Origin of the sequence: Niallia sp. HCP3S3_B10, assembly GCF_052064465.1 — a bacterium.
GTDB lineage: Bacteria > Bacillota > Bacilli > Bacillales > Cytobacillaceae > Niallia > Niallia hominis.
This window is the reverse complement of the sequence record NZ_JBQHVO010000006.1, coordinates 57,672-111,090: the sequence shown is the minus strand read 5'-3', so window position 1 is coordinate 111,090 and position 53,419 is coordinate 57,672. Positions and strand designations below refer to the sequence as shown.

General features: G+C 35.9%; 59 protein-coding genes. All 59 read left to right on the top strand.

Going from position 1 to position 53,419, the window contains the following annotated elements:
* Window positions 1-178 precede the first annotated feature (178 nt).
* The 59 genes from ACTNDN_RS05420 to frr all read left to right on the top strand — a co-directional run bounded on the left by ACTNDN_RS05420 (window position 179) and on the right by frr (window position 53,272).
* Complete coding sequence (locus ACTNDN_RS05420; RefSeq protein ID WP_031534436.1) at window positions 179-511, top strand: putative DNA-binding protein; 333 nt, start codon at window positions 179-181, stop codon at window positions 509-511.
* Window positions 512-523: 12 nt separating this feature from the next.
* Window positions 524-1,876 (top strand): signal recognition particle protein, encoded by a 1,353-nt coding sequence (gene ffh, locus ACTNDN_RS05415; protein WP_031534438.1) that lies wholly within the window; start codon window positions 524-526, stop codon window positions 1,874-1,876.
* Between the two features lie 175 nt (window positions 1,877-2,051).
* On the top strand, window positions 2,052-2,324 hold the full coding sequence (gene rpsP, locus ACTNDN_RS05410; protein WP_031534440.1) for a 30S ribosomal protein S16: 273 nt from the start codon (window positions 2,052-2,054) through the stop codon (window positions 2,322-2,324).
* A gap of 11 nt (window positions 2,325-2,335) precedes the next feature.
* Window positions 2,336-2,566 (top strand): KH domain-containing protein, encoded by a 231-nt coding sequence (locus tag ACTNDN_RS05405; protein ID WP_031534442.1) that lies wholly within the window; start codon window positions 2,336-2,338, stop codon window positions 2,564-2,566.
* Between the two features lie 297 nt (window positions 2,567-2,863).
* The gene (locus tag ACTNDN_RS05400) at window positions 2,864-3,241 is read left to right on the top strand and encodes a YlqD family protein (protein WP_031534445.1); all 378 of its coding nucleotides are present in this window, start codon (window positions 2,864-2,866) and stop codon (window positions 3,239-3,241) included.
* An 11-nt stretch (window positions 3,242-3,252) separates the two neighbouring features.
* A complete protein-coding gene (gene rimM / locus ACTNDN_RS05395; protein WP_441130834.1) occupies window positions 3,253-3,771 on the top strand; it encodes a ribosome maturation factor RimM in 519 nt (172 codons plus the stop codon).
* Window positions 3,771-4,517 (top strand): tRNA (guanosine(37)-N1)-methyltransferase TrmD, encoded by a 747-nt coding sequence (trmD, locus tag ACTNDN_RS05390; protein ID WP_441130833.1) that lies wholly within the window; start codon window positions 3,771-3,773, stop codon window positions 4,515-4,517. The genes rimM and trmD overlap by 1 nt, the downstream gene beginning before the upstream one ends.
* Before the next feature lie 194 nt (window positions 4,518-4,711).
* The gene (rplS, locus tag ACTNDN_RS05385; protein ID WP_031534450.1) at window positions 4,712-5,056 is read left to right on the top strand and encodes a 50S ribosomal protein L19; all 345 of its coding nucleotides are present in this window, start codon (window positions 4,712-4,714) and stop codon (window positions 5,054-5,056) included.
* A gap of 163 nt (window positions 5,057-5,219) precedes the next feature.
* Window positions 5,220-5,756: a signal peptidase I gene (gene lepB, locus ACTNDN_RS05380; RefSeq protein WP_441130832.1), complete on the top strand. Its 537-nt coding sequence runs from the start codon at window positions 5,220-5,222 to the stop codon at window positions 5,754-5,756.
* 28 nt (window positions 5,757-5,784) lie between these two features.
* Window positions 5,785-6,636, top strand: coding sequence for a ribosome biogenesis GTPase YlqF (ylqF, locus tag ACTNDN_RS05375; RefSeq protein WP_441130831.1), 852 nt, complete (start codon window positions 5,785-5,787; stop codon window positions 6,634-6,636).
* A 221-nt stretch (window positions 6,637-6,857) separates the two neighbouring features.
* Window positions 6,858-7,637 (top strand): ribonuclease HII, encoded by a 780-nt coding sequence (locus tag ACTNDN_RS05370; RefSeq protein ID WP_441130830.1) that lies wholly within the window; start codon window positions 6,858-6,860, stop codon window positions 7,635-7,637.
* 46 nt (window positions 7,638-7,683) lie between these two features.
* Entirely contained in the window at window positions 7,684-8,943 is a 1,260-nt protein-coding gene (locus tag ACTNDN_RS05365) for a hypothetical protein (RefSeq protein WP_441130829.1), read from the top strand.
* Window positions 8,940-9,245 (top strand): EscU/YscU/HrcU family type III secretion system export apparatus switch protein, encoded by a 306-nt coding sequence (locus tag ACTNDN_RS05360; protein ID WP_031534459.1) that lies wholly within the window; start codon window positions 8,940-8,942, stop codon window positions 9,243-9,245. The genes ACTNDN_RS05365 and ACTNDN_RS05360 overlap by 4 nt, the downstream gene beginning before the upstream one ends.
* Before the next feature lie 289 nt (window positions 9,246-9,534).
* Entirely contained in the window at window positions 9,535-10,707 is a 1,173-nt protein-coding gene (gene sucC / locus ACTNDN_RS05355; protein WP_031534461.1) for an ADP-forming succinate--CoA ligase subunit beta, read from the top strand.
* A gap of 2 nt (window positions 10,708-10,709) precedes the next feature.
* A complete protein-coding gene (sucD, locus tag ACTNDN_RS05350; RefSeq protein WP_284561344.1) occupies window positions 10,710-11,627 on the top strand; it encodes a succinate--CoA ligase subunit alpha in 918 nt (305 codons plus the stop codon).
* 246 nt (window positions 11,628-11,873) lie between these two features.
* Complete coding sequence (gene dprA, locus ACTNDN_RS05345; protein ID WP_031534463.1) at window positions 11,874-12,740, top strand: DNA-processing protein DprA; 867 nt, start codon at window positions 11,874-11,876, stop codon at window positions 12,738-12,740.
* Window positions 12,741-13,227: 487 nt separating this feature from the next.
* Complete coding sequence (gene topA / locus ACTNDN_RS05340; protein ID WP_441130828.1) at window positions 13,228-15,303, top strand: type I DNA topoisomerase; 2,076 nt, start codon at window positions 13,228-13,230, stop codon at window positions 15,301-15,303.
* Between the two features lie 483 nt (window positions 15,304-15,786).
* Entirely contained in the window at window positions 15,787-16,689 is a 903-nt protein-coding gene (gene xerC, locus ACTNDN_RS05335; RefSeq protein WP_235247686.1) for a tyrosine recombinase XerC, read from the top strand.
* Window positions 16,690-16,722: 33 nt separating this feature from the next.
* Window positions 16,723-17,265 carry an ATP-dependent protease subunit HslV gene (gene hslV / locus ACTNDN_RS05330; RefSeq protein ID WP_284561348.1) on the top strand — a complete coding sequence of 181 codons (543 nt, stop codon included), beginning with the start codon at window positions 16,723-16,725 and terminating at the stop codon, window positions 17,263-17,265.
* A gap of 15 nt (window positions 17,266-17,280) precedes the next feature.
* Window positions 17,281-18,690, top strand: a complete 1,410-nt coding sequence (gene hslU / locus ACTNDN_RS05325) for an HslU--HslV peptidase ATPase subunit (RefSeq protein ID WP_441130827.1) — start codon at window positions 17,281-17,283, stop codon at window positions 18,688-18,690.
* A 95-nt stretch (window positions 18,691-18,785) separates the two neighbouring features.
* A complete protein-coding gene (gene codY, locus ACTNDN_RS05320; protein WP_031534473.1) occupies window positions 18,786-19,568 on the top strand; it encodes a GTP-sensing pleiotropic transcriptional regulator CodY in 783 nt (260 codons plus the stop codon).
* A 474-nt stretch (window positions 19,569-20,042) separates the two neighbouring features.
* The gene (gene flgB, locus ACTNDN_RS05315) at window positions 20,043-20,423 is read left to right on the top strand and encodes a flagellar basal body rod protein FlgB (RefSeq protein WP_441130826.1); all 381 of its coding nucleotides are present in this window, start codon (window positions 20,043-20,045) and stop codon (window positions 20,421-20,423) included.
* Window positions 20,424-20,425: 2 nt separating this feature from the next.
* Window positions 20,426-20,878 (top strand): flagellar basal body rod protein FlgC, encoded by a 453-nt coding sequence (gene flgC, locus ACTNDN_RS05310; protein WP_441130825.1) that lies wholly within the window; start codon window positions 20,426-20,428, stop codon window positions 20,876-20,878.
* 20 nt (window positions 20,879-20,898) lie between these two features.
* Window positions 20,899-21,207, top strand: coding sequence for a flagellar hook-basal body complex protein FliE (gene fliE / locus ACTNDN_RS05305; protein ID WP_441130824.1), 309 nt, complete (start codon window positions 20,899-20,901; stop codon window positions 21,205-21,207).
* A 184-nt stretch (window positions 21,208-21,391) separates the two neighbouring features.
* Entirely contained in the window at window positions 21,392-22,978 is a 1,587-nt protein-coding gene (gene fliF / locus ACTNDN_RS05300) for a flagellar basal-body MS-ring/collar protein FliF (RefSeq protein WP_441130823.1), read from the top strand.
* 13 nt (window positions 22,979-22,991) lie between these two features.
* Complete coding sequence (gene fliG, locus ACTNDN_RS05295; protein WP_031534483.1) at window positions 22,992-24,008, top strand: flagellar motor switch protein FliG; 1,017 nt, start codon at window positions 22,992-22,994, stop codon at window positions 24,006-24,008.
* Window positions 24,001-24,765 carry a flagellar assembly protein FliH gene (gene fliH, locus ACTNDN_RS05290; RefSeq protein ID WP_031534484.1) on the top strand — a complete coding sequence of 255 codons (765 nt, stop codon included), beginning with the start codon at window positions 24,001-24,003 and terminating at the stop codon, window positions 24,763-24,765. The genes fliG and fliH overlap by 8 nt, the downstream gene beginning before the upstream one ends.
* Complete coding sequence (gene fliI / locus ACTNDN_RS05285; RefSeq protein ID WP_031534485.1) at window positions 24,762-26,078, top strand: flagellar protein export ATPase FliI; 1,317 nt, start codon at window positions 24,762-24,764, stop codon at window positions 26,076-26,078. The genes fliH and fliI overlap by 4 nt, the downstream gene beginning before the upstream one ends.
* 3 nt (window positions 26,079-26,081) lie before the next feature.
* Window positions 26,082-26,534 (top strand): flagellar export protein FliJ, encoded by a 453-nt coding sequence (gene fliJ / locus ACTNDN_RS05280; RefSeq protein WP_031534486.1) that lies wholly within the window; start codon window positions 26,082-26,084, stop codon window positions 26,532-26,534.
* Window positions 26,535-27,131 carry a MotE family protein gene (locus ACTNDN_RS05275; RefSeq protein WP_031534488.1) on the top strand — a complete coding sequence of 199 codons (597 nt, stop codon included), beginning with the start codon at window positions 26,535-26,537 and terminating at the stop codon, window positions 27,129-27,131. It abuts the gene before it with no gap.
* A gap of 34 nt (window positions 27,132-27,165) precedes the next feature.
* Window positions 27,166-29,478: a flagellar hook-length control protein FliK gene (locus tag ACTNDN_RS05270; RefSeq protein ID WP_441130822.1), complete on the top strand. Its 2,313-nt coding sequence runs from the start codon at window positions 27,166-27,168 to the stop codon at window positions 29,476-29,478.
* A 15-nt stretch (window positions 29,479-29,493) separates the two neighbouring features.
* Complete coding sequence (gene flgD, locus ACTNDN_RS05265) at window positions 29,494-30,132, top strand: flagellar hook assembly protein FlgD (protein WP_441130821.1); 639 nt, start codon at window positions 29,494-29,496, stop codon at window positions 30,130-30,132.
* An 11-nt stretch (window positions 30,133-30,143) separates the two neighbouring features.
* Window positions 30,144-30,545 (top strand): TIGR02530 family flagellar biosynthesis protein, encoded by a 402-nt coding sequence (locus tag ACTNDN_RS05260; protein ID WP_031534494.1) that lies wholly within the window; start codon window positions 30,144-30,146, stop codon window positions 30,543-30,545.
* 77 nt (window positions 30,546-30,622) lie between these two features.
* Window positions 30,623-31,507, top strand: coding sequence for a flagellar basal body rod protein FlgG (flgG, locus tag ACTNDN_RS05255; RefSeq protein ID WP_031534496.1), 885 nt, complete (start codon window positions 30,623-30,625; stop codon window positions 31,505-31,507).
* Window positions 31,508-31,559: 52 nt separating this feature from the next.
* Window positions 31,560-31,781 (top strand): flagellar FlbD family protein, encoded by a 222-nt coding sequence (locus tag ACTNDN_RS05250; RefSeq protein WP_031534498.1) that lies wholly within the window; start codon window positions 31,560-31,562, stop codon window positions 31,779-31,781.
* Window positions 31,771-32,199 carry a flagellar basal body-associated protein FliL gene (gene fliL, locus ACTNDN_RS05245; protein ID WP_031534500.1) on the top strand — a complete coding sequence of 143 codons (429 nt, stop codon included), beginning with the start codon at window positions 31,771-31,773 and terminating at the stop codon, window positions 32,197-32,199. Before ACTNDN_RS05250 ends, fliL begins: the two co-directional genes overlap by 11 nt.
* Before the next feature lie 32 nt (window positions 32,200-32,231).
* The gene (gene fliM / locus ACTNDN_RS05240; protein WP_031534501.1) at window positions 32,232-33,230 is read left to right on the top strand and encodes a flagellar motor switch protein FliM; all 999 of its coding nucleotides are present in this window, start codon (window positions 32,232-32,234) and stop codon (window positions 33,228-33,230) included.
* Window positions 33,220-34,449 (top strand): flagellar motor switch phosphatase FliY, encoded by a 1,230-nt coding sequence (gene fliY / locus ACTNDN_RS05235; protein ID WP_031534503.1) that lies wholly within the window; start codon window positions 33,220-33,222, stop codon window positions 34,447-34,449. The genes fliM and fliY overlap by 11 nt, the downstream gene beginning before the upstream one ends.
* A gap of 20 nt (window positions 34,450-34,469) precedes the next feature.
* Window positions 34,470-34,832 (top strand): response regulator, encoded by a 363-nt coding sequence (locus ACTNDN_RS05230; protein ID WP_031534505.1) that lies wholly within the window; start codon window positions 34,470-34,472, stop codon window positions 34,830-34,832.
* Between the two features lie 24 nt (window positions 34,833-34,856).
* Window positions 34,857-35,594: a flagellar biosynthetic protein FliO gene (locus tag ACTNDN_RS05225; RefSeq protein WP_284561336.1), complete on the top strand. Its 738-nt coding sequence runs from the start codon at window positions 34,857-34,859 to the stop codon at window positions 35,592-35,594.
* The gene (fliP, locus tag ACTNDN_RS05220) at window positions 35,587-36,252 is read left to right on the top strand and encodes a flagellar type III secretion system pore protein FliP (protein WP_031534508.1); all 666 of its coding nucleotides are present in this window, start codon (window positions 35,587-35,589) and stop codon (window positions 36,250-36,252) included. The genes ACTNDN_RS05225 and fliP overlap by 8 nt, the downstream gene beginning before the upstream one ends.
* Before the next feature lie 12 nt (window positions 36,253-36,264).
* On the top strand, window positions 36,265-36,534 hold the full coding sequence (fliQ, locus tag ACTNDN_RS05215; protein WP_284561335.1) for a flagellar biosynthesis protein FliQ: 270 nt from the start codon (window positions 36,265-36,267) through the stop codon (window positions 36,532-36,534).
* A gap of 7 nt (window positions 36,535-36,541) precedes the next feature.
* Window positions 36,542-37,321: a flagellar biosynthetic protein FliR gene (fliR, locus tag ACTNDN_RS05210; RefSeq protein ID WP_031534512.1), complete on the top strand. Its 780-nt coding sequence runs from the start codon at window positions 36,542-36,544 to the stop codon at window positions 37,319-37,321.
* Window positions 37,322-38,401, top strand: a complete 1,080-nt coding sequence (flhB, locus tag ACTNDN_RS05205) for a flagellar biosynthesis protein FlhB (protein ID WP_441130820.1) — start codon at window positions 37,322-37,324, stop codon at window positions 38,399-38,401.
* Window positions 38,402-38,474: 73 nt separating this feature from the next.
* Window positions 38,475-40,511 (top strand): flagellar biosynthesis protein FlhA, encoded by a 2,037-nt coding sequence (flhA, locus tag ACTNDN_RS05200; protein WP_284561333.1) that lies wholly within the window; start codon window positions 38,475-38,477, stop codon window positions 40,509-40,511.
* On the top strand, window positions 40,508-41,698 hold the full coding sequence (gene flhF, locus ACTNDN_RS05195; protein WP_031534520.1) for a flagellar biosynthesis protein FlhF: 1,191 nt from the start codon (window positions 40,508-40,510) through the stop codon (window positions 41,696-41,698). Before flhA ends, flhF begins: the two co-directional genes overlap by 4 nt.
* 2 nt (window positions 41,699-41,700) lie before the next feature.
* Window positions 41,701-42,579 carry a MinD/ParA family protein gene (locus ACTNDN_RS05190; protein ID WP_031534522.1) on the top strand — a complete coding sequence of 293 codons (879 nt, stop codon included), beginning with the start codon at window positions 41,701-41,703 and terminating at the stop codon, window positions 42,577-42,579.
* Between the two features lie 12 nt (window positions 42,580-42,591).
* On the top strand, window positions 42,592-43,701 hold the full coding sequence (locus tag ACTNDN_RS05185) for a protein-glutamate methylesterase/protein-glutamine glutaminase (protein WP_031534523.1): 1,110 nt from the start codon (window positions 42,592-42,594) through the stop codon (window positions 43,699-43,701).
* Window positions 43,702-43,722: 21 nt separating this feature from the next.
* A complete protein-coding gene (locus tag ACTNDN_RS05180) occupies window positions 43,723-45,786 on the top strand; it encodes a chemotaxis protein CheW (RefSeq protein WP_441130819.1) in 2,064 nt (687 codons plus the stop codon).
* A gap of 179 nt (window positions 45,787-45,965) precedes the next feature.
* Window positions 45,966-46,442 carry a chemotaxis protein CheW gene (locus ACTNDN_RS05175; protein ID WP_035415917.1) on the top strand — a complete coding sequence of 159 codons (477 nt, stop codon included), beginning with the start codon at window positions 45,966-45,968 and terminating at the stop codon, window positions 46,440-46,442.
* A gap of 2 nt (window positions 46,443-46,444) precedes the next feature.
* Complete coding sequence (locus ACTNDN_RS05170; protein WP_031534528.1) at window positions 46,445-47,083, top strand: chemotaxis protein CheC; 639 nt, start codon at window positions 46,445-46,447, stop codon at window positions 47,081-47,083.
* Window positions 47,076-47,573 (top strand): chemotaxis protein CheD, encoded by a 498-nt coding sequence (locus ACTNDN_RS05165; RefSeq protein WP_081836533.1) that lies wholly within the window; start codon window positions 47,076-47,078, stop codon window positions 47,571-47,573. The genes ACTNDN_RS05170 and ACTNDN_RS05165 overlap by 8 nt, the downstream gene beginning before the upstream one ends.
* A gap of 722 nt (window positions 47,574-48,295) precedes the next feature.
* Complete coding sequence (locus tag ACTNDN_RS05160; protein ID WP_284561329.1) at window positions 48,296-49,060, top strand: FliA/WhiG family RNA polymerase sigma factor; 765 nt, start codon at window positions 48,296-48,298, stop codon at window positions 49,058-49,060.
* An 18-nt stretch (window positions 49,061-49,078) separates the two neighbouring features.
* Window positions 49,079-49,387 carry a hypothetical protein gene (locus tag ACTNDN_RS05155; RefSeq protein WP_031534533.1) on the top strand — a complete coding sequence of 103 codons (309 nt, stop codon included), beginning with the start codon at window positions 49,079-49,081 and terminating at the stop codon, window positions 49,385-49,387.
* A 9-nt stretch (window positions 49,388-49,396) separates the two neighbouring features.
* Window positions 49,397-49,960 carry a hypothetical protein gene (locus ACTNDN_RS05150; RefSeq protein WP_031534535.1) on the top strand — a complete coding sequence of 188 codons (564 nt, stop codon included), beginning with the start codon at window positions 49,397-49,399 and terminating at the stop codon, window positions 49,958-49,960.
* A 150-nt stretch (window positions 49,961-50,110) separates the two neighbouring features.
* Window positions 50,111-50,812, top strand: coding sequence for a 30S ribosomal protein S2 (gene rpsB, locus ACTNDN_RS05145; RefSeq protein WP_031534537.1), 702 nt, complete (start codon window positions 50,111-50,113; stop codon window positions 50,810-50,812).
* 197 nt (window positions 50,813-51,009) lie between these two features.
* Window positions 51,010-51,894, top strand: a complete 885-nt coding sequence (tsf, locus tag ACTNDN_RS05140) for a translation elongation factor Ts (RefSeq protein WP_031534538.1) — start codon at window positions 51,010-51,012, stop codon at window positions 51,892-51,894.
* Between the two features lie 93 nt (window positions 51,895-51,987).
* Window positions 51,988-52,722 carry a UMP kinase gene (gene pyrH, locus ACTNDN_RS05135; RefSeq protein ID WP_031534539.1) on the top strand — a complete coding sequence of 245 codons (735 nt, stop codon included), beginning with the start codon at window positions 51,988-51,990 and terminating at the stop codon, window positions 52,720-52,722.
* Window positions 52,715-53,272: a ribosome recycling factor gene (frr, locus tag ACTNDN_RS05130; protein WP_031534542.1), complete on the top strand. Its 558-nt coding sequence runs from the start codon at window positions 52,715-52,717 to the stop codon at window positions 53,270-53,272. Before pyrH ends, frr begins: the two co-directional genes overlap by 8 nt.
* The last annotated feature ends 147 nt before the right edge of the window (window positions 53,273-53,419 follow it).

Sequence of the window (53,419 nt, the reverse complement as noted above, 5' to 3'; positions counted from 1 at the left end):
CAGTTCACTGCCGTTCACTGTGTTTCCTATATCTCAGGAATCGTCGCTCCACCCCACACGCCCCTAAACGGGCACCCTCCGCTTTTCAATTTGTAAAGATATTTTCTTGACATCTTTTTTTCTGGTGTGTAAAATAGTCGATGTAAAGGCTTTTGACTTAACACGGGGGTATTATTCGATGCTTGAGAAAACAACGAGAATGAATTATTTATTTGATTTCTATCAGTCGTTGTTAACACCGAAGCAACGAAGCTATATGTCTCTTTACTATTTGGATGATTACTCTCTTGGGGAGATTGCTGCTGAGTACAATGTAAGCCGTCAAGCGGTGTATGACAACATTAAACGTACAGAAGCAATGCTAGAAGAATATGAGAATAAGTTATTATTACTTCAGAAATTTCAAGAGCGTCAAGTTCTTTTTGAAAAGATGAAAAAAATGCTAGAACATGATACCTTATCTATATCTGCGTTGCGAGAGGCAGTAGAGGAACTAGAGAAATTAGATTAAGGAGGCTGACGTATGGCATTTGAAGGTTTAGCTGACCGACTGCAGAACACGATGCAAAAAATCCGTGGAAAAGGGAAAGTAAATGAAGCGGATGTAAAAGAAATGATGCGTGAAGTACGTCTTGCGCTTCTTGAGGCAGACGTAAACTTTAAAGTGGTAAAAGACTTTGTCAAAAAAGTAAGTGAACGTGCAGTTGGACAGGAAGTGCTAAAAAGCTTAACTCCTGGACAACAAGTTATTAAAGTAGTAAAAGAAGAGCTTACGGAATTAATGGGTGGAGAAGAAAGCAAAATTGGTGTGAGTAAACGTCCTCCAACTGTCATTATGATGGTCGGACTTCAAGGGGCGGGGAAAACAACCACCACTGGTAAGCTTGCAAATTTACTGCGTAAAAAACATAATCGTAATCCACTATTAGTAGCTGCAGATATTTATCGTCCTGCTGCGATTAAGCAATTGCAAACATTAGGAAAACAGCTTGATTTTCCAGTTTTTTCACTAGGAGACCAAGTTAGTCCTGTTGAAATTGCAAAGCAAGCGATTGAAAAAGCGAAAGAAGATCATCATGATTATGTATTAATTGATACAGCAGGTCGTCTTCATGTAGATGAAGCCCTAATGGATGAATTAAAGCAAATCAAAGAACTTGCAAACCCAGAAGAAATATTACTTGTTGTCGATGCAATGACAGGGCAAGATGCTGTCAATGTAGCCGGAAGCTTTAACGAGCAGTTAGGATTAACGGGAGTTGTCTTAACAAAGCTTGATGGTGATACACGTGGGGGTGCTGCGCTTTCCATACGTTCTGTTACAAACACACCAATTAAATTTGTTGGTTTGGGAGAAAAAATGGACGCGCTTGAAACATTCCATCCTGAGAGAATGGCTTCTAGAATCCTAGGAATGGGTGATGTGCTTAGCTTAATCGAAAAAGCGCAAATAAACGTGGATGAAGAAAAGGCGAGAGAATTAGAAAAGAAAATGAAATCAGATTCATTTACCTTTGACGATTTTCTTGATTCCTTAAGCCAGGTGAAAAGCATGGGACCACTTGACGAATTAATTAAAATGATGCCAGGTGCGAACAAAATCAAAGGCTTAAACAATATGAAAGTGGACGAAAAGCAAATTGCACATGTAGAGGCAATCATTAAGTCCATGACTAAGCAAGAAAAAGAACATCCAGAGATCATCAATTCTGGCAGAAGAAAGCGTATTGCAAAAGGAAGCGGTAGAACCGTTCCGGAAGTAAATCGACTTTTAAAACAGTTTGATGACATGAGAAAAATGATGAAGCAAATGACCAATATGGGTCAAAAGGGCAAGAAAAAAGGTAAATTAAAATTACCTTTCAACCCGTTCTAACGACAGTTTTTTATATAAAATTGGCTTCGTTTGTCCATTGAAATTGGGCGAAAACAGACTGTTAGAGGGCGTAAATAAAGATTTTTAACACTGACAAGAAAAAACACTTTACAAAGTGTTGGAGTATCTGATAATATACTATCTTGTGTGAAACTATTCGGAGGTGCAATATTAAATGGCAGTAAAAATTCGTTTAAAAAGAATGGGAGCAAAAAAATCTCCTTTTTATCGTATCGTAGTAGCAGATTCTCGTTCACCACGTGATGGACGTTTCATTGAAACAGTAGGAACTTACAATCCGGTAGCAAACCCAGCTATCGTGGAAATCAACGAAGATAAAGCTCTACAATGGTTACAAAATGGTGCAAAACCATCTGATACAGTACGTAACCTATTCTCTAACCAAGGTATTATGGAAAAATTCCACAATATCAAAAACGCTAAATAATTTTTGATGCAATGAAAGAGCTTATAGAAACGATTGTTAAGCCCCTTGTTGATTTTCCAGAGGAAGTTGCCGTAACTGTAACAGAAGAGGATAATCGTATCACTTACTTGCTTTCTGTCAACGAGAATGACATAGGAAAGGTAATAGGGAAGCAAGGGCGAGTAGCGAGAGCCATTCGAACGATTGTTTATGCAGCAGGATCATTACAACAAAAGAAAATTATTGTTGATATTAGAGATTAAATGAAAAGGAAGGAGGGGGAACCCTCCTTCCTTTGTTTTTTAGGAGAAATATGCGTTTGGCTGATTAGTGCGCTTCTTTGGCTGATATCGATGGAGATTTGGCTGATAAATGATTATTTTGGCTGATAAACATGTTACATTGGCTGATATAGTAAACTTAAGTGCTAGCATTTCTTCAGAAGTAGCTGTAGTGTTGGTAAAATGATTGATAATTTACTTGTATTTAGACGAAAAATGCAATATATGTTACCTTGTTAGTGGTATGTACAAAGGTTGTCATCTGTTAGGAGGAAGTATATGAAGATTCTTCAGTCTGTAACAGTAAAACAAGTTTTAACAGAGAAAACGCGAAAGTCCATTTCTGAACGATATCGGCAAGAAATAGAGCAACTAGAAAAAGAAGTACAACAGCTTTATTTTGAAGAAAGAAAACAATTGAAAAATCACCCTTCTGGTTCGGAAATTAAACGTTTTTTTCGAAAGGAAGTTACAAATAAATTAGAGAAACAAAAAACGATAGAGTTCCAATTAAATCAATTACATATACTACCATTAGGGACAGAAATCAAGGAGCAAGAAGTAATGGCTGTTGTTGATGTTCAGGTGGGGCAGTCTTGGGAAAATACAAATAAGTCAATTATTGTAAAAGATGGAACAGTGGTTGATATTCGATAGAGGTGAATGCAATGGAGAAATGGTTTAATGTTGGTAAAGTTGTCAATACACATGGGATAAGAGGAGAAATTCGTGTTATTTCTCGTACTGATTTTCCAGAAGAACGCTACAAAATTGGGAATACGATTTATTTTTTTCAGACAGATAAAGCGAATCCGCTTGAATTGAAAATTAAAGACCATCGAGAACATAAGAACTTCAATCTGCTTACATTTGAAGGCTATGAAAATGTGAATGATGTGGAATTTATGAAGGGCGGCCTTTTAAAGGTGCCAGAGAGCTTTCTTGGAGAACTTGCAGAAAATGAGTATTATTTTCATGAAATTATCGGTTGTAAAGTGGAAACCGTAGAAGGGGAAGAGCTTGGAGAAATTACGGAAATCTTAACACCGGGAGCGAATGATGTGTGGGTTGTGAGAGGCCAAGATAAAAATGAAATCTTGATTCCATATATCGAAGAAGTAGTGATGAAAGTAGATGTGCAAGAAAAACTAGTTGTAATAGAGCCAATGGAAGGGCTGTTTTCTTAATGAAGATTGATGTACTTACATTATTTCCAGAGATGTTCGAAGGGGTTCTTCATCGTTCTATTTTAAAGAAGGCAGAAGAAGGCGAAAAAGCTGCGTACAATGTCGTGAATTTTCGTGATTACGCTGATAATAAGCATCAAACCGTTGATGATTATCCGTACGGAGGCGGTGCTGGAATGGTATTAAAGCCCCAGCCGATATTTGACGCTGTTGGTGCATTAACAGCAAAAAAGGAAGGAACCAAGCCTCGTGTCATTCTAATGTGTCCTCAGGGAGAAAGATACACGCAAGCAAAAGCGGAAGAACTGGCCAAAGAGGAGCATTTAATCTTCATTTGTGGTCATTACGAAGGATATGATGAAAGAATCAGAGAGCATTTGGTAACAGATGAAATCTCCATTGGTGACTATGTCCTAACTGGCGGTGAATTGGGCGCAATGGTTGTCATTGACAGTGTTGTACGGCTATTGCCAGGTGTACTGGGGAAAGAAGCATCCCATGTAAATGATTCGTTTAGCACTGGTTTGTTGGAGCATCCTCATTACACTCGACCAGCTGATTTTCGTGGTATGAAGGTTCCGGATACACTGTTATCTGGAAATCATGCTCATATAGATGAATGGAGAGAAAGGGAATCTTTCCGAAGAACGGTTGAAAGACGTCCGGATTTACTAGATAATTATCCGCTGACAGAGAAGCAGAAAAAGCTTGTAAAGGAGTTAAAAAAGCAACATCATCCAAGTTAACATAATACAATTACATTAAAAATAGCAAAGTTCTATTATTTTTAGAAAAAATATTGCTGTTATTATAGTTTTATGTTAAGATAACACTTGTGACTTAAACAGATGGATTTCTGTGAAGGGTCTTATAACGATGTTCCGCTGCAAGTGGTCTCCATTATGAGTGCAAGAGCGTCTGTTGGAAGGAGTTGAAAACGATGCAAAAATTAATAGAAGAAATTACAAAAGAACAACTTCGTTCTGATCTTCCTTCATTCCGTCCTGGTGACACTGTACGTGTACACGTGAAAGTTGTTGAGGGTACTCGTGAACGTATTCAGTTATTTGAAGGTGTTGTAATTAAGCGTCGTGGTGGTGGTATCAGCGAAACTTTTACAGTACGTAAAGTTTCTTACGGAGTTGGCGTTGAGCGTACATTCCCTGTTCACACACCTAAAATTGCGAAGCTAGAAGTTATCCGTCGCGGTAAAGTACGCCGTGCGAAACTTTACTACCTACGTAACCTACGTGGTAAAAAAGCTCGTATTAAAGAAATTCGATAATTGTTACCAAAAAAGAGCTTGTTCCTGTAACAAGTTCTTTTTTATATCTTACTTTCCAATTTTACTTCATCCAGATATTCCGCTAAAATATATCATGTTAGTGAAGCGTTCAATCATACATAAATAACTACCTATATTGTTCAGTTAAGGATTGGTGAAAGGTATGGCAACTGAAAAGAAGAAGAAAAATGAAGTATGGGAATGGAGTAAAGCATTAATTATCGCTGTTTTACTCGCCTTTGTCATTCGATATTTTTTATTTGCTCCCATTGTAGTAGATGGAGAGTCTATGCAGTCAACATTGCTTGACCAAGATCGAATGATTGTAAATAAAATAAACTATAAAGTAAGTGAACCAAAGCGTTTTGATATTATCGTTTTTCACGCGCCAGAAGGCAAAGATTATATAAAAAGAGTAATTGGCTTGCCGGGAGATACGATTGAGTATCGAGATGATGTGTTATATGTCAATGGACAAGCTTATGATGAGCCCTACTTGGAACATAATAAGGAAGGGCTAAATGGACTACTAACGGAGGATTTCACTGCAACCGTACCAGAGGATGAGTTATTTGTAATGGGTGACAACCGCAGAAATAGCAAAGATAGCCGCCATATTGGTACAATTGGCTATGATAAAATAATTGGCAGTACAAGTGTTGTATATTGGCCGATATCCGATTTAAAAATAGTAGAATAATGTTAGTAGAAGAATTAGAGGTGCAGGCATGACGATACAATGGTTTCCGGGGCATATGGCCAAGGCCAGAAGGCAAGTAACGGAAAAATTAAAGCTGGTTGATATTATTTTTGAATTAGTGGACGCAAGAATTCCGCAATCTTCTCGTAACCCGATGATTGATGAAATTATCCAGCATAAACCGAGAATTGTTTTATTGAATAAAGCAGATATGGCAGATAAAGAACGTACAAAGGAATGGATTAACTATTTCAAAAACCAAGGTATACAAGCACTTGCAATTAATTCGCATGCAGGGGTTGGAATGAAGGAAATTACTGCTTTAGCAAAAGTAGTTTTGGCGGAAAAATTTGATCGCATGAAAGCAAAAGGAATTAGACCACGAGCAATTCGAGCAATGATTGTCGGAATTCCGAATGCAGGTAAATCTACCCTGATTAATCGATTGGCGAAAAAAAACATTGCCAAAACAGGAAATACACCAGGTGTAACGAAAGCACAGCAATGGATTAAAGTAGGCAAAGAAATGGAGCTATTAGATACACCAGGAATATTATGGCCGAAATTTGAAGACCAAGAAGTTGGATTAAAGCTTGCTTTAACGGGAGCAATTAAAGATACTATTTTAAATTTACAAGATATTGCTATCTTTGGACTACGCTTTTTGGAAAAAGAATATCCAGAACGTTTAAAAGAAAGATATGATTTAGATACGATTCCAGAGGATACGGTTGAACTGTTTGATAAAATCGGCACATTTAGAGGAGCATTATCAGGCGGCGGTATGATTGACTATGATAAAGTGACAGAATTAATAATCCGTGATATCAGAAGTGAAAAATTTGGACCTTTGACATTTGAAAAAACAGAAGATATGTAAAAAGCTCTCAAAGAGAAGTGGCTAAAATCAGACACTTCTCTTTTCTATGTAAAGAGTAGGAGATAAATTTCTAATTTTCATAGTTATAAGGAGAGAAGAAATTTTGTGTCTGAAATGGAAAAATAACGGCCAACATTTTCGGAAGCGAAGTAAAAGCATACCGAACAGATTAAAATAAATAAAATCATCCATAAACCGATATAAATATCGAGGTGTAAAAAATGAAATTAGCAACGATGAAAGAAATAAAAGAGACGCTAGAAGGGATAAAGGAAGTTAATGACCCTTTTATCCTTGAATTACGAAAGGACGAGAGAAAAGGGGCTCAGAAGCTTCTAGGAGCATGGGAGAAACGTATCGTAAAGGAACAGAAGCTTCATGACCATTTCGTCAAGATGAATCGTTATGAAATAGAAATAAGAAGCAAGGGATATACATATATTGCAGGCATTGATGAAGTAGGCAGGGGACCGCTTGCTGGACCTGTTGTCACAGCGGCCGTTATCCTTCCGGAAGGTTTTTACTTACCTGGTATCGACGATTCAAAGAAATTGTCAGAGAAAAAAAGAGAATTATTTTATGAGGTCATTAAAAATGAGGCAATTTCGATAGGGGTGGGAGTAATCTCACCTACAGAAATAGATCGAATTAATATTTATCAAGCAACAAAAAAGGGAATGTTAGAAGCGATTAATGAGCTTTCCCAAACGCCAGATTACTTACTTATTGATGCAATGAAATTAACCACTCCATACCCTAGCCAGTCCCTTATTAAAGGGGATAGTAAAAGTGTTTCAATTGCTGCGGCAAGCATTATTGCAAAAGTAACGAGAGATCGCATGATGAAAGAGTTACATGAAGTGTATCCTGATTATCATTTTGCGAGCAATATGGGCTATGGCACACAGGAGCATCTAGTAGCTCTTAAGGAATGTGGGATTACGATTCATCACCGCAAGAGTTTTTCCCCTATCAAAGAGATGGTGGAGAATATAAAATAGCTAATGGAATGGTTGTATTTTTGTTAAGGAAGAAAGGAGGAATAAGATGAATATTAACCATATTGTACATGATTTATTTCATGAAAATCGTTTAGGTAACAAAGCCCTTGAATTAAGAGATGGACAACTAGTATATGGAAAATTGACAAAATTATTTCCTCAACAAATGGCAGAGGTACAAATAGGATCGCAAAGAATGCTTGCCAACCTAACCATTCCCGTAACCGTTGATCAAAGTTATTGGTTTCAAGTTTCCATAACGGATGATAAGCCAGTTTTAAAAGTTTTAACCCAAGCAAATGAAGCACCAACAGAAAAAGGAAATATGACTGGATTGCTTCATCAGCTAAATCTTCCTAATTCAAAGGAAAATCGAATGTTACTTCAGTATATACTTTCTAATAATCTACCAATTACGAAAGAAGCGATTGGAAACGTAAGAGAATGGCTACCGAGTTTTATTGGGAAACAAGATCTTTCGATTATTGGTCAAATGCTTGAAAGAGAGCTGCCTCTAACAAAAGAAGTATTTTCTAGTCTTACATCCTTACAATCAGATAAAGGATTTAGTGTCATGATAGAGGAGTTGCAACACCAACTTTCTGCACATAAAGTGAAGGAACCAATCTTAACCAATTTGCTTTCCAGTTTAACAGAGGGAGAAAATTTTTCCAAAGATAGTATGGTAGATACGATAAAAACTATAATTCATAAAATGGGCTATTCGTATGAAGCTGGATTATTAAAACGAACTCCGATGGAAGACGAACAAGCCTTTCATCAGGAAATGCTAAAGCCCATGCTACTAGAGTTAATGGGAAAAGACGTTCCAATAGCTGTGAAAGAGACAGCAGGACAACTGATCGATAAAATGACAGGCTATCAGCTTATGAGTCAGCAAACTGGTCCTATTATGCAGCTAGTTACAGAAATTCCCCTTCGTTTTTTCAACCAGCAGGTGGATGTAACGATGCAGTATAATGGCAGAAAAACGGAAGATGGCAAAGTGGATAGCAATTATTGTCGCATCCTTTTTTACTTAGAGCTTGCTCATATGAAGGATACGGTTATTGATTTAAATATCCAAAACCGAATCATGAATATGAGTATCCTTAATGATCAAGCAACTGAAATAATGCCAATAATAAAACAAAAGGAAGAGTCTTTAAAAGAAAGGCTTAGGGAGCTTGATTATAAACTGATGGCAGTTCATGTGAGACCTTTGACAAAAGAAGACAGGCCTATGTGGAGTCCTCAGCAAGCAATGCGAGTAAATGGTTACAAAGGAGTGGATCTTAAAATATGAACAAGCCTAGGCCTTTAAAACGAAAAGAAGCGATAGCGTTAACCTATGAGAAGCATAAACATTCAGCTCCTGCAGTTATTGCAAAAGGGAAAGGCTTAGTGGCTGAGCAAATACTTGAACGGGCGAAAAAAGAGAATATCCCGATTCAGGAAGATGCTTCGCTTGTAGAACTTCTAAGTAAATTAAATATAAATGAACAAATTCCAGAAGATTTATATATGGCAGTTGCTGAAGTGTTTGCATATATTTATTCATTAGAGAAGGAAACGACGAAAAAAGACGCTCCAAAAGGCAAAAAATGAAGAAAAAATATTTTTAAATGTAAAATATTTAAAGATAAAAGCCTTTTTTATAGACAAAGAAAGGTTTTTTCATTTAAAATGAAAGCGTGACCATATTTTTGTTTTTTCCAAATAGATAAATAAATCGTAAATCGCTTTTAGGAAAGCCTATTACTACAGTGAAAACGATTATTATGTCAAAAGGAGAAAACAAAAAAGAATGAAGTAAATTTCATTCATTCGTTATAAGATGTATTAATGCAGTTGTCTCCAATTTTACAAAAAAGGGAAATCAAAGGGGTGTGGAAGCTTGAATATTCATGAATATCAGGGGAAAGAGATTTTAGAATTAAAAGGCGTCTCAGTACCAAAAGGAAAAGTAGCTTTTACAGTAGAAGAGGCAGTGCGAGCTGCAGAAACATTAAACAGTGATGTATGGGTAGTGAAAGCACAAATCCATGCAGGTGGTCGAGGGAAAGCTGGTGGAGTAAAGGTTGCAAAAAGTTTGGAAGAAGTACAGACTTATGCATCAGATATATTGGGCAGCACATTGGTTACCCATCAAACAGGACCAGAAGGAAAATTAGTAAAACGATTATTAATAGAAGAAGGCTGCAGGATCAAGAAGGAATATTACATAGGATTTGTCGTGGACCGTGCAACATCTCGAATCGTATTAATGGCTTCTGAAGAGGGTGGTACAGAAATTGAGGAAATCGCAGAGAAGTACCCAGAGAAAATTGTCAAAGAAGTTATTGATCCAGTAACTGGTCTTACTCCGTTTCAAGCACGTCGGGTTGCATTTGCAATTAATATCCCAAGCAAGCAAGTAAATAAAGCAGTTGCATTTATGACTGGTTTATATAAAGTATTTGTAGACAAAGACTGCTCGATTGCTGAAATTAATCCACTTGTGCTAACAGAGGATGGAAATATTATGGCGTTGGATGCAAAGTTGAATTTTGATTCAAATGCCCTTTATAGACATAAAGATATTGTAGCATATAGAGATTTAGATGAAGAAAACGAGAAAGAATTAGAAGCGTCTAAATATGATCTAAGCTATATTGCCTTAAATGGAAATATTGGCTGTATGGTAAATGGTGCTGGACTTGCTATGGCAACGATGGATATTGTTAAGCATTATGGCGGAGAACCGGCAAACTTTTTAGATGTTGGGGGCGGAGCAACAGCAGAAAAAGTAACAGAAGCGTTTAAAATCATTTTGTCTGATTCAAAAGTAAAGGGAATTTTTGTTAATATTTTTGGTGGCATAATGAAATGTGATGTTATCGCAACAGGAATTGTGGAAGCTGCAAAGCAGGTCAGCCTTCATGTGCCGCTTGTTGTTCGCCTAGAAGGAACAAACGTAGACTTAGGCAAAAAGATTCTTCGGGAATCAGGTGTGGATATTGTAGCAGCAGAATCGATGGCTGATGGTGCTGAGAAAATTGTAACCTTAGTAGAACAAGGAGGGAATTAAGCATGAGTGTTTTTATTAATAAAGATACAAAGGTCCTTGTCCAAGGAATAACTGGTGCAACAGCACTTTTCCATACAACACAAATGATTGAATATGGTACAAAGATCGTTGGGGGCGTAACTCCAGGAAAAGGCGGTACAACGGTAGAAGGAGTACCTGTTTTTAATACCGTGAAAGATGCTGTAGAAGTTACGGAAGCAAATGCATCGGTTATTTATGTACCAGCTCCATTTGCGGCAGATGCGATATTAGAAGCGGTTGATGCAGAACTTGATTTAGTAATTTGTATTACAGAGCATATTCCTGTTCTTGATATGGTGAAAGTAAAACGCTATATGGAAGGGAAAAAGACTAGATTAATAGGTCCGAACTGTCCTGGGGTAATTACACCTGAAGAATGTAAGATTGGGATTATGCCAGGATATATCCATAAGAAGGGCCATGTAGGGGTTGTTTCTCGTTCAGGTACCTTAACATATGAAGCTGTTCATCAGCTTTCCCAGGCTGGTATTGGCCAATCTACGGCAGTAGGAATTGGCGGAGATCCAGTAAATGGAACAGATTTTATTGATACACTAAAGGCATTTAATGAAGATGAAGAAACGTATGCAGTAATTATGATTGGAGAAATCGGTGGTACTGCAGAAGAAGAAGCGGCAAGATGGGTAAAAGCAAATATGACGAAGCCGGTAGTAGGATTCATCGGCGGGCGCACTGCACCACCAGGTAAGCGAATGGGGCATGCTGGTGCAATCATCTCAGGTGGAAAAGGAACGGCGGACGAAAAAATTAGTGTTCTATCAGAATGTGGCATAAAAGTAGCGCCAACTCCATCTGATATGGGAGCTACATTGATAGAGGTATTAAAAGAGCAGTCTTTATACGAAAAATGTAAAACACATGAAGTAGTTACAAAATAAAAAAGAAATCTAGTCTTATTTTGCAAATAAGGCTAGGTTTTTTCGTGATATTTTTTTAAGATTAGTTAGGAAGATATGTAATCTGCGGATTTACAAATGCAAACAGTGAAAATGAATACTAGGCATAATCCAAAAAACTATTTATAATGAAGGAAGATAATTCCTTATTTATGAAGTGTTTTTCGTCTTCCTTTTGTATGTTAGCTAATTTTTTGTGAAAAAGTAGACAAGTGAAAGGAAGAAAAGATGGAAATTGTAAACAAAACATTAATTAAGCTACATCACTGTCGAGGAATTAGTTGGAAAATAATAGGGAGTCTTCTGAAAGAAGATCCTACTCTTCAGTTGCATAAAATCCCTTCCTTTTTATCCTCGTTACCTCCTAATGTTGAAAAGGAAATAGTGGAAACAATCCATTCGAATTATGTGGAAGAGCTAATGAACCAGTATCGTTACAATCATATCCACACTATTCCTTTTTTTGATCCATTATATCCACCCCTTCTAAAAGAAATCTACCAGCCGCCTTGGGTTCTTTATGCAAAAGGAGATCTTTCCTTGCTTCAATCGAAAAAAAAGCTAGCGATTGTTGGTTCCCGTTTAGCAACTACCTACAGTACGAAAGTGATGCAACAGCTTCTAAAAGAACTAGTAGAGGAGAAAATCACCATAGTAAGTGGTCTAGCCCACGGGGTAGATTCTATAGCCCATAAGCTTACTATTGATCATGGGGGTAAAACAATTGGCGTTATTGCGGGAGGCCTTTTTCATATTTATCCAAAAGAAAACCGCGAGCTAGCCGGAGAAATGATGAAAGATCATCTCGTGCTATCTGAATATCCCCCATTAACAAAACCACTTAAATGGCAATTTCCAATGAGAAATCGCATTATTAGCGGCTTAAGTAACGGAACCCTCGTGGTAGAAGCGAAGCAGAAAAGTGGCTCCTTAATCACCGCTAATTTTGCCGTCAATGAAGGGCGAGACGTATTTGCTATACCAGGAAATATCTTTAGTCCCTATTCAGTTGGCCCGAATGAATTGATTCAACAAGGCGCAAAGCCCGTACTCGTAGCGAATGATATAATAGAAGAATGGAAGCATTTAGAATAAGTAAAAGCCTCTAATTTATTTATATAAAAATAGTTTTTAATCTCTATTTTATCAATTGAAAAATAATCATTATCACAATAGGCAAATGAAAATAGTTTTCAATGCGAAAGGAAAGTGTTACGCTATAAACATAAAATTATTTAAGGAATTATCTTTTTTTATTTAAATTTTAATTGTTTTATCGGTTAATACTTGTACATTCGAGCAGACTGTGTGAAGTGGACACAAGCTGCGGAATTAGAAAGCAACCCTATTAGAAGCAGAAATAATCTTTCCATAAATTAGGGATTATTCATGAAACTTTAAAAAAAACTATTGCTATTTTTAGAAATTTGTTATACATTTTGCAACGTATAGATATTTAACCCGAAAAATTTACATAAATAAAGAGAGTGAAAACGTTTACTAGTTATCGGAATGTTTGACAAATCAAAACATAGTATACAATAATAGTGAATATTTAAATCCCTCTTAAGGAGGACAGTGGATGTCAGATTTTTTAGTAATCGTTGAGTCACCAGCAAAAGCAAAGACAATAGAACGATATTTAGGAAAAAAATTTAAAGTGAAAGCATCAATGGGACATATTAGAGATTTACCTAAAAGTCAAATGGGTGTTGATATAGAAAAACAATTTGAGCCAAAGTACATAACAATCCGCGGAAAAGGTCCTATTTTAAAGGATCTAAAAACAGCAGCAAAAAAAGCGAAGAAAATTTATTTAGCAGCTGACCCGGATCGCGAAGGGGAAGCAATTGCATGGCATTTAGCTAATAGCTTAAATGTGGACATTGAATCAGATTGTCGTGTTGTTTTCAATGAAATCACAAAAGACGCTATTAAAGAGTCATTTAAGCACCCAAGAGCGATTAATATGGACTTAGTGGATTCACAGCAGGCAAGAAGGGTTTTAGACAGATTAGTTGGATATAATATTAGTCCGCTATTATGGAAAAAAGTAAAAAAAGGACTGAGTGCAGGAAGAGTACAATCAGTTGCTGTACGTCTCATCATTGAAAGAGAGCGAGAAATCAAAGCATTTGTACCAGAAGAATACTGGTCTATTGAAGGTAGCTTTATTAAAGTGAAAAATAACTTTGAAGCATCCTTTTATGGAATAAATGGAGAGAAAATCGAACTTCATTCAGAAGAAGATGTTAAGAAAATAACTAGTCAACTAAAAGATAATAAATTTACAGTAGATAAAGTCAGTAAAAAAGAACGGAAGAGAAATCCCGCTGTTCCATTTACTACATCATCTCTCCAACAGGAAGCTGCCCGTAAATTAAATTTCCGTGCGAAGAAAACAATGATGTTAGCACAGCAATTATATGAAGGAATAGATCTTGGTAAAGAAGGAACAGTTGGTTTAATTACGTATATGAGAACCGACTCAACTAGAATTTCCGAGGTTGCCCAAGGAGAAGCATTTGAATTTATAAACAGCAATTATGGGAAAGAATATACAAGAGACGAGAAGAAAAAAGAGAAAAAGAATGCAAAGGTACAAGATGCCCATGAAGCAGTTCGTCCAACTAGCATTGGTCGAGAGCCAAATAAGGTAAAGGAATTTTTATCCCGAGATCAATTTCGGTTATATAAGTTGATTTGGGAAAGATTTATTGCTAGCCAAATGGCATCAGCTATAATGGATACAATGAGTGTCGATCTATCAAACGGCGACGTAAAATTCCGTGCAAACGGCTCAAAAATTAAGTTCCCTGGCTTTATGAAAGTTTATGTGGAAGGCACAGATGATAACGTTGATGAAAAAGACCGCCAGCTTCCTGATTTAAAGGAAGGGGACACGGTATTAAATAAAGATATTGAAACAAAGCAGCATTTCACCCAGCCACCTCCACGTTATACAGAAGCGAGACTAGTAAGAACGCTAGAAGAATTAGGTATAGGAAGACCATCAACATTTGCTCCAACCCTTGATACTATTCAAAAGCGGGGTTATGTAGCACTTGATAATAAACGATTTATTCCAACTGAATTAGGAGAAATCGTCTTAGAATTAATCTTGGAATTTTTCCCAGAAATATTAAACATTGAATTTACTGCCAATATGGAACAAGATTTAGATAATATTGAGGCAGGTAAAGTCGATTGGGTAAAAGTAATTGATGAATTCTATCAAACGTTTGAGAAAAGATTAGAAGTAGCTGAACAAGAAATGCAGACGATAGAAATAAAAGATGAACCAGCAGGAGAGGATTGCGAAGAATGCGGACATCCGATGGTTTATAAAATGGGCCGATATGGAAAGTTCATGGCTTGCAGCAATTTCCCGGATTGCAGAAATACGAAAGCGATCGTGAAGGATATTGGAGTAAAATGTCCGAAGTGCCATGAAGGGAATATAATTGAAAGAAAAAGTAAGAAGCGCAGAATCTTTTATGGTTGCGATCGTTTTCCGGAATGTGATTTTATTTCATGGGATAAGCCACTTCAAAGACCTTGTCCGAAATGCGAAAACATGTTAGTAGAGAAGAAGTTGAAAAAAGGGGTTCAAGTACAGTGCGTAAACTGTGATTATAAAGAAGAGCCACAAAGCTAACGAGGTTTCTTATAAAGATAATCGATCTACTTCGAAAATAACATTAAAGTAATGGTTCCGAGGGTGAGTGATGTGCTCACTCTCTTGTCAATTACTAACATATTATCTTTTGTGTATTTTCCTAAATATAATATATATGGAAGAAAAAGTAGTGGAAATTCGATTATATAAAAAAATATTTATTCTCTTGAAGTAGAAACTTTTCATTCTTTCATTCGTATAGTAAAATGCTATGAGTAATGACTTCATAAAAGTTGCGATTGTCTTTCGTGTTTTCCATGATTATTTAAATGTCTTGCTTTTAAATAGAAGGATGGTTCCTATATTTTAAGATTAGCTTTACAAATCGAAGGGAAAAGGAAGAAATAAACATGAAATGAAAGGATTGTCACAAACAATTCGGAACTTTGTGAAAAATGTGTAAATTTATTGCTTGTAGATAAAAAGTATGATAATATGATGAAGCCATTGTGAGGTGAGGGTATGAAACAGGAATTAAACAATCATGTTCAGGCATTTATTACCTATTTACAGATTGAAAAAAATTACTCACCATATACAATAGAATTTTATATGCAAGATATTGACCAATTTTTTCGCTTTATGAAAGATCAAGTAATAGACAAGTTAGATGACGTAAGTCCTTCTGATGTAAGAATATACTTAACAGAGCTTTTTTCACAGCAATTAGCAAGAAAGACGATTGCGCGGAAAATATCTAGTTTGAGAAGTTTTTATCGATTTTTGCTAAGGGAGAAGGAAGTAGGCAATAATCCGTTTTCTGCCGTATCGATTCCTAAGCTGGAAAAGAGATTACCTGATTTTTTCTATGAGGAAGAATTGCAGCAACTCTTTTTATCATGTGATACAAACACACCCCTTGGGCTAAGAAATAAAGCATTGCTTGAATTATTGTATGCGACAGGCATTCGTGTTGGAGAATGTACAAAAATTCAATTAAGCGATATTGATTTTAGTGTTTCTACCGTATTGGTTAGGGGAAAAGGACAAAAGGAGCGCTATGTTCCATTTGGTAGCTTTGCTCATCAAGCTCTTGAAGCGTACATAAAAACTGGTAGGAATAAACTGATGAAAGATATTTCATCTCATTCTTATTTGTTTGTTAATTATCGCGGAGGAATTTTAACAGATAACGGAGTTCGTGATATCTTAAATAAAATGATGGATACTTCATCCTCACAGGGAAAAATTCATCCCCATAAATTGAGACATTCATTTGCAACTCATTTGTTGGCAAATGGTGCAGATATGAGAACGGTTCAAGAATTATTAGGTCATGCATTTTTAACATCAACTCAAATATATACTCATGTAACAAATGAGTATTTAAAAAAGACATATATGTCTTATCATCCTAGGGCATAGTCATTTGGATAAGGAGGAAGTAACATGTCTGAAATGCCACAATTTCATGCAACAACTATTTTTGCGGTAAAACATAAAGGGAAGTCAGCAATGTCCGGTGATGGTCAGGTTACACTAGGGAATGCTGTTGTGATGAAACACACTGCCCGGAAGGTAAGAAAGCTTTTTAACGGGAAAGTAATTGCAGGATTTGCGGGATCAGTTGCGGATGCCTTTACCCTTTTCGAACTATTTGAAGGGAAATTAGATGAGTTTAATGGGAACTTACAGCGTGCATCGGTGGAGCTTGCGAAGCTATGGCGCAGTGATAAAGTTCTTAGAAAACTGGAAGCGATGCTGATCGTTATGAATGAAACAGACCTATTATTAGTATCTGGAACAGGCGAAGTAATTGAACCAGATGATGGTATACTTGCAATTGGTTCTGGCGGAAACTATGCACTTGCTGCAGGTAGAGCGCTCAAAACTTATTCTGGAGATAATCTTTCTGCATACGACATTGCGAAGGCTGCTCTAGAGATTGCTGGTGAAATTTGTGTGTATACAAATAATAATATCATCGTGGAAGAATTATAGGGGAGGATTTTTAATATGCAAAAAAGTGCTAGTTTAACACCTCGTCAAATAGTAGAGCGCCTTGATCAATATATTGTTGGACAAAAGGATGCCAAAAAAGCGGTTGCTGTTGCTTTAAGAAACCGTTTTCGCAGAAGCTTGCTGGATGAAAAGCTTAGAGATGAAATCAATCCAAAAAATATTTTAATGATGGGGCCAACTGGTGTCGGCAAAACAGAAATAGCAAGAAGGATTGCTAAGATTGTTAACGCGCCATTTGTTAAAGTAGAAGCAACTAAGTTTACGGAAGTAGGTTATGTCGGACGTGATGTAGAATCAATGGTTCGTGATCTTGTTGAAACATCTGTACGCTTAGTGAGAGAAGAAAAGATGTTTCAAGTTAGAGAGAGAGCAGAAGTTGCTGCAAATAATCGACTTGTTGAATTATTGGTTCCTTCTGCTGCAAAGAAAACCTCGAACTACAAGAATCCTTTGGAAATGCTTTTTGGCGGTGGAGCTACAGATACAGACGAAGAAGAGTCAACTGTGGAAGAAACTAGTAAGTCAGAAAAAAGAAAAATAGTAAAAGAAAAGCTTGCCTTAGGCGAACTAGAAGACGAAGTAGTAACGGTAGAAGTAGAAGAACAACAGCCTTCTATGTTTGATATGCTTCAAGGTTCTGGCATAGAGCAAATGGGAATGAATATGCAGGATGCCTTAAGTAGTTTTATGCCGAAGAAAAAGAAAAAGCGCAAATTAACGGTTAGAGAAGCAAGAAGCGTTTTAACAAACGAAGAAGCGCAAAAACTAATCGATATGGACGAGGTTACACAGGATGCTCTCGTTCGTGCAGAACAAATGGGTATAATCTTTATCGATGAAATCGATAAGATTGCTAGCAAGTCAAATGGCAGTTCTTCAGCGGATGTTTCAAGAGAAGGTGTGCAGCGAGACATTTTACCTGTAGTGGAAGGATCGACAGTCGTAACAAAATACGGTTCGGTTAAAACGGATCATGTCTTATTTATTGCTGCAGGTGCTTTCCATATGTCTAAGCCATCTGATTTAATCACAGAATTACAAGGAAGATTTCCGATTCGTGTTGAGCTTACGAAACTAACAGTAGATGATTTCTATCGTATACTTGTGGAGCCAGACAATGCATTGATTAAGCAATATCAAGCATTATTGCAAACAGAAGGTATAGAAATTGAATTTTCTGACGAAGCTATTCGTAAGATAGCTGAAGTAGCTTATGAAGTAAATCAAAATACAGATAATATCGGTGCGCGTAGACTTCATACAATTCTAGAAAAACTATTAGAAGACTTGTCTTTCGAAGCACCAGAAATAACAATGGAAAAAATAACGATTACTCCGAAGTATGTGGAGGAGAAGTTAGGAGCCATCTCAAGAAATAAAGATTTAAGTCAATTTATACTATAATTTTGTAGAACTAAAATATACTCCTGAAAAGGTAACGGTATAAGTAGACATAGATTATTTCAAGTGTTGGTTTGAGTTAACAGGAGGAATATGAAATGGATTTATTAACGAAAACAAGAAAAATAAACGCAATGCTGCAAAGAGCTGCAGGTAAGCCAGTAAACTTTAAGGAAATGTCTGAAACGTTAAGTGACGTTATCGAAGCAAATATTTTCGTTGTGAGCAGAAGAGGGAAATTACTAGGGTTTGCAGTTAATCAGCAAATTGAAAATGATCGCATGAAAAAGATGCTTGAAGATCGCCAATTCCCAGAGGAATATACAAATAGCTTGTTTAACATTCAAACAACTTCAAGTAATTTAGAAATCGAAAGTGAGTATACTGCTTTCCCAGTTGAGAATAAAGAATTATTTGCGAAAGGTCTTACTACCATTGTACCTATTATCGGTGGTGGCGAAAGACTTGGAACATTAATTCTTGCAAGATTACAAGAACAATTCCATGATGATGATTTAATTCTTGCAGAATATGGTGCTACAGTAGTTGGAATGGAAATTCTTCGTGAAAAAGCAGAAGAAATCGAAGAAGAAGCAAGAAGCAAAGCTGTTGTTCAAATGGCGATCAGCTCTTTATCTTATAGTGAATTAGAAGCAATCGAGCATATTTTTGAAGAGTTAAATGGTAACGAAGGTTTATTAGTAGCTTCTAAAATTGCAGACCGTGTTGGTATTACAAGATCTGTGATTGTAAATGCATTGCGTAAATTAGAAAGTGCTGGCGTTATTGAGTCGCGTTCTTTAGGAATGAAAGGTACTTATATTAAAGTGCTAAATGACAAGTTCTTATTAGAGCTTGAGAAATTAAAAACAAATAAATAAAAAGTATCTATTGAATATTCATTAATAAAACAGATGACGATAAAAAACCTTTTCAAATCATTGGAAAGGTTTTTTTGCGTTATATGAGCAGGAAGAAAGATTAACATGTTGGTTCGATTATACTATTAGCTATCGTTCGACAAAAACTGCGGATTTTCCAATTATTTTTCATTTACATTACAGAGTAATAACATGTATATTTGTGTACATAGCCAATTAATCATATCGATTAGTAACTAATAACCATGAAAATAGTAACGGTAAAGGTTCGAAAAACACCAACTCATACCCGTTTTTAGGAATAATTATGTCAATTATGAACTAAAATAGGTAAAAAGCATCATTAAAATTATCCTCTTTTCCATAGACATATTATTGCAAATTCATTAAAATTAAATCTATCATGTAAAAAAACGTCACAAAAAAACAAAATTCAACAATTTTCTCAAAATTCGTTTCTCGAGGTGTAAAAAATTGAATCTTTTTTCTAATACAATAACAACCTTAGAAAATGCAATAAATTACTCCAATCAAAAGCAAAAGGTTATAGCACAAAATATAGCAAATGTAGATACACCAAACTATAAAGCGAAGACAGTGACTTTTAAAGATTCCTTATCTAGTGCTATGAATGCAAATGTCACAAATAGTAAGCATATTTCTTTTTCCGCTAGCAACGCTTCAACAGCAGTTGTTTCAAAAAATGGAGTTACTTATAATAACAGCGGTAATAGTGTGGACATGGATAAAGAAATGACCGATCTTGCGACAAACCAAATATATTACAATGCGTTAATTGATCGAATTAGTGGGAAATTTAGTTCACTTGAAAGTGTAATTAGAGGAGGGAAGTAAGCATGACTATTTTTAATAGTATAAACACTACTGCCTCTGCTTTAACTGCTCAACGGTTAAGAATGGATGTTATTTCTTCCAATATGGCAAACGTAGATACAACAAGAGGTAGATTAGTAAATGGCGAGTGGGAGCCTTACAAACGAAAACAAGTTGTTTTTCAAGAGCAAGATGGTTCGTTTGCTTCCCATTTGAATGCTGCAAGAGGAACAAGCTCAGATACAGGTTCAGGAGTTAAGGTATCTAAAATTGTAGAAGACGAAACACCATTTGAGATGGTTTATGATCCGGAAAATCCAGATTCGGATGAAAATGGGTATGTAAGTATGCCAAATGTAGATCCTTTGCGCGAAATGGTCGATTTAATGAGTGCTTCTAGGTCATATGAAGCCAATGTCACTGTTTTAAATGCTTCTAAGAGTATGTTAATGAAAACATTAGAAATCGGTAAATAAAGACGAATAGGAGAAATGAAATGGAACCTCTAAATTTTTCTGCAGTATCTTCTGCATTTCCATTAACAAATACTGCAACTAATAATAAATCATCTGTTGCAAATACACAAAAAAACTTTGCGTCCTTTTTAAAAGAATCCATTAACAGTGTGAACCAGGCACAAAATGAATCAGATGCGCTAACAAATAAGCTAGCAAGAGGAGAAAACGTCGATTTATCTCAAGTAATGATCGCATCTCAAAAGGCTAGCATCACGATGCAAGCTACAATGGAAATACGTAATAAAGCAGTAGAAGCTTATCAGGAAATAATGCGAATGTCAGTGTAATAGTAAGAATGTTTTCAATAAACGAAGTTGGAGGATAAGAGGTAACTCCCTTCCTCTCCGTAAAAAGCAAGTGTCCATGCGATTAATGGGCTTCGTTGAAAAAGAAACACTCATGAGAAAACTGATGACATAAAAAGATGGGCGGTTATTACCTAAACAAAATTACGGTAGCCGGGGGAAGAGAATGAAAGAGAATCTAAATAAAATATTTAATCCTTTAAAAGAGTATTGGCAAAGTCGTTCGAAAAAGCAAAAGACTGTGATAACAAGTAGCGGACTTTTGCTTCTTCTAGTTGTTATATTTTCAGTTTATTTTTTTACGAGAGTAACACTAGTGCCACTTTACAGTAATTTAACACCTTCAGAAACAGGAGCAATCAAAGAGAGTCTTGATAGTAGAGGTATAACTTCTGAAATTTCTAATGGGGGTACGGTTATTAGTGTTCCAGAAGAAGTAGTAGATACATTGAAAGTTGAACTTGCAGCAGAAGGAATACCGCAGTCAGGTAGCATAGACTACTCCTTTTTTAGCGAAAACGCAAGCTTTGGAATGACAGATAATGAATTTAATGTATTAAAATTAGATGCCCTGCAGACAGAAATCGCAAACCTAATAAAAGGTGTGGATGGGATTAATGACGCGAATGTTGTTATCACTTTACCAGAAGAAAGTGTATTCGTTTCTGATCAAGGAGGAGAAGCTACAGCCTCTATCGTGTTAAATACAAAATCAGGCTATAACTTCTCAGAAAATCAAATAAAAGGGTTATATACACTCGTGTCCAAAAGTGTACCAAACCTTCCTACAGATAATATCGTCATTACTAACCAAAACTTTGAGTATTTTGACTTAAATTCTTCGAATAATTCTGCCACAGATACTTTTACCGCGCAAAATAATGTGAAAAAACAAATTGAACGTGATATTCAAAGACAAGTACAAACCATGCTAGGGACGTTAATGGGGCAAGATAAGGTTGTTGTATCTGTTACTGCTGATATTGACTTTACCCAAGAAAACAGAGAAGAAAACCTAGTAACGCCTGTTGATGAAGAAAATATGGCAGGGATTGAAATAAGCGCTCAAAATATTACGGAAACATATACAGGTGAAAATGCTGCTAATGGCGGAGTTGTCCAGGCAGAAGACGAGACAGATACAACAACTTATAATTCAGAAACAGGATCCGGTAATGGGGACTATGAAAAAGTTGAACAAACCGTAAATAGTGAAGTAAATCGTATAAAAAAACAAATTGTTGAAAGTCCATATAAAATTCGTGATTTAGGTATACAAGTCATGGTAGAACCACCTGATGCTAATGATACTACTTCCTTACCACAGGAAAGCATTGATGATATTTCCAATATTTTAGGGACGATTGTTCGTACATCTATTGATAAAACGTCAACTGGTGGAGAACTTACAGATGAAGATATCCAAAGCAAGATTGCTGTGTCCGTTCAGCCGTTCAATGGAAAAATACAAGCAACAGAAGTAGTACAAACATCGATTCCTTGGTGGATTTATGCTGTTGGAGGAGCATTGCTTGCGATTATTATTCTATTAATCTTCTTATTTATGAATGCAAGAAAGAAAAAGAAACAAGAAGATGTGGAAGAAATTATTCAACCAGTTACTCCTGTTAAGGATATCAATGAAGAACAAGAAAATGAGGGGTCAATCAGAAGAAAGCAGCTTGAAAAAATGGCAAAAGAAAAACCAGAGGAATTTGCAAAATTACTACGTACATGGATAACAGAAGATTAAGGAGTGTTGTTAAATGGCAAGAAAAGAATCAAATGAATTATCCGGCAAGCAAAAGGCAGCCATTCTCCTTATATCATTAGGTCCTGATGTTGCAGCTTCGGTTTATAAACATTTAAGTGAGGATGAAATTGAACGATTATCACTTGAGATATCAGGAGTTAGAAAAGTGGAGAATACTTCTAAAGAAACGGTGTTAGAAGAATTTCATAATATTGCACTTGCTCAAGATTATATTTCTCAAGGCGGTATTGGATATGCAAAAACGGTGTTGGAGAAGGCTCTTGGAGAAGAACAAGCGTCTATCATCTTAAACAGATTAACTTCTTCTCTCCAAGTAAGACCTTTTGATTTTGCGAGAAAAGCCGATCCGAGCCAAATATTAAATTTTATTCAAAATGAACATCCACAGACAATTGCTCTTATCTTATCGTATTTGGATCCAACGCAAGCAGGGCAAATTCTATCTGAACTGCCACAGGAAGTACAAGCAGATATTGCCAGAAGAATTGCGGTAATGGATAGTACTTCACCAGAAATAATTAATGAAGTGGAACAAGTTTTAGAAAGAAAGCTATCTAGCACTGTTACACAAGACTATACACAAACGGGTGGCATTGAAGCTGTCGTTGAAGTGCTAAATGGAGTAGACAGAGCAACAGAACGGACGATTTTAGACGCGCTTGAAATTCAAGATCCAGAATTAGCAGAAGAAATTAAGAAGAGAATGTTTGTCTTTGAGGATATTGTTACATTGGATAACAGAGCAATCCAAAGAATTATTCGTGATTGTGAAAATGAAGATCTTATGCTTGCTCTTAAAGTTTCTGGAGATGAAGTGAAAGAGATTGTCTATAGCAATATGTCGACAAGAATGGCTGAATCCTTTAAAGAAGAAATGGAATTTATGGGGCCAGTTCGCTTAAAGGATGTAGAAGAAGCACAATCAAGAATTGTTGCAGTTATTAGACGACTTGAGGATGCTGGAGAAATTGTAGTTGCCCGCGGCGGAGGAGATGATATCATTGTCTAGGTTAATTAAGTCAAGATATTCCAATCCTGATGCTAAGAAAGAGAAACTAATTTCAATTAAGTATATAGATACCTTCGATTCTGACTTTGAACAATCAAGGGAAGTAACACAAACGGAATATAACAACATAATAGCTACTGCACAGAAAGAAGCAGAAGAAATAAAGAGACTCGCCTTAGCTGAAGCTGAACAAATAAGTCTTCAGCTTTCAGAAGAAAGGCAAAATTGGGAATTAGAAAAAGCACAATTAATAGAAAACGCGAAGCAAGACGGCTATCAGGCAGGATTTGAGACAGGTAAAAACGCTGGATACAAGGAAGCATATAGTTATATCCAACAAGCGAAGGATACTGTAATAGCATCCAAGACAGATTATGAAAAGTATCTACAATCTGCTGAAAGCACTATTTTAGAGCTAGCTATTGAAGTGGCAGGGAAAATAATGAACAACAAGATAAAGGAAGACGAGCAACATTTCATTCCTCTTGTCCAGCATGCCTTAAAAGAAGTAAGAAAACAAAGAGAAATACAATTACATGTTAACCCTATCCATTACGAAATGGTAGTAGCAGAAAAAGAGGAGCTGCTCCAATTATTTCCGATAAAGCCTAGTCTATTTATTTTTCCGGATGAATCAATGGAGGAAAATGGCTGTATCATTGAAACAGCAACTGGTCGTTTGGATGCTAGTGTAGATACACAATTACTCATGATTAAAGAAACACTACTTGAAATATTGGAGAGTGAGGAAGGATGAAAGCACAGGCTTTATTAAGCACCATTTCGTCCATTGACTCTTATAAGCAATATGGTCGTGTGAAAAAAGTAGTCGGATTAATGATAGAGTCACAAGGTCCAGAAAGCTCGATTGGGGATGTTTGCAATATTCATATTGGCACAAAGCATAAACGGATCATTAAAGCAGAAGTGGTCGGATTTAATGATGAAAATATTATTTTGATGCCATACACAACAGTTAATGATATTTCACCAGGGTGCCTAGTTGAAGCTTCTTCTGAGCCATTAGAAATAAAGGTTGGACCAGGATTAATCGGAATGGCTGTTGATGCATTAGGAGTGCCTTTAGATGGTTCGTTGCTGCCAAAAGGGTTAAAGTCTGTTCCAATTGATCAGGAGCCCCCTAACCCAATGACAAGACCACCTATATCTCAATCGATGGAAGTGGGTGTTCGATTAATTGATGGGCTACTAACGGTCGGAACTGGCCAAAGACTTGGGATTTTTGCAGGTAGTGGTGTCGGAAAAAGTACGTTATTAGGAATGATTGCACGAAATACAAAAGCAGATTTGAATGTTATTGCTTTAATTGGAGAACGTGGAAGAGAAGTACGTGAATTTATTGAACGTGATTTAGGACCAGAAGGTTTAAAAAGGTCGATTGTTGTCGTTGCGACATCTGATCAGCCAGCACTAATGAGAATAAAGGGTGCTTATACAGCTACAGCCATTGCAGAGTATTTTCGAGATAAGGGGTTAAACGTCATGCTGATGATGGATTCTGTTACACGGGTAGCAATGGCACAACGGGAAGTCGGTCTAGCTATTGGAGAACCACCAACTACGAAAGGGTATACCCCTTCTGTATTTGCGATACTGCCTAAGCTTTTAGAACGAACAGGGACAAATGAATATGGTAGTATAACAGCCTTTTATACCGTATTAGTTGATGGGGATGATATGAATGAACCAATCGCAGATACGGTGCGTGGAATCTTGGATGGGCATTATGTCTTAGATCGGGCGCTTGCGAATAAAGGACAATATCCAGCCGTCAATGTCCTGAAGAGTGTTAGTCGGGTAATGAATCATATAGTGCCCAAAGAACATGTGAAAGCTGCAGAGCGATTGCGGGAGCTTCTTAGTACCTATATGAATTCCGAAGATTTAATCAATATAGGTGCTTATAAGAAAGGTTCTTCTAAAGAAATCGATACGGCAATTCGATTGTATCCAAGTATTCTATCTTATATAAAGCAGGCTACAGATGAGAAGGTTTCAATTGAGGAAAGCCTCCATTCCTTATTAACTTTAATTGGAACTGAGGGATAAAAGATGAGTTATCAATTTAAATTTGAAAAAATCTTAACTATTCGAGAAAGAGAAAAAGAAGAAGCTAGCTCGGCTTATAATCAATCAGTAACTAGATTTGAAGAGGCTGCTGAAAAATTGTATGAGCTATTAAAAAGAAAAGAAGAGCTAGAAGCATATCAAGCTGACAAAATGGCGACAGGTTTATCTGTTCAAGAAATTAGACATCACCAGCAATTTGTGGGCAATTTAACAAAAACTATCGAACATGCACAAAAAATGGTGCAAAATGCACGAAATTCGATGGTTTATTTTCAAGAAAAAATGCTAGAAAAAAATATCGAAGTCAAAAAATTTGTGAAGATAAAAGAAAAAGATCATTCCAATTATTTAGCGTTAGAAAAAGCAGAAGAGGCAAAACAAATGGACGATATTTCGCTTCAACAATATATGCAACATGAAAAGGTGGGTGGTTAAATGGAAAACTCATGGGAAGAAAAAAAGAAGCCATTTAATTTTTTCCAGCGTTTTCTTATGGTTGCTATCATTCCAAGCCTGTTTGCAGTCATTGTCCTTGTGTTATTGCTCATGTATTCGGGAGCAGATATTGCAGAAAAGGGAAAAGAGTTACTAAATACGATTCCTTTTCTAAATGAAGAAAAAAAGTCGACGGATAAATTGCTAGAAAATAATAAAAATACGATTGTCTCCTTACAAACAAAGCTGGAAGAACGGGAAGAGCAAATAAAATCGTTAGAGTCCCAGTTAGAAAACAGTGAAAATAGAATTCAATCTGTCAATTCGGAAAAAGAAAAATTACAGAGTGAGCTAACTTCTCTTCAGTCTGCTCAAGAAGAAACAAAAAAGGCAGTTGCTGAAATTGTGAAGACATATGATACAATGTCGCCTAAAAATGCTGCGGCCATCTTGTCAGAAATGAGTGAAAGCGAAGCATTGAAAATTTTGGCAGAGCTTAAACCAGCAAAACTTGCGTCGATATTAGAGAAAATGGAACCATCCATTGCTTCAAAATATACGGAGCTTTTAGCCGCTAATACAACGGTAAATCCTTAAGTAAAAGGTTTTCGACTTGAAAGGGGGTGAAAAATTGCAGCTAGGAATGATTAATTCATTGAGAAAAATGGAATTAGCAAGTGGTAGTCAAGGAATACCAAGCGAAAAAATAGATGGACAGTTTATGTTAATGTTAAATGCCCTAAAAACAAGACCTCCACAAAATGAGTCCAGTCAAAAGGACGGACAAGCAAAAGAGGGCATAAATCAGCTATTAGACATACTATCTAGTTCAGCGGATGTAAGCCTTATGTCAAATAGGGAAGATAAATTGGAGGCAGAAGCAGTAAGCTTTTCGACAGAAGATGATCAGCTTTCATTAAATCTGAAACATTTAGTTACCACTTATCATTCTTTTTCGGATAGGGAAGAAACGCTTGATTTAGATGTATCGAATCTGGATTCCATTTTAACAAATACATTTGCTAATCTAGAAAGCAAAATCACTCAGGTTTTAAAGAACGAAACGAATACGAAGATTGCCCCAGATATGTTTAATCAAACAGAATTACCGGTTTTACTTTCGGATTTAAAACAGCTTGAGCATACAGCGAATAATCTGCCTGATATTTCGGTTAATGAAAAAATTTCGGAAACGGTACAAGATTTACAGGGGTTAATCGTTTCTATAACCAAATTCATCGAATCAAATGAATCAACGAAAAAAAATGTGGAAAAGGATACTAATCTTAAAGCAGGATATTCATTTACCAATGAAAATAATTTTATCGTTGGATATAATAAGCTGTCTTCCACAAAAATCACCGTGCAAAAAGCAGATAAAGAGCAAGCAATAGAAGTGAAACAAGAAGATACGGATGCTATTTTGAGTGAAGCTGATCCAAGTAGTTTTATGTTTTCAAATCCTGAGAAGCTTGAAGTGGAGATAGAAGCTCCAACATCAGAAATATTACAATCATCTGTGAAGAAACTTGAACATAAGTCTGAGACAAATGTTTCTGAGAATTCAATTGGGAAAAATGAAGATATTAGGAATTTTAGCCCTACTGAACAGCCAAGTGGTCGTATGAATAAACAAATGGTTGATCAAGCGAATATTAACCCTCGAGTGAAGAATACAGATACAAATCATGCGCATGAAGGAAATCATCTAGTTCAAATGAATGGAAAACAAGATTATGCAGAAGGATATCAAGAGGGATTAATCCTACCAACTGATCAAAATAATCAAAATAGCGTATCCAAAGTAAATAATGCAGTAGAATCTCTAGTTAAGGAAACAACGATAGCAGCTGAGAGCACTGGTGAAATGATTTCGAAAGCTCCAACTCCTAATACAGTGATAGATAGGACGAAAGATAATCCTTTGTGGATCGCAATTAATCCAAATAATGGATTAGAAAATCAAAAAGAAAACAGCCAATCTATAAAAAATAGTTTGCTTGATTCCAATTCAGAAGAAACAGCAACATCCTTTAACGAAGCAGAATTAATGGCTAGTAAGGAAAATGGGGAAAACGTAAAAAGATTTTCGACTATGGATTCAAAGCTGTTAGCAATACAAAATCGTGTATTGTTAGAAACTAGATATGCGGTTGGAAAAGAAGCAAATACAACGAAGCAAAAGATCGATACTTTGCAATCAACCCAATCGAATCTTTTTCAAGGAGATAATCGCCTTACAGAAGCAACAACGGAGCTTAAATCGATTATTTCTTCTATTCTATCCAAGCTAGATAAACAACCAGAAGGAAAGAGTGCAACAGTTGTTCAAAAAATCATGAATCCGATAATGGTAAGCTCCTTACGAAAAACAGGAGACATAATCTTACCATATGTAGGAATGAAGGAAGCAGTTGAAGTAAGTCAGGAAGATGCAAACACGAATGTGCTTCCATCTATGCAAAATTCCTATATAAAACAACATCCGTTTGTATTGTTAACAGACACAGGGAAAATGGCACAGCCAAAAGATGTCGAGGAACAGTTTACTAAACTATTAGCAAATAGTACGTTTACAAAAGTCGGCGATATGCAAAAGCTCTCCATTCGTCTTGCGCCAGATCATTTAGGATCAATTCGAATCGAAATTACGCAAAATGAGGGCAATATGATAGCTAGAATTATTACCACAAATGCTGAGGCAAAAGAAGCTTTAGATAAACAGCTTACTAGCTTAAAGCATGGATTTACTGCACAAAATTTGCAAGTGGATAAACTGGACATCGTTGTCTCTACTCCACCACAGGAGAAACTGCAAAAAGAGCAACAGCAGCAACAAGAACAGCAACAATCTCAATCACAAAGAGAGAAGAAAGATGCTGATGAAGATGAGAAAAATCGAAAATCTTCTTTTTTTGATGAACTATTAAATATGGAAATATAGAGGAGCAAGTAAAAGATGGCAAATACAATTAATGATTCTTCTCTTTATTTATCAGACTATCAGAAATCAAATAATTCTACTGGCAGTTCGTCTTTAGGAAAAGATGATTTCTTGAAAATTTTGATTACTCAATTGCAAAACCAAGACCCAACTAGTCCGATGGATGATAAAGAGTTTATCGCACAGATGGCTCAATTCTCAAGCTTAGAACAAATGCAAAATTTGAATACATCTATGACAAACTTAATTTCCCTGCAAACACAGTCCAATTTAATTTCTTATGGACAATTTATGGGGCAAGATGTGAATTGGAGCAAGGTAGAAACCGATGACGAAGGGAATAGTATGACAACTTCTGGAGTAGGAAAAGTAAGCTCCATTGCTTATACAGAAGATAGCGTCGTATTTACACTAGAAGATGGAACACAAGTTACTCCAGCAAATATATCGAGCATGAGTTCAAGCTCTTCAGAAAACAATCTAGTACTAGCAAGCCAGTTAATTGGAAAAACGGTTTCTTATTCCAATGAAAATAAGGAAGAAGTGAGTAGCAAAGTTCAGTCTGTATCTTTAAAAAATGGACAAATACTACTAACATTAGATGATGAGGCGGGGAGCCAAATTACCTCAGGACAAATTACAAAAATTGAATAGGAAGTGATTAGATGGATAAGCCTATTTATCCCTCCATAAAATCACAAGCTGCTATTAAAAATGGTATTGAGGCGATTAAATCCAAGTCAACTGTGCATAAAGCACAAAATCTCACATCGTTTTCGACTCATTTCCATCAGTCCATTTCATCCTTAAATACGCTGAATATTAGTAAACATGCAAACGAGAGACTTCAGCAACGGGGGATTGAAATAGATGATGCCAAATGGAAGGCGATAGAAGAAAAAGTTACCCAAGCAAAGAAAATGGGAATAAAAGAATCACTCGTACTTTTAAATAATGCCGCATTAATCGTAAGCGCAAAAAACAATACGGTAATTACAGCAATGGATCGTGACGAAGCGACAGATCAAATTTTCACTAATATAAATGGAACAATCATTATGAATTAAAAAAAGGCTGGACCAAAAATGGAGGCCAAAAGCTGCTGAGTGATAGAGGCAGTTCATTCGAAGGGAGATAATTATACATGTTACGTTCATTATATTCAGGAATCAGTGGAATGAAAAACTTTCAAACAAAATTAGATGTTACTGGTAATAATATCGCAAACGTAAATACGTATGGATTTAAAAAAGGTCGTGTGACGTTTAGTGATTTAATAAGTCAAACAACAGCATCTGCAACTGCACCGTCAGCAACAACAGGGGGGATTAATGCAAAACAGGTTGGGCTAGGTGCACAAATTGCTTCTGTCGATACATTGCATACTCAAGGTAGCATGCAGACAACGGGTAGAATATTAGACTTAGCTATTTCAGGAGATGGTTATTTTGTATTAAGATCACCAGGCTCTACTACAGATTACTATACAAGAGCTGGTAATTTCTACTTGGATGGAGATCGTAATATTGTGGCGACAAATGGTATGGTGTTACAAGTAGAAAATGGAATTACCGATGTTACAGTTACTACAGATGAAGATGGTAATACAGATACAACAGTAGAGAGAGCTGGGGAAAATACTACATCGGGAACAAAAATTCCTGAAACTGCACAAAGTTATAGTATATCTGCAGATGGAAAAATCAGTTATGTTGATGAAAATGGTGAGACTCAAGAAGCTGGACAAATTGTCATGGCGAAAGTAGCAAACCCAGAAGGTTTAACGAAATCTGGAGCAAATTTATATCAAGCTTCTAATAACTCAGGTGATTTAGCTACTGGTGGACTTGTAACATCTGGTGTTGCTGGAACAGGTTCCATTAACAGTGGATTCCTTGAAATGTCGAACGTTGACCTATCAGAAGAATTCACAGATATGATTGTTTCTCAAAGAGGATTTCAAGCAAACACTAAAATTATTACAACTTCTGATGAAATTCTTCAAGAACTAGTTAACTTAAAACGATAATTTTAATTGGAGGGGAAGAGGCTTTCCGTTAGGTTAGCCTCGCATATAAAAAATGATACATTTAACTCGACTAAACGGGAAAAAGTTTTTATTAAATGCTTTATTTATTGAAACAGTCGAATCCTTTCCTGATACAACTATTACTTTAACAAATGGAAATAAATTTGTTGTTAAAGAAAGGGAAGAGGAAGTTTTAGAGAAAATGAATCATTTTTTTCAAAAGGTGAACCTCTTCGGATTACCACATGTGGGAGAGAAGGACGATGAAGAATAATAAAGTTATTATTACAATGCTTGTTTTATTACTAGTCATAACACTAGCCGGAGCTGGAGCATTCATTTATATTTGGAAATTCACTGGCGATGAGAAGGACAAAGAACCTTCGATTGAAGAAATCTTGGAATCCTCTGTTGAAATGGAAGAAATTACGACGAACTTAGCATCCGATAATTTCATTAGAATATCCTTTACGATTCAGACAGATAGTAAGAAGGCGAAGGAAGAACTAGAAAAACGGGACTTCCAAGTGAAAAATATTATTATTCAAGAGCTATCTGAGAAAACTACAGAAGACTTAAAAGGAAAAAAAGGACAAATTCAATTAGAGAACGATCTCAAGGATAAGATTAACGAACTGATGCAAGAAGGCAAGGTAGTCCAAGTTTATATTGTAAACTCTCTACTCCAATAAAATAAAAGAGAAAAAGATGGAGGTGAGTAATTTTGTCAGCTGATATTTTATCCCAAAATGAAATAGATGCCCTTCTTTCTGCACTATCCTCTGGTGAGATGGATGCAGATGAATTGAAGAAAGAGCAGCAGGAAAAAAAGGTTAAGGTCTATGATTTTAAAAGAGCATTAAGATTCTCGAAGGATCAGATTCGAAGTTTAACAAGGATCCATGAAAATTATGCTAGATTATTAACTACCTTTTTCTCTGCACAATTAAGAACATATGTGCAAATTACAGTTACATCAGCAGATCAAATTCCATATGAAGAGTTCATTCGCTCGATTCCTAAAATGACCATTTTAAATGTGTTCGATGTTCCACCACTAGAGGGAAGAATCCTGATGGAAGTGAATCCTAATATAGCCTATGCTATGATGGATCGAATGATGGGTGGGAGAGGCAGCAGTATCAATAAAGTCGAAAATTTGACAGAAATTGAAACAAAAATAATGTCAAATACTTTTGAAAGTGCCTTTGATCACTTTAGGGAGGCAATGGAAGATCTTATAGAAATTGAACCTAGCCTTGCAGAGTTTGAAGTAAATCCACAGTTTTTACAAATGGTTTCTCCAAATGAAACAGTAGTAGTTATTTCGTTAAGTACTACGATTGGTGAAACGAGTGGAATGATTAATATATGTATTCCCCATGTGGTGCTTGAGCCTATCATGCCAAAGCTATCCGGACATTATTGGATGCAGGCAGAGAAAAAGGAAAGATTGCCTGAATTTACATCTCGTCTTGAAGAGAATATTCAGCAGTCGATTGTGCCATTAGTAGCTGAATTAGGTACATCTGATATTTCTATCCAAGATTTTTTAATGTTGGATATTGGTGATGTAATTGAAATGAATCAAACGATACAACAACCCTTAATTATTAAAGTTGGAGATATCCCTAAATTTATTGGACAACCAGGAAAAGTAAATAAAAAAATGGCCGTTCAGATTTTAGGAACTTTAGAGGAGGGGAAGGAAGATGGTGAGTAAGGATATGCTATCACAAGATGAAATTGATGCTCTCTTAAGGGGAGATACTGTAACAAACGAAAGTTCAGAGATGGATGTAGAAAAGTACTTATCGGATATAGAAAAAGATACGTTGGGGGAAATTGGAAATATATCCTTCGGTAGCTCGGCAACAGCTTTATCTACATTATTAAACCAAAAAGTCGATATTACAACACCAAGTGTTAGTGTAATCTCAAAAAATATGTTATCAGACGAATTTCCGCAGCCCTATGTGGGGATTAGAGTCAATTATACAGAAGGATTTACTGGTATGAATTTACTTGTTATTGAACAAGCGGATGCTGCTGTTATTGCTGACTTAATGCTTGGTGGAGATGGGCTTAATGCTAGTAAGGATATGTTAGATGAAATCCAGTTAAGTGCTGTTCAAGAAGCAATGAACCAAATGATGGGTTCTGCAGCTACATCCATGTCCACCATTTTTAGCAAAAAAGTCGATATATCGCCTCCTAGTATTGATATTTTAGATATAAATCATGGAGAAGGAACGGATACGATTCCGGATGAAGATATTTTTGCGAAAATTTCCTTCCGCATCAGGATAGGAAATTTAATAGATTCTAAAATCATGCAATTATTACAGCTTTCTTTTGCGAAAGATTTAGTAGAAGGATTATTAAATCCAGATATTAAAGAAGAAGGCGTTTCAAATATTCCCAAAGTCGATTATAATTCAGTATATGAGCCAAAAGAACCGATGCAAGAGTCACGTGTACAAAGTAATAATCAGCAAGTATCTAACGAAATGCCTAATAATAATAATCAGGTCAATTATGCCAATACAAATGCTAATCAGAACAACGTGAATCATCAGCAACAATATTTTGGCTCAGGTTCTAATACACAAGGTCCGCCACCCAATGTGCAGCCTGCAGGGTTTTCTAGCTTTGAAATGCAACCACAAATGACGACAGAAACAAAAAATCTAGATATGTTGTTAGATATACCTTTACAAGTAACGGTTGAGCTTGGAAGAACAAAAAGATCCGTTAGAGAAATATTAGAGCTGTCCTCAGGTTCCATTATTGAGTTAGACAAGTTAGCCGGAGAACCAGTGGATATTCTTGTAAATAATCGTTTGGTAGCACAAGGGGAAGTAGTGGTAATTGATGAGAATTTCGGTGTTCGTGTAACCGATATTGTTAGTCAAAAGGATCGATTAAAGAATTTAAAATAATTTTGGGGGTATTGAGGAAAATGGCACAAAAAATACTAATTGTTGATGACGCAGCATTTATGCGAATGATGATCAAGGATATTCTATCAAAGAATGGATATGAAATTGTTGGAGAAGCTGCAGATGGTATGCAAGCAATTGAAAAATTTAAGGAAACACAACCAGATTTAGTAACAATGGACATTACCATGCCAGAAATGGATGGGATTACAGCTTTAAAAGAAATTAAAAAGCTAAACCCAAATGCGAAAGTTATTATGTGTTCAGCAATGGGACAACAAGCGATGGTTATTGATGCAATACAGGCGGGTGCGAAGGATTTTATTGTTAAGCCATTTCAAGCAGATCGTGTATTAGAAGCAATCAGTAAAACATTAGGCTAAAAATGAAAATAGAGGGTGCCGAATGTGAATAAAGCATATTTATTAATTCGTTGTTCACTACTCATCATTGTTCTGCTAGGCTTTGGAACGAAAGCCTATGCAGAACAAATTGATAAAAGTGTATATGATATTTTACATAATGAAAAATCAGAAGAGAACAAAAAGCAAGAAGATGCAAATAAAGATACAACAGAAGAAAGTACGAATGCTGAAGATCAAACATCGGATCAGTCTGAATTACTGCTAGATGAATCAGATAGAGAGGAATCAGGTTCCATTGGTGTTACCATTTGGGATTTTATTAAGATGATCTTTGCAACCATATTTGTCATTTTTTTAATGTATTTTATTCTGCGATTTATCAATAAAAGAAATCATGGTTATAAGAACGCGCAAATTATTGAAAATATTGGTGGTACTGGCTTAGGTTCCAATCGATCCATTCAATTAATAAAAGTAGGGAATCGATTACTAATAGTAGGTGTTGGAGATAGTATTCAATTAATTAAAGAGATTGATGATGAACAAGAGTATAAAGAAATTTTAGAAGAATATAATCGGAAATTAGATCAGCTAGTACAACCAAGCGATATTGTGACAAAGGTGAAGAAGATAGTAGCTTCCGGTCATTCTACATCGAAGCCAAAAGACTCTTTTTCTATGCGCTTGTCAAAAGAACTAGAGCGAATATCGAGTGAACGTAAGGAAAAGATGGATGTACTGGAGAAGAAAAAGAAAGGAACGTCTGAAAAAAATGAATGAGTTTATGCAGTTGTTTAGTAACAATGACCCAGGAAATGTTTCAACTTCTGTTCAATTGTTATTATTATTAACCGTCCTTTCTTTAGCACCTAGTATCATCATTTTACTAACTAGTTTTACGAGAATAGTGATTGTTCTTTCCTTTGTCAGAACGGCGCTTGCAACACAGCAAATGCCTCCTAATCAAGTAATTGTTGGGTTAGCTTTGTTTTTAACATTTTTTATTATGGCTCCAACTTTTCAGGAAGTAAACGATAAAGCACTGACCCCTTTATTTAATGAAGAAATTACATTAGAGGAAGCATATGATAACGCAGCATTACCCTTTAAAGAATTTATGAGTAAGCACACGCGTCAGAAAGACTTAGCGCTATTTTTAAATTATTCGAATGCAGAAGCTCCTGAATCAATTGAAGATATTCCCTTAACTACAATGGTTCCTGCTTTTGCAATTAGTGAATTAAAAACAGCCTTTCAAATAGGATTTATGATTTTTATCCCATTTTTAGTCATTGATATGGTTGTTGCAAGTATTCTGATGTCTATGGGGATGATGATGTTACCACCTGTTATGATTTCCTTGCCGTTTAAAATTCTACTTTTCATTATGGTAGATGGTTGGTATCTAGTTGTAAAATCACTGTTAGAAAGTTTTTAAGAAGGTGAAAAAATGTCACAGGAAATGGTTATTTCCATTGCTGAGAAAGGTATAATTACCGTTTTAATTGTCAGTGGTCCATTGTTAATTATTGCTTTAGCAGTTGGACTAATAATCAGTATTTTTCAAGCGACAACACAAATTCAAGAACAGACTTTGGCCTTTGTACCAAAAATCGTAGCTGTTCTTGTTGGGCTTGTTTTCTTTGGATCATGGATGTTAAGTCACATGCTTTCCTATACGAAAGATATATTTTCGAATCTAACAAGGTTTATTGGATAGAAAGATGATGGATGAACTTTTATCAAATTTTCCAGCATTCTTACTTATCGTCGTTCGGGTTACTTCGTTCTTTTTAATGTTGCCTATATTTTCTTATCGGACGATTCCTACATCTTTTAAAGTAGGTTTAGGCTTTTTTTTATCTTTAATTATGTTTTGGGGAATGGATGTGCCAACACTAGCAATTGATTCAACCTACTACTTTCTTATTATGAAAGAAGCCATGGTAGGGATACTAATTGGATTTGTTGCCTATATGTTGTTTGCTGCCATTCAAATCGCAGGTGGTTTTATAGATTTTCAAATGGGATTTGCTATTGCAAATGTCATAGATCCCCAAACAGGTACGCAAAGTCCACTTACTGGTCAATATTTAACCATTATTGCTATGTTCTTTTTGTTAGCATCTAATGGTCACCATTTATTATTAGATGGAATTTTTTATAGCTATCAATATATACCGCTAGACCAGGCTTGGATTCATTTTGGTGATGGGAATTTGGCAGAATTTCTCCTTAAAACATTCAGTTTAATGTTTGTAATTGCCTTTCAAATGTCCATTCCTATTGTCGGGAGCATCTTTCTTGTTGATGTGGGATTAGGAATTGTCGCAAGAACCGTTCCACAATTAAATATCTTTGTTGTTGGGGTTCCCATTAAACTAATTGCAGGCTTAGTCATTCTCTTTATTGTTATAGGGGTACTCATGTCTTCCGTCTCTCATTTATTCTCGTCCATTTTAACAACAATGAGGGGAATAATGAACATATTAGGAGGTGGTGGATAAATGAAACTCCTACGAGTGAATCTACAGTACTTTGCAGGAGAAAAAACAGAAAAAGCTACTCCTAAGAAAAGACAAGATACTAGAAAAAAAGGACAAGTTGCAAAAAGTCAGGACGTTAATACAGCACTTGTTCTTTTAGTTGTATTTGGTGTATTAAGCTTCACAGGTGGATATCTTTTAGATGAATTAATGTCCATTCTCACTTTTACTTTTAGTGATTTTACGAACATTAACACTTCTGTAAATTCTATGCAGGCCTTGTTTTTAGATATTGTGAAGGAAGCTGCACTTCTATTAAGCCCTATTTTAATTGCAGCCCTTATTGGGGGAATAGTAGCTAATTATATGCAAGTTGGTGTTTTGTTCTCGCCCGAAGCAATTAAATTGAAATTAGAAAAAATAAATCCTCTATCAGGATTTAAGAGAATGTTTTCCCTTCGCTCCATTGTTGAGCTCTTAAAGTCTTTGCTTAAAATTACGGTAATCGGCATCGTTGTTTTTTCTGTTCTATGGGGAAAAATGGATGAAATCCTTATTCTTTCCCATAAATCAATCGGTTCTATTGCAGTGACAATTGCTAAATTAACCGTGCAAATGGGACTTTATGCGTCCGTTGCACTGTTAGTAATATCGCTAATGGACTATATGTATCAACGATATGATTATGAAAAAAATATTCGGATGTCAAAGCAAGACATTAAAGATGAATATAAAAACATGGAGGGGGACCCATTATTAAAGTCAAAAATAAAACAAAAGCAAAGAGAAATGGCGATGCACCGAATGATGCAGGATGTGCCTTCTGCAGATGTAGTCATTACTAATCCCACTCATTATGCAATTTGTTTAAAATATGATGAGGAAAAGTATGATGCACCCTATGTTGTTGCCAAGGGAGTAGATTTTATTGCACAAAAAATAAAGCTAGTGGCAAAAGAAAATAATGTTGTGATGGTAGAAAATCGTCCATTAGCACGAGCTATGTATAATCAAGTAGAGATAGGAGATTTAGTGCCTGAAGAATTTTATAAAGCAGTTGCGGAAATTCTTGCTATTGTCTACCAGACGAGAGATAAATAATGCGAGAATTATTAGTAAATGAATTATTGTAAATAATAAGGAATCAAATGTGCGTTTTTAAGGAGCGGAAGAAATGGCAAGGAAAGACTTAATCGTAGTGATAGGAGTAATTCTCATTATTGCAATGTTAATTATTCCATTTCCAACGTGGTTATTAAGTGTTCTTATCTTACTTAATATTACATTGGCGCTACTCATCCTATTATTAACTATGAATATGAGTGAAGCTCTCGAATTCTCTATTTTCCCTTCGCTTTTGCTATTAACAACCCTTTTTCGACTAGGGCTTAATGTATCCACTACTAGATCCATTTTATCTACAGGGGATGCAGGTGGGGTAGTACATACCTTTGGAACCTTTGTTATTGGCGGAAATATTGTTGTTGGGTTAGTGGTCTTTTTAATTCTGGTTATCATTCAATTTGTAGTTATTACGAAAGGTTCAGAGCGTGTATCAGAAGTCGCAGCTCGTTTTACATTAGATGCTATGCCAGGGAAGCAAATGAGTATTGATGCTGATTTAAATGCTGGAATTATTTCCGAGCAAGAAGCAAGACAGCGTCGAGAAAAAGTAAGTAGAGAAGCAGATTTTTACGGTTCTATGGATGGTGCCAGTAAGTTCGTTAAAGGGGATGCCATTGCTGGTATTATTATTGTTTTTATCAACCTGATTTTTGGAATTGTAATTGGAATGACCCAGCTTGGAATGGCAACCGCAGATGCTGCCCAGCACTTTTCTTTACTTTCAGTAGGGGACGGAATTGTCAGCCAAATACCTGCATTATTAATTTCTACTGCAACAGGTATTGTGGTAACAAGAGCTGCTTCTGAAGGTAACCTAGGTTCTGATATTACATCACAGCTAATGGCTTATCCGAAAATGCTGTATGTTGCTGGCGGAACCATTTTTCTCTTAGGATTATTTACACCGATAGATGACTTTTTAACCATTCCTATTGCAGGACTTCTTATCTTTGGTGCCTATTACTTGTCGATAAAGCCAAAGCCTGATTTGGAGCAGATGCAAGAGATGGAGGAAGAAATACAGACAGATGAGTTGAAGAGTCCAGAAAGTGTCGTTAGTTTATTAAATGTGGATCCAATTGAATTTGAGTTTGGATATGGACTGATTCCGCTTGCAGATGCTAATCAAGGTGGAGACCTGTTAGATCGAGTTGTTATGATTAGGAGACAACTAGCAATAGAATTAGGACTGGTAATACCTGTTGTCCGTATAAGAGATAATATTCAATTACAGCCAAATGAATATCGGTTAAAAATAAAAGGGAATGAGAGAGCGCGCGGAGAGCTATTGTTGGATCATTATTTAGCAATGAGTCCAGGGATGGATGATGATGCTATAGAAGGTATTGATACTATTGAGCCATCCTTTGGGCTACCAGCTAAATGGATTACAGAAAGCACAAAGGAACAAGCAGAAATATTTGGATATACAGTAGTAGATCCGCCATCTGTCGTATCGACCCATATTACGGAGGTTATTAAGGCAAATGCTTATGAATTATTAGGCAGACAAGAGACAAAACAATTAGTGGATCATGTGAAGGAAAGCTACCCAATCTTAATTGAAGAAGTGACACCTAGTCCGTTATCTATAGGAGAAATCCAAAAGGTTCTCGCAAAATTGTTAAAAGAAAATGTTTCTATCCGCAATTTGCCAGTGATTTTTGAAACATTAGCAGACTTTGGGAAGATGACATCTGATACAGATTTACTTGTTGAGTATGTAAGACAATCATTAGCTCGTCAAATAACCAATCAATATTCAAATCAAAATGATTCCCTAAAAGTTGTAACTTTATCAGGAAAAGTGGAAAAACTAATAGTGGATAATATACAACAAACAGAACATGGAAACTTTTTGGCACTTGATCCAAGTGTTTCTCAGTCCATTTTAGAAAGCATCGCAGGACAAATTGAGCAACTGTCTGTCATGGAACAGCTACCGATTCTTTTATGCTCACCAGCTGTTCGTATGTATATAAGACAATTGACAGAACGCTATTTTCCACAAGTTCCAGTATTATCGTACAATGAATTAGAAGCAAATGTGGAAGTTCAAAGTGTGGGAGTTGTGAATATCGAATGAAAATACAAAAATATATAGCACGTGATATGCCGGAAGCTATGAAAAGAATTCGAGCTGAATTAGGAAATGATGCCGTTATTCTTCATTCTAAAGTGATTTATACAGGAGGCTTCTTAGGCCTTTTTAAAAAAAGAAACATAGAAGTCCTTGCAGCAATTGATCCAAGTGTTTCGGATGTGCCCGTTCCTCAATATAAACAAATGAAGAAGAACGAGGTGCGGCATCCAATATTAATAAAAGAACAACCACCTAACACAAAATCTTTTGATCAACCTAGTATAGATCAGTCAGTGAATGGGAAAGGGAGTGCTGATTATCCGGATATCGTAAAGCAACTTGATGAAATTAATCAACATGTACAAGCATTTGGAGACTTAAGTAGCAATGTCTCCTTCTCCATCCCTACTCCTATAAAAAAAGTAGTGCACCAATTAGCAAAACATGAAATAGAAAAATCCATTAAAGACAGATTGGTTAAAGAACTTGTGGCTAAATGGTATGCAGCAGGGGAAAATGTACAAGAACCTGATGTTTTTAAATGGGCACAACAGCTTCTATTAACGGAAATTTCCTCCTATTCCTTTGGAGAAATCTCTTTATCCAAAAAATATATTAATGTAATTGGTCCTACCGGTGTAGGAAAGACAACAACTTTAGCAAAAATAGCAGCAAATATAATTTTAAAGCAACAAAAAACGGTAGGCTTTATTACGACAGATACATACAGGATTGGAGCGATTGAACAGCTTAAAACATATGCAACTATTTTGGATGTTCCCCTTGAGGTTTGCTATTCGATGGAAGATTTTGAAAACGCAACAAGGAAATTAGAAAATTGCGATATTATTTTAATTGATACAGCAGGAAGAAATTTTCGAAATAAAAAATATGTTGAAGATTTGATGCAAGTTGTCGATTATAAAAGAGAAATGGAAACATTGCTTGTTCTATCGTTGACGGCAAAGCAGAAAGACTTAGAAGAGATATATCAACAATTTTCAGCAATTGAAATCGACTCATTTATTTTTACAAAATTAGACGAAACGTCTTCTTATGGAGCAATGATCAATTTAATCGTTTCATGCAAAAAGGGTGTTGCCTATATTACGACAGGGCAGAATGTTCCTGACGATATTATCCAAGCAACGCCAATAGAGCTGGTAAATAAAATAATTGAGGTAGATTAAGAATGACAGATCAGGCTTCAATCTTAAGAAAAAAAATCGAGCAATTGAATACAAATCGTAAAAATCAGTCTAATCACAAAACATTAGCCATTATAAGTGGAAAAGGTGGGGTTGGGAAATCAAATTTTTCTCTTAATTTTGCCCTCACGTTACAAAAACGGGGCTACCGTACATTGTTAATTGACATGGATATAGGAATGGGCAATATTGATATTTTAATGGGAACCCAATCTCGTTTTACAATCGTTGATTTTTTTAGAAATAATATCGGCTTTGAGAATATTATTACAAAGGGGTTCGAGGGACTAGATTATATTGCAGGTGGTTCTGGACTTAGTGATTTTGTTAATATCGAGGAGGAGAAGCTTGAAAGTTTCTTTCAGCATTTTCATATGTTGTTAAGCCAATATGATTATATCCTCCTTGATATGGGAGCAGGAATCAGTACGGATTCCTTAAAATTCATATTATCTGTTGATGATTGTATTGTCATCACTACGCCGGAACCGACATCGATAACAGATGCTTATGCAGCGATGAAATTCATTCATACGAGGAACAATACACTTCCATTGTATCTTGTCGTTAATCGTACGATAACGAAAAAAGATGGAGTGGAGACACTCCAAAAGCTTCGTCAAGTAGTGAAACAATTTTTACATCGAGATCTTATTAACCTAGGCTATATTCCAGATGATACAAATGTTGCACAGGCTGTCAGAAAACAAATTCCTTTCGTCTTTTTTAATGAAAAATCAGAAGCATCTAAAGCTTTGCGTGAAATTGCCGATAGATATGGTAAACAACAGTTTACAGAATCTCATCTAGTTAATAGACACTCTTTTGTGTCAAAATTAAAAAGGTTTTTGTTTGAAAGGTAGTTGGGGATTAAAGTGGAGAAAATAAAGGTTCTCGTTATTGACGATTCTGCATTTATGCGGAAGCTAATTACTGATTTTCTTTCTGAAGACACGAGAATAACCGTTATTGGCACCGCTAGAAATGGCGAGGATGGCATTAAAAAAGTCAAGGAATTAGCTCCTGATGTGGTAACTCTTGATGTTGAGATGCCAGTATTAGATGGACTAAGTGCTTTAAAGAGAATGATGGCAGAGCATCCTGTACCAGTTCTAATGCTTTCAAGTATAACGAAGGCGGGAGCGGAAAGTACCATTCAGGCAATGCAGGCAGGTGCAATTGATTTTATTACAAAGCCATCTGGTTCTATTTCTCTAGATTTATATAAAGTAAAGCAGGAATTAATAGAAAAAATAATTTTGGCAAGCAATGTAAAGCGAAAAACATTAATAAATCTCTCTAATGAAGGAAAAAAGACTATTCCTTCACAATCTTCTTATAGTAAAATGGAACCAAGCGAAGAAAAAGAGAAAGTAGTACAAAAGATAGGTTTTTCAGATAAATGGATGAAACCTATGAAAAAAGTAGTGGTTATTGGAACATCGACAGGTGGTCCAAGAGCGTTGCAAAAAGTTTTAACTAGTTTACCAAGTGATATAGAAGCACCGATTTTAGTGGTTCAGCATATGCCAGCAGGATTTACCCGTTCGCTTGCAAATCGCCTTAATACGTTATCGGCGATTACAGTAAAGGAGGCCGAACATGGCGAAATTATCCGTAATGGTGTTGCCTATATCGCGCCAGGTGGTTTGCATTTAAAGGTAAAGACAGCTGGAGGTCATACAGCCATTGTGTTGGACGAAGCAGCACCTCTAAACGGTCATCGGCCATCAGTAGATGTAATGTTTGAGTCTGTTAGCGAATTGAAAGCCTATGCAAAAATTGCAGTTATTATGACTGGTATGGGTTCTGATGGTACAGAGGGTTTAAAGAAATTAGCAAGACAGGGCTATCTAAAAGCTATCGCTGAGTCGCAAGAAACATGTATAGTTTTTGGAATGCCTAAAACAGCTATTGCCACGAATTATATAGATGATATTCAAAAGGTAGATCAAATTGCGGAAACTATTATGAAATATGTATAACGTCAAGGGATGTGAAGCAAGGTGGAAATGAGTCAGTATTTAGAAGTTTTTATTGAAGAGAGTAAAGAACATTTACAAGCATGTAATGAACATCTATTAGAATTGGAAAAGGATCCTGAGAATTTACAAATAGTAAATGAGATTTTCCGTGCAGCCCATACTTTAAAAGGGATGTCGGCGACAATGGGGTATGAGGACTTAGCGAGCCTAACCCATCAAATGGAAAATGTGCTTGATGCAATCAGAAATAAGAAGATTGTTTTTTCTCCTGAAATATTGGATGTCATTTTCTTAGCTGTCGATGATCTTGATGCGATGGTAGAATCAATTGCCAGTGGTGGAGACGGAAAGAGGAATGTAGAGGAAGTTGTTGAAAAGCTTGTTCAAATCGAAAAAGGCGAACCGATAAATCAACTTAAGAAAGCGGAGGTTGAGGTTGCCGCTACTACTATAGAAAAAGCTCCAGCAAGAGAAAATCATTATGATCAATTTGAAACGACCGTATTACAACAATCAGCAGATCAAGGTTTTTTTACTTATGAAATTAATATTACATTGAAAAGCGACTGTTTATTAAAAGCTGCAAGAGTATATATGATTTTTGAAGCTTTAGAATCATTAGGAGAAGTTGTTAAATCGGTGCCACCAGTAGATGAGCTAGAGGAAGAAAAGTTTGATTATGATTTTATGATAACTCTTATATCAAAAGAAGCAGCTAATAAAATAGAAACATCTATCATGAAAGTTTCAGAAGTAGAAAAGGTAGAAGTAAGAGAGTTTTTTGCAACTAGTATATCAGGTAAGCAAGCAGACCAATCTACAACTGAAATGAATGTGGTGGAGGAAGGGCAGGAAGAAAAGAAAAATACTCCTGTTGCAGAAAATGATGCTCCTGCAGAAAATAAGCAGCCAGAGAAACAAACGGCGACTAAAATTTCGAATAAGACCATTCGTGTTAATATTGAGCGTTTAGATATTTTGATGAATCTTTTTGAGGAGCTTGTTATAGACAGAGGAAGATTAGAGCAAATATCTTCTAATCTTAAAGATCAAGAGCTGCATGAAACCGTGGAGAGAATGTCAAGAGTAACAGGAGACCTGCAAAATATTATTTTGAATATGCGAATGGTTCCTGTTGAAACCGTGTTTAATCGTTTCCCAAGAATGGTAAGACAGCTTGCTCGTGATTTAAATAAGAAAATTGACTTGCAAATCATTGGTGCTGAAACTGAACTCGATCGTACGGTTATTGATGAAATTGGCGATCCGTTAGTTCATTTAATCCGCAATGCGCTTGATCATGGAGTGGAAACACCAGAGGTTAGAAGAGCAAATAATAAACATGAAGAAGGGACAGTCGTTCTTCGTGCATATCATAGCGGGAACCATGTTTTTATTGAGCTCGAAGATGATGGAGCAGGGATTAATAAAGAGAAAGTTCTTTCTAAAGCTATTAATAAAGGCATTGTTTCAAAAGAAATAGCTAAGACATTAACGGATTCGCAAATTGCTGAACTTATTTTTGCATCTGGGTTTTCTACCGCAGACCAAATCTCAGATATTTCGGGACGTGGCGTAGGACTTGATGTTGTAAAAAATACAATAGAATCTTTAGGTGGTTCCATCACAATCGAATCAGAAGAAGGAAAAGGATCGCTATTCTCTATTCAATTACCATTAACCCTATCGATTATTTCTGTAATGCTAGTAGAAATTCAAGCTGAAAAGTATGCCATTCCATTGTCATCGATTATTGAGACAGCCATTGTTTATAAAAAGGATGTAATGCATGCCCATAATCAGACAGTCATTGATTTCCGAGGTAAAGTGGTTCCATTATTATTCTTAAAAGATATTTTTGATGTTCCATCAACAAAAGCGGAAAGTGAATATTATTCAGTTGTTATCGTAAGAAAAGGAGAAAAACTCGCAGGTCTTGTTGTGGATGGATTTATCGGACAGCAAGAAGTTGTATTAAAGTCATTAGGTGCTTACCTTTCAAGTGCATATGCAATATCTGGGGCAACCATTTTGGGTGATGGACAAGTAGCACTAATAATGGATTGTAATGCATTAATTAAATAATTCTCTTATAAAAGATGTATGTCTATGTAGCAAACATAATACCCATTAATATGGCAAACACATCAAATGGTGGAAATGTTAATGCATGCTATAAAATGACATAAAGCATCACTTAGGTGATGATAAAGACTCTTTGGCTTTAGTATGTAGATAAGGTTAATTGGAGAGGGATGAAAAAGATGAGTGATGCAGTTTCAACAGACGAAAAATTAATAATATTTGAATTGAAAGGAAAGGAATATGCTATTTCTGTCAATGAAGTCATGTCCATTGAAAAGAATATGCATATTACTAGAATTCCAAATATCGCTCCTTTTGTTAAAGGTGTGATTAATTTAAGAGGAGTAGTAACGCCGATTATTGATTTACGGCTTCGGTTTAATTTGGAAGAAATTCCTTACACAGAAAGTACAAGAATCATCATTATTATGTTAGAAGATATGGAAGTAGGCATTATTGTTGATTCAGCCAATGATGTTGTAGATGTAGATACTGCTTTATATGAGCCAGCTCCAGAAACCATTAATGGGGATGAGGTTGATTATATTAAAGGGGTAGTCAAGCTTGATAAACGTTTACTAATTCTTGTAGATTTAGAAAAAGTGTTTGACCGCACTATTTTAAGAAATTATTCTACTACTAAAAGTGATGAATAAGCATGGGTTATATAAATGATATTGATTCAATGAAGCTTGATGTATTAAGAGAAATTGGTAATATTGGGGCAGGACACGCTGCAACCTCTTTGTCAAAGCTCCTTAATAAAAAGATTGATATGAAGGTGCCTGATGTTCAAATTGTAACATTTGATGAAATGATGGAAATGGCTGGAGGGGCAGATAATATTGTTGCAGGAGTTTTCTTAAGAATAGAGGGCGATGTTCCTGGAAGTATGTTCTTTATTCTTCCTATCGAGCAGGCAACTAAATTTGTCCAGGATATGATTGGAGATACTTCTGTTAACTTTGCACTGCCATATGATGAGTTATCTATTTCAGCATTACAGGAATTGGGAAATATTTTATCTGGTTCCTATTTATCTTCCTTATCCGATTTCACGCAGCTATCCTTATATCCATCTGTTCCAGCGCTTGCCATTGACATGGTTGGCGCGATTGTTACATATGGATTAGTCGAACATTCACAAGTAAGCGATTATGCAATTGTCATCAATACAGAATTGAATGGAGAAGATATTAAGCTTTCTGATACTGTAAATGGACATTTCTTTTTATTGCCTGATCCAGACTCTTTTAGCACATTATTTCAGTCATTAGGAGTGAAAGATGGTGACTGAACAGACTACAGTGATAAAAGTTGGAATTGCTGATATGAATGTGGTACATCCTCCTAACACGATTCGAACCTCAGGACTCGGATCCTGTGTAGGAATTGTATTATATAGTCCAATGAAATCTATTGCTGGATTAGCACATATCATGCTGCCAGAAGCGTCTATTTCAAAATCTGGAACTATAAATAAGGCTAAATTTGCAGATACAGCGATTATTGAATTAGTGGAACGTTTAGAAGGGTTAGGGGTAAAAAGACATTCCTTATTAGCCAAAATTGCTGGCGGAGCGCAAATGTTTCAGTTTAATGGAACAAGCGATGTTATGAGAATAGGTCCTAGAAATGTAGAAGCAGTGAAAAATACATTGGAAGCATTAAGGATTAAAATAGTTAGTGAAGATGTAGGGGGGAATAGCGGAAGAACAATTGAATTTTCCCCAGCTACCCATCAATTAACGATTCGTACGGTGAACAAAGGAATACATATTATCTAAGTTGGACGAAAGTAGTTTGTTTAATGAACCGAATAGGAGTGAAGAATAAGACTGTCTCTCGTTAAAAAGAATTCCTATTCTATAGGTTATTCTTTGTTAAGAGCTAGTCTTTTTTTGCTGCTTTTTTATTGAATAAATACTATAGCAGTTTAACTGGAATGCTCCCATCGAGATTCTGTGAACATATTGTGGCCGAAAAGAAAACTTCTTATTTTTGAAGCAAATTTATAATAAGTCTTTATACCTATTTTTTGTAGCGGTATTAGAAAGGATAGATAAAAAATCATGTCTTCTGCTAAAATCAATAGTGAAATATATACATAAAAAGGGACGAAGTATCTTAATTATAATTCTTATTTTTTTGCTGAATGGATAGGAATGTAAAGGATAAAAATAAAAAGCACGAAAATGAAAAAATGGGACGACCTATTCTCTGTTCCTACTCCTAAACATAAGTAAGACTCTCACTTCTTGCTTTTTATAATTCAAAAGATAACAGGGAGACGAACCGTCCTTACATGTCCGAGGATTCAGCTGACCATTAGTGGGAGAAGGGGAAAGCCTGCTGATGAGTGTTCATTTTAGTGAATGGCTTTATAAATGTAGTTTTCTTGTAGAAAAAGGAAAGGAAAGAATGAAAGTCTCTTTCTCCTTTACGATTATAGACAGAAAAGATTTAGTGCGAATGTTAATGTTCACTGTTTTTTAGAGGAGGGTATTTAATGGCCAATGAGTCAACAACAGAAGAAAAGCAAGCATGGGAATTGTGGATTAGTTCGAGAGATCAAGAAGCAGGCAACCAGTTAATAAAGAAGTATATGCCTTTAGTTAGTTTTCATGTGCAAAGAATATCCATAGGATTACCGAAAAGTGTGTCGCGAGACGAATTAACGAGCCTCGGGATGATGGGTTTATATGATGCTTTACAACGATTTGATCCAAATAGAGACTTAAAGTTTGATACATATGCATCTTTTCGGATTAGAGGAAGTATTATTGATGGCCTTCGGAAGGAAGACTGGTTATCAAGGGGGACAAGGGAAAAGTCAAAGAAGATTGAAGCCGCAATTGAAAAACTGGAACAAAAATTAATGAGAAATATCACTGCACAGGAAGTTGCTGATGAATTAGGCACAAGTGTTGAAGAAGTGTATAGTACGATGAATGAACACTTTTTTGCCAACGTGCTATCTATTGATGAGCAGCTAAATGAGGGGGAGGAGAAAGAGGCACAAAGTTTTTCAATCCGAGATGATAAAACCATTATTCCAGAAGAAAAAGTTATCAAGGATGAATTAGTGCAAGAAATGGCAGAAAAAATTCAGGAGCTAAATGAGAAAGAACAGTTTGTTATTAGTTTGTTTTATAAAGAGGAATTAACGTTAACGGAAATCGGACAAGTAATGAATTTATCCACTTCAAGAATATCGCAAATACATTCAAAAGCTATCTTTAAATTAAGGCATTCTTTAGAAAAAGTAATCTAATGAAATGGGTGAAGGCATATGAGTTTGAAGGCAATAGAAATGCAAGTTGCTCTACCAAGAACTTATGATGCAGGAAAGCTTCAAGAACAACAAGATCAGAAACATCAGCAAATGTATTCTTTCGCTGCCAAAGAAGCTGGAAAAGAAGAGGAAAGAAAAAGAATAACGGTCATAAAGGGAGAAGGAAAGGGAAAAGTCAATTCTAATAAAAAGGGAGATAAACACCTTCACGAACAAACAAGGAGTGAAGAAAAGAAGGAGTTTAACGAAATAGAGAATACCACGATACACCCATATAAGGGACAAAGTATCGACTTTAGTGGATAGAGGGATAAAATGGTTAACTTTTTACTTTTTTTAAGCATTACATTAAATTTAATCGCTATACTTAGTATTGTCATTTTATATCTTAGACAAAACCGGTTTGTCGACATAGAAAAAGAACAGAAAAAGAATATAGAGGAAATGGAAGAAATAATTTCTACCTTTATATCGGAAATTAAAGAGGATAATGAACAGTTTATCGAAAAGCTTTATTCATTCCAACCTAAAGTAATACAACAGGAGAAGCGAGAGGAAAAAGAGATGGATGATGCGACAAACGTTGACTTTAAGCCGAAAGAGTTGAAAGGGAATAAAGCCATGTTAAATGTATATAAAAATACCTCTCCTTCTCCGTCTGAACGAGAAAATAATAAAGAAGATAGACTAGAGAAGGAAGATATGGAAGAGCTGTTGAACTTAATCCTTCCGCCAGAGAAAGAAAAGAAGGAAAAGTCTATTGCTGAATTAGCCTCTGAGATGCAAGCAGAAGGAAAAAGCATTGAGGAAATAGCGAAAACATTAAATAAAGGCAAGACAGAAATGGAGCTACTCCTTAAATTTAGACAAAATTCGTAAATATACTTGATTGTATGTAGTACATATGCTATATTAACAAATGGTGTTAATACACACGCTTTTGGATTTAATCATTGGTGCTGTATTATTTACAGTTTTGATTAAAAATGAAAAAAGCGGAGGAAATCAAAACCATTAGGAGGAAAAAACATGTCAGTTATTTCAATGAAACAATTACTTGAAGCTGGTGTACATTTCGGTCACCAAACTCGCCGTTGGAACCCAAAAATGAAAAAATATATTTTCACAGAGCGTAACGGCATTTACATCATCGACCTTCAAAAAACAGTTAAAAAGGTTGAAGAAGCTTATAACTATGTGAAAGAATTAGCTGGAAACGGCGGTACAGTTCTTTTCGTTGGTACGAAAAAGCAAGCACAAGATTCAGTTAAAGAGGAAGCTATCCGTTCTGGTCAATACTATGTAAACCAACGCTGGTTAGGTGGAACTTTAACTAACTTTGAAACGATTCAAAAGCGTATTGCTCGTCTTAAAGATATCGAAAGAATGTCTGAAGATGGCACTTTTGAAGTACTTCCTAAAAAAGAAGTAGTTCAATTAAACAAAGAGCTTGAGCGTTTAGAAAAATTCCTAGGCGGAATTAAAGATATGAAGAAGATTCCTGACTGCTTATTCATCGTAGATCCACGTAAAGAACGTATTGCAGTTGCAGAAGCTCATAAATTAAATATTCCAATCGTTGGTATTGTTGATACTAACTGTGATCCAGACGAAATTGATGTTGTTATTCCTGCGAATGATGATGCAATCCGTGCTGTTAAATTATTAACTGCAAAAATGGCAGATGCAATTCTTGAAGCTAAACAAGGCGAAGAAGTAACTTCTGCTTAATAGAACCGCATGACTTGTTACGAATGAGTTTAGGATCAATTTGATTGAACTTAATGGATAATAAGTATTTGTTTAGGGACTTGTGGAAAAGGTGATAAAGAGCATCCCTCTTATCACCTTTTTTTCAAGCATCCTGCTTAAAAGTGAAATAAAATGGTAAAAAAAATAATACATAAACCTTAAGGAGGCAAATTACTATGGCTGTTACAGCTCAAATGGTAAAAGAACTACGTGAAAAAACTGGTGCTGGAATGATGGATTGTAAAAAAGCACTTACTGAAACGAATGGAGATTTAGATAAAGCGATTGACTTCTTACGTGAAAAAGGTATTGCAAGTGCTGCTAAGAAAGCAGACCGTGTAGCTGCTGAAGGTTCAACTTATATCGCTGTAGAAGGTAATGAAGCAGTTATTCTTGAAGTAAACTCTGAAACTGATTTCGTTGCGAAAAACGAAGGTTTTCAAAACTTAGTAAACGAACTTGCTACACATTTATTAGCAACTAAACCTGCAACTGTAGAAGAAGCACATGCTTCAAACATTACGGAAGGTACAACAGTTGAATCACATATCAATGCAGCAATCGCTAAAATCGGTGAAAAATTATCTCTACGTCGTTTTGAAATCAAAACAAAAACAGATAATGATTCATTTGGTGCTTATCTTCACATGGGCGGACGCATTGGTGTTCTAACTGTATTAGAAGGAACTACTGATGATTCTGCTGCTAAAGATGTTGCAATGCACATTGCTGCATTAAATCCTAAATATGTATCTCGTGACCAAGTTTCTCAAGAAGAAGTGGCACATGAGAAAGAAGTATTAACACAACAAGCGCTTAACGAAGGAAAACCAGCTAAAATCGTTGAGAAAATGGTTGAAGGCCGCTTAAGCAAATATTTTGAAGATGTATGTGCACTTGATCAAACATTTGTTAAAAACCCTGACCAAAAGGTTCGTCAATTTGTAGAATCTAAAGGTGCTACTTTACGTGAATTCGTTCGTTACGAAGTGGGAGAAGGAATCGAAAAACGTGAAGATAACTTCGCTGAAGAAGTTATGAACCAAGTAAATAAGAAATAATAATAAATAAATGATTGATTAATTCATGTTATCATAGGGGGCACCACGGTGTTCCCTATTTTTCAAGATATTTCAAATATAGCGGAGGTTTCCATGAGTAGTAATCCAAAATATAAACGTGTTGTTCTGAAATTAAGTGGTGAAGCATTAGCTGGTGAAGCTGGATTTGGTATCAATCCAAGTGTAATCAAAAACGTAGCACAGCAAGTGAAGGAAGTTGCAGATCTTGGTGTAGAAGCGGCTGTAGTTGTTGGCGGTGGAAATATTTGGCGCGGTAAAATCGGGGAAGAAATGGGAATGGACCGAGCGAACGCTGATTATATGGGAATGCTTGCTACTGTTATGAATTCATTGGCACTTCAAGATAGTTTAGAGCAAATGGGCATTGAAACACGTGTACAATCTTCAATTGAAATGAGACAGGTAGCGGAGCCTTATATTAGAAGACGTGCCATTCGACATCTTGAGAAGAAACGTGTTGTGATTTTTGCTGCAGGAACTGGAAACCCTTATTTCTCAACAGATACAACAGCTGCCCTAAGAGCTGCTGAAATAGAGGCAGACGTTATTTTAATGGCAAAAAATAATGTGGACGGTGTATATTCAGCAGATCCGAAAGTAGATAAAACTGCAACGAAATTTGAAGAACTTACTTATTTTGATGTGATTAAAGACGGTCTTGCAGTAATGGATTCAACTGCTTCATCATTATGTATGGACAATGACATTCCGTTAATCGTGTTCTCTATCATGGAAGACGGCAATATTAAGAGAGCGGTAATGGGTGAGACAATTGGAACAATCGTGAGGGGGAAAAATAATGCCTAAACAAGTTATTGCAAATACAAAGGAAAAAATGAATAAAGCGATTCAAAGCTATTCACGTGAGCTTGCAAGTATTCGTGCAGGTAGAGCTAATGCTTCCTTATTAGATCGAATTACAGTAGATTATTATGGTGCACCAACACCAATCAATCAAATTGCTGGTATTAGTGTTCCAGAAGCTAGGTTGCTTGTAATTCAACCGTATGATAAAACGATTCTTGGAGATATTGAAAAAGCAATTCTTAAATCTGATATTGGATTAAATCCTTCAAACGATGGAAGTGTTATCCGTCTTTCTATTCCAATGCTTACAGAAGAGCGTCGTAAGGAATTAGTAAAGAACGTGAAAAAAGAATCCGAAGAAGCGAAAATTGCTATTCGTAATATCCGCCGAGACGGTAATGATGATCTAAAGAAATTAGAAAAAAACGGCGAAATCACAGAAGATGCACTACGCGGCTTTAATGAAGATATCCAAAAATTAACGGATGAATTCATTAGTAAAGTTGATGCGTTAACAAAAGAAAAAGAAAAAGAAATTTTAGAAGTATAACACTGCAAGGTACTAAGGTGTATTCTAATGAGAATTCTTTAGTTGATTCTTACAGCAATGGACACTAAACTTCTGCGGGAAGAGAGGGAAGTGGAAAAATCCCTGCAAGCTATAAGCCAAGGAGGCGCTCCTCCCATTTCTCTCCAA

Bases quoted from the DNA above. Each gene is read 5' to 3' on its own strand.
- flgD (WP_441130821.1), top strand. From the start codon at position 29,494: ATGGCAAATACAATTAATGATTCTTCTCTTTATTTATCAGACTATCAG.
- hslU (WP_441130827.1), top strand. From the start codon at position 17,281: ATGCAAAAAAGTGCTAGTTTAACACCTCGTCAAATAGTAGAGCGCCTT.
- ACTNDN_RS05400 (WP_031534445.1), top strand. From the start codon at position 2,864: ATGAAGATTCTTCAGTCTGTAACAGTAAAACAAGTTTTAACAGAGAAA.
- ffh (WP_031534438.1), top strand. From the start codon at position 524: ATGGCATTTGAAGGTTTAGCTGACCGACTGCAGAACACGATGCAAAAA.
- flhA (WP_284561333.1), top strand. From the start codon at position 38,475: ATGGCAAGGAAAGACTTAATCGTAGTGATAGGAGTAATTCTCATTATT.
- ACTNDN_RS05365 (WP_441130829.1), top strand. From the start codon at position 7,684: ATGAATATTAACCATATTGTACATGATTTATTTCATGAAAATCGTTTA.
- ACTNDN_RS05230 (WP_031534505.1), top strand. From the start codon at position 34,470: ATGGCACAAAAAATACTAATTGTTGATGACGCAGCATTTATGCGAATG.
- fliL (WP_031534500.1), top strand. From the start codon at position 31,771: ATGAAGAATAATAAAGTTATTATTACAATGCTTGTTTTATTACTAGTC.
- fliF (WP_441130823.1), top strand. From the start codon at position 21,392: ATGAAAGAGAATCTAAATAAAATATTTAATCCTTTAAAAGAGTATTGG.
- lepB (WP_441130832.1), top strand. From the start codon at position 5,220: ATGGCAACTGAAAAGAAGAAGAAAAATGAAGTATGGGAATGGAGTAAA.
- ACTNDN_RS05190 (WP_031534522.1), top strand. From the start codon at position 41,701: ATGACAGATCAGGCTTCAATCTTAAGAAAAAAAATCGAGCAATTGAAT.
- fliI (WP_031534485.1), top strand. From the start codon at position 24,762: ATGAAAGCACAGGCTTTATTAAGCACCATTTCGTCCATTGACTCTTAT.
- fliJ (WP_031534486.1), top strand. From the start codon at position 26,082: ATGAGTTATCAATTTAAATTTGAAAAAATCTTAACTATTCGAGAAAGA.
- rpsB (WP_031534537.1), top strand. From the start codon at position 50,111: ATGTCAGTTATTTCAATGAAACAATTACTTGAAGCTGGTGTACATTTC.
- rpsP (WP_031534440.1), top strand. From the start codon at position 2,052: ATGGCAGTAAAAATTCGTTTAAAAAGAATGGGAGCAAAAAAATCTCCT.
- fliE (WP_441130824.1), top strand. From the start codon at position 20,899: ATGGAACCTCTAAATTTTTCTGCAGTATCTTCTGCATTTCCATTAACA.
- flhB (WP_441130820.1), top strand. From the start codon at position 37,322: ATGAAACTCCTACGAGTGAATCTACAGTACTTTGCAGGAGAAAAAACA.
- hslV (WP_284561348.1), top strand. From the start codon at position 16,723: ATGCCACAATTTCATGCAACAACTATTTTTGCGGTAAAACATAAAGGG.
- ylqF (WP_441130831.1), top strand. From the start codon at position 5,785: ATGACGATACAATGGTTTCCGGGGCATATGGCCAAGGCCAGAAGGCAA.
- ACTNDN_RS05150 (WP_031534535.1), top strand. From the start codon at position 49,397: ATGGTTAACTTTTTACTTTTTTTAAGCATTACATTAAATTTAATCGCT.
- ACTNDN_RS05275 (WP_031534488.1), top strand. From the start codon at position 26,535: ATGGAAAACTCATGGGAAGAAAAAAAGAAGCCATTTAATTTTTTCCAG.
- rimM (WP_441130834.1), top strand. From the start codon at position 3,253: ATGGAGAAATGGTTTAATGTTGGTAAAGTTGTCAATACACATGGGATA.
- fliQ (WP_284561335.1), top strand. From the start codon at position 36,265: ATGTCACAGGAAATGGTTATTTCCATTGCTGAGAAAGGTATAATTACC.
- ACTNDN_RS05420 (WP_031534436.1), top strand. From the start codon at position 179: ATGCTTGAGAAAACAACGAGAATGAATTATTTATTTGATTTCTATCAG.
- fliP (WP_031534508.1), top strand. From the start codon at position 35,587: ATGAATGAGTTTATGCAGTTGTTTAGTAACAATGACCCAGGAAATGTT.
- flgG (WP_031534496.1), top strand. From the start codon at position 30,623: ATGTTACGTTCATTATATTCAGGAATCAGTGGAATGAAAAACTTTCAA.
- ACTNDN_RS05175 (WP_035415917.1), top strand. From the start codon at position 45,966: ATGAGTGATGCAGTTTCAACAGACGAAAAATTAATAATATTTGAATTG.
- ACTNDN_RS05405 (WP_031534442.1), top strand. From the start codon at position 2,336: ATGAAAGAGCTTATAGAAACGATTGTTAAGCCCCTTGTTGATTTTCCA.
- fliG (WP_031534483.1), top strand. From the start codon at position 22,992: ATGGCAAGAAAAGAATCAAATGAATTATCCGGCAAGCAAAAGGCAGCC.
- rplS (WP_031534450.1), top strand. From the start codon at position 4,712: ATGCAAAAATTAATAGAAGAAATTACAAAAGAACAACTTCGTTCTGAT.
- tsf (WP_031534538.1), top strand. From the start codon at position 51,010: ATGGCTGTTACAGCTCAAATGGTAAAAGAACTACGTGAAAAAACTGGT.
- fliY (WP_031534503.1), top strand. From the start codon at position 33,220: ATGGTGAGTAAGGATATGCTATCACAAGATGAAATTGATGCTCTCTTA.
- ACTNDN_RS05370 (WP_441130830.1), top strand. From the start codon at position 6,858: ATGAAATTAGCAACGATGAAAGAAATAAAAGAGACGCTAGAAGGGATA.
- fliR (WP_031534512.1), top strand. From the start codon at position 36,542: ATGGATGAACTTTTATCAAATTTTCCAGCATTCTTACTTATCGTCGTT.
- ACTNDN_RS05260 (WP_031534494.1), top strand. From the start codon at position 30,144: ATGGATAAGCCTATTTATCCCTCCATAAAATCACAAGCTGCTATTAAA.
- topA (WP_441130828.1), top strand. From the start codon at position 13,228: ATGTCAGATTTTTTAGTAATCGTTGAGTCACCAGCAAAAGCAAAGACA.
- trmD (WP_441130833.1), top strand. From the start codon at position 3,771: ATGAAGATTGATGTACTTACATTATTTCCAGAGATGTTCGAAGGGGTT.
- sucD (WP_284561344.1), top strand. From the start codon at position 10,710: ATGAGTGTTTTTATTAATAAAGATACAAAGGTCCTTGTCCAAGGAATA.
- flhF (WP_031534520.1), top strand. From the start codon at position 40,508: ATGAAAATACAAAAATATATAGCACGTGATATGCCGGAAGCTATGAAA.
- codY (WP_031534473.1), top strand. From the start codon at position 18,786: ATGGATTTATTAACGAAAACAAGAAAAATAAACGCAATGCTGCAAAGA.
- pyrH (WP_031534539.1), top strand. From the start codon at position 51,988: ATGAGTAGTAATCCAAAATATAAACGTGTTGTTCTGAAATTAAGTGGT.
- ACTNDN_RS05250 (WP_031534498.1), top strand. From the start codon at position 31,560: ATGATACATTTAACTCGACTAAACGGGAAAAAGTTTTTATTAAATGCT.
- frr (WP_031534542.1), top strand. From the start codon at position 52,715: ATGCCTAAACAAGTTATTGCAAATACAAAGGAAAAAATGAATAAAGCG.
- ACTNDN_RS05360 (WP_031534459.1), top strand. From the start codon at position 8,940: ATGAACAAGCCTAGGCCTTTAAAACGAAAAGAAGCGATAGCGTTAACC.
- ACTNDN_RS05155 (WP_031534533.1), top strand. From the start codon at position 49,079: ATGAGTTTGAAGGCAATAGAAATGCAAGTTGCTCTACCAAGAACTTAT.
- ACTNDN_RS05170 (WP_031534528.1), top strand. From the start codon at position 46,445: ATGGGTTATATAAATGATATTGATTCAATGAAGCTTGATGTATTAAGA.
- flgC (WP_441130825.1), top strand. From the start codon at position 20,426: ATGACTATTTTTAATAGTATAAACACTACTGCCTCTGCTTTAACTGCT.
- dprA (WP_031534463.1), top strand. From the start codon at position 11,874: ATGGAAATTGTAAACAAAACATTAATTAAGCTACATCACTGTCGAGGA.
- ACTNDN_RS05160 (WP_284561329.1), top strand. From the start codon at position 48,296: ATGGCCAATGAGTCAACAACAGAAGAAAAGCAAGCATGGGAATTGTGG.
- xerC (WP_235247686.1), top strand. From the start codon at position 15,787: ATGAAACAGGAATTAAACAATCATGTTCAGGCATTTATTACCTATTTA.